At 71.7% G+C, this 55750-nt stretch carries 52 protein-coding genes and 1 tRNA gene (1 of these 53 cut by a window edge); 32 read left to right on the top strand and 21 right to left on the bottom strand.

Translation table 11 applies throughout. From position 1 onward, the window contains the following. Positions 1 to 34: 34 nt before the first annotated feature. From tsaB to ACKUB9_RS09540, 13 genes are all read left to right on the top strand, one after another. Positions 35 to 733 (top strand): tRNA (adenosine(37)-N6)-threonylcarbamoyltransferase complex dimerization subunit type 1 TsaB, encoded by a 699-nt coding sequence (tsaB, locus tag ACKUB9_RS09480; protein WP_407521244.1) that lies wholly within the window; start codon positions 35 to 37, stop codon positions 731 to 733. A gap of 16 nt (positions 734 to 749) precedes the next feature. Beyond that, positions 750 to 1232 (top strand): GNAT family N-acetyltransferase, encoded by a 483-nt coding sequence (locus ACKUB9_RS09485; RefSeq protein ID WP_407521097.1) that lies wholly within the window; start codon positions 750 to 752, stop codon positions 1230 to 1232. Continuing rightward, positions 1229 to 2116 (top strand): lysophospholipid acyltransferase family protein, encoded by an 888-nt coding sequence (locus ACKUB9_RS09490; protein WP_407521099.1) that lies wholly within the window; start codon positions 1229 to 1231, stop codon positions 2114 to 2116. Before ACKUB9_RS09485 ends, ACKUB9_RS09490 begins: the two co-directional genes overlap by 4 nt. 48 nt (positions 2117 to 2164) lie before the next feature. Then, positions 2165 to 3508 (top strand): tRNA (N6-isopentenyl adenosine(37)-C2)-methylthiotransferase MiaB, encoded by a 1344-nt coding sequence (miaB, locus tag ACKUB9_RS09495; protein ID WP_407521101.1) that lies wholly within the window; start codon positions 2165 to 2167, stop codon positions 3506 to 3508. A gap of 1 nt (position 3509) precedes the next feature. After that, positions 3510 to 4628, top strand: coding sequence for a PhoH family protein (locus tag ACKUB9_RS09500; RefSeq protein ID WP_407521103.1), 1119 nt, complete (start codon positions 3510 to 3512; stop codon positions 4626 to 4628). 7 nt (positions 4629 to 4635) lie between these two features. Next, the gene (gene ybeY, locus ACKUB9_RS09505; protein ID WP_407521105.1) at positions 4636 to 5121 is read left to right on the top strand and encodes an rRNA maturation RNase YbeY; all 486 of its coding nucleotides are present in this window, start codon (positions 4636 to 4638) and stop codon (positions 5119 to 5121) included. Between the two features lie 34 nt (positions 5122 to 5155). Beyond that, complete coding sequence (locus tag ACKUB9_RS09510) at positions 5156 to 6277, top strand: hemolysin family protein (RefSeq protein WP_407521107.1); 1122 nt, start codon at positions 5156 to 5158, stop codon at positions 6275 to 6277. Between the two features lie 32 nt (positions 6278 to 6309). Next, positions 6310 to 8019 (top strand): apolipoprotein N-acyltransferase, encoded by a 1710-nt coding sequence (gene lnt / locus ACKUB9_RS09515; RefSeq protein WP_407521246.1) that lies wholly within the window; start codon positions 6310 to 6312, stop codon positions 8017 to 8019. After that, positions 7982 to 8401 carry a helix-turn-helix domain-containing protein gene (locus ACKUB9_RS09520; protein ID WP_407521109.1) on the top strand — a complete coding sequence of 140 codons (420 nt, stop codon included), beginning with the start codon at positions 7982 to 7984 and terminating at the stop codon, positions 8399 to 8401. Before lnt ends, ACKUB9_RS09520 begins: the two co-directional genes overlap by 38 nt. A 114-nt stretch (positions 8402 to 8515) precedes the next feature. Continuing rightward, positions 8516 to 9571, top strand: a complete 1056-nt coding sequence (locus ACKUB9_RS09525) for an extracellular solute-binding protein (RefSeq protein ID WP_407521111.1) — start codon at positions 8516 to 8518, stop codon at positions 9569 to 9571. Between the two features lie 103 nt (positions 9572 to 9674). Continuing rightward, entirely contained in the window at positions 9675 to 9890 is a 216-nt protein-coding gene (locus ACKUB9_RS09530; protein ID WP_407521113.1) for a hypothetical protein, read from the top strand. Positions 9891 to 10131: 241 nt separating this feature from the next. Further along, positions 10132 to 10728: a hypothetical protein gene (locus ACKUB9_RS09535; protein WP_407521115.1), complete on the top strand. Its 597-nt coding sequence runs from the start codon at positions 10132 to 10134 to the stop codon at positions 10726 to 10728. Between the two features lie 240 nt (positions 10729 to 10968). Then, on the top strand, positions 10969 to 11355 hold the full coding sequence (locus ACKUB9_RS09540; RefSeq protein WP_407521117.1) for a response regulator: 387 nt from the start codon (positions 10969 to 10971) through the stop codon (positions 11353 to 11355). 93 nt (positions 11356 to 11448) lie between these two features. Here ACKUB9_RS09540 and ACKUB9_RS09545 read toward each other — a convergent pair whose 3' ends face one another. From ACKUB9_RS09545 to arsH, 3 genes are all read right to left on the bottom strand, one after another. Further along, the gene (locus ACKUB9_RS09545) at positions 11449 to 11724 is read right to left on the bottom strand and encodes a hypothetical protein (protein WP_407521119.1); all 276 of its coding nucleotides are present in this window, start codon (positions 11722 to 11724) and stop codon (positions 11449 to 11451) included. Positions 11725 to 12004: 280 nt separating this feature from the next. Next, positions 12005 to 12081: transfer RNA gene (locus ACKUB9_RS09550), tRNA-His, on the bottom strand. Positions 12082 to 12175: 94 nt separating this feature from the next. Next, entirely contained in the window at positions 12176 to 12922 is a 747-nt protein-coding gene (arsH, locus tag ACKUB9_RS09555; RefSeq protein WP_407521121.1) for an arsenical resistance protein ArsH, read from the bottom strand. 50 nt (positions 12923 to 12972) lie between these two features. Here arsH and ACKUB9_RS09560 point away from each other — a divergent pair, with 50 nt between their 5' ends. Next, a complete protein-coding gene (locus tag ACKUB9_RS09560) occupies positions 12973 to 13362 on the top strand; it encodes an ArsR/SmtB family transcription factor (protein WP_407521123.1) in 390 nt (129 codons plus the stop codon). Further along, positions 13362 to 13787, top strand: coding sequence for an arsenate reductase (glutaredoxin) (gene arsC, locus ACKUB9_RS09565; protein ID WP_407521125.1), 426 nt, complete (start codon positions 13362 to 13364; stop codon positions 13785 to 13787). Before ACKUB9_RS09560 ends, arsC begins: the two co-directional genes overlap by 1 nt. 116 nt (positions 13788 to 13903) lie before the next feature. On the opposite strand, the gene fdhD is transcribed toward arsC, so the two are convergent. From fdhD to ACKUB9_RS09590, 5 genes are all read right to left on the bottom strand, one after another. Continuing rightward, positions 13904 to 14800 carry a formate dehydrogenase accessory sulfurtransferase FdhD gene (gene fdhD / locus ACKUB9_RS09570; RefSeq protein ID WP_407521127.1) on the bottom strand — a complete coding sequence of 299 codons (897 nt, stop codon included), beginning with the start codon at positions 14798 to 14800 and terminating at the stop codon, positions 13904 to 13906. A 547-nt stretch (positions 14801 to 15347) separates the two neighbouring features. Continuing rightward, positions 15348 to 16346, bottom strand: a complete 999-nt coding sequence (locus ACKUB9_RS09575; protein WP_407521129.1) for a lipase family protein — start codon at positions 16344 to 16346, stop codon at positions 15348 to 15350. Positions 16347 to 16380: 34 nt separating this feature from the next. Continuing rightward, positions 16381 to 17184: a glycoside hydrolase family 18 protein gene (locus tag ACKUB9_RS09580; protein WP_407521131.1), complete on the bottom strand. Its 804-nt coding sequence runs from the start codon at positions 17182 to 17184 to the stop codon at positions 16381 to 16383. Between the two features lie 2 nt (positions 17185 to 17186). Next, complete coding sequence (locus tag ACKUB9_RS09585; protein ID WP_407521133.1) at positions 17187 to 17723, bottom strand: hypothetical protein; 537 nt, start codon at positions 17721 to 17723, stop codon at positions 17187 to 17189. A 229-nt stretch (positions 17724 to 17952) separates the two neighbouring features. After that, positions 17953 to 19704: an ATP-binding response regulator gene (locus tag ACKUB9_RS09590; protein ID WP_407521135.1), complete on the bottom strand. Its 1752-nt coding sequence runs from the start codon at positions 19702 to 19704 to the stop codon at positions 17953 to 17955. 285 nt (positions 19705 to 19989) lie between these two features. Here ACKUB9_RS09590 and ACKUB9_RS09595 point away from each other — a divergent pair, with 285 nt between their 5' ends. Next, positions 19990 to 20244, top strand: coding sequence for a hypothetical protein (locus tag ACKUB9_RS09595; protein ID WP_407521137.1), 255 nt, complete (start codon positions 19990 to 19992; stop codon positions 20242 to 20244). 170 nt (positions 20245 to 20414) lie between these two features. Then, entirely contained in the window at positions 20415 to 21143 is a 729-nt protein-coding gene (locus tag ACKUB9_RS09600) for a response regulator (RefSeq protein WP_407521139.1), read from the top strand. A gap of 30 nt (positions 21144 to 21173) precedes the next feature. Here the strand turns inward: ACKUB9_RS09600 and ACKUB9_RS09605 are convergent, their stop codons facing one another. Beyond that, positions 21174 to 22055, bottom strand: coding sequence for a YihY/virulence factor BrkB family protein (locus ACKUB9_RS09605; protein ID WP_407521141.1), 882 nt, complete (start codon positions 22053 to 22055; stop codon positions 21174 to 21176). Positions 22056 to 22196: 141 nt separating this feature from the next. On the opposite strand from ACKUB9_RS09605, the gene ACKUB9_RS09610 reads away from it, so the two are divergent. Both ACKUB9_RS09610 and ACKUB9_RS09615 read left to right on the top strand, forming a co-directional pair. Continuing rightward, positions 22197 to 23087 carry a DMT family transporter gene (locus tag ACKUB9_RS09610; RefSeq protein WP_407521143.1) on the top strand — a complete coding sequence of 297 codons (891 nt, stop codon included), beginning with the start codon at positions 22197 to 22199 and terminating at the stop codon, positions 23085 to 23087. 138 nt (positions 23088 to 23225) lie between these two features. Beyond that, on the top strand, positions 23226 to 24908 hold the full coding sequence (locus ACKUB9_RS09615; RefSeq protein ID WP_407521145.1) for an acyl-CoA dehydrogenase family protein: 1683 nt from the start codon (positions 23226 to 23228) through the stop codon (positions 24906 to 24908). A 55-nt stretch (positions 24909 to 24963) separates the two neighbouring features. Here ACKUB9_RS09615 and ACKUB9_RS09620 read toward each other — a convergent pair whose 3' ends face one another. Next, positions 24964 to 26595: an acyl-CoA synthetase gene (locus ACKUB9_RS09620; RefSeq protein ID WP_407521147.1), complete on the bottom strand. Its 1632-nt coding sequence runs from the start codon at positions 26593 to 26595 to the stop codon at positions 24964 to 24966. A gap of 205 nt (positions 26596 to 26800) precedes the next feature. Here ACKUB9_RS09620 and ACKUB9_RS09625 point away from each other — a divergent pair, with 205 nt between their 5' ends. Both ACKUB9_RS09625 and ACKUB9_RS09630 read left to right on the top strand, forming a co-directional pair. Beyond that, on the top strand, positions 26801 to 28726 hold the full coding sequence (locus ACKUB9_RS09625) for a propionyl-CoA synthetase (RefSeq protein ID WP_407521149.1): 1926 nt from the start codon (positions 26801 to 26803) through the stop codon (positions 28724 to 28726). A 96-nt stretch (positions 28727 to 28822) separates the two neighbouring features. Then, positions 28823 to 29944, top strand: a complete 1122-nt coding sequence (locus ACKUB9_RS09630) for an NADH:flavin oxidoreductase/NADH oxidase (protein WP_407521151.1) — start codon at positions 28823 to 28825, stop codon at positions 29942 to 29944. Positions 29945 to 30040: 96 nt separating this feature from the next. On the opposite strand, the gene gyrA is transcribed toward ACKUB9_RS09630, so the two are convergent. Further along, positions 30041 to 32770: a DNA gyrase subunit A gene (gyrA, locus tag ACKUB9_RS09635; protein WP_407521153.1), complete on the bottom strand. Its 2730-nt coding sequence runs from the start codon at positions 32768 to 32770 to the stop codon at positions 30041 to 30043. Between the two features lie 423 nt (positions 32771 to 33193). Then, positions 33194 to 33652, bottom strand: a complete 459-nt coding sequence (locus ACKUB9_RS09640; RefSeq protein WP_407521155.1) for a cupredoxin domain-containing protein — start codon at positions 33650 to 33652, stop codon at positions 33194 to 33196. A gap of 294 nt (positions 33653 to 33946) precedes the next feature. Between ACKUB9_RS09640 and ACKUB9_RS09645 the strand changes: the two genes are divergently transcribed. Next, entirely contained in the window at positions 33947 to 34957 is a 1011-nt protein-coding gene (locus tag ACKUB9_RS09645; protein ID WP_407521158.1) for a KpsF/GutQ family sugar-phosphate isomerase, read from the top strand. Positions 34958 to 34963: 6 nt separating this feature from the next. On the opposite strand, the gene ACKUB9_RS09650 is transcribed toward ACKUB9_RS09645, so the two are convergent. The 6 genes from ACKUB9_RS09650 to ACKUB9_RS09675 form a co-directional block, all read right to left on the bottom strand. After that, entirely contained in the window at positions 34964 to 35572 is a 609-nt protein-coding gene (locus ACKUB9_RS09650; protein WP_407521160.1) for a PRC-barrel domain-containing protein, read from the bottom strand. A gap of 98 nt (positions 35573 to 35670) precedes the next feature. Next, positions 35671 to 36555 carry a sn-glycerol-3-phosphate ABC transporter permease UgpA gene (ugpA, locus tag ACKUB9_RS09655; protein ID WP_407521162.1) on the bottom strand — a complete coding sequence of 295 codons (885 nt, stop codon included), beginning with the start codon at positions 36553 to 36555 and terminating at the stop codon, positions 35671 to 35673. A 7-nt stretch (positions 36556 to 36562) separates the two neighbouring features. Beyond that, entirely contained in the window at positions 36563 to 37885 is a 1323-nt protein-coding gene (gene ugpB / locus ACKUB9_RS09660; protein ID WP_407521164.1) for a sn-glycerol-3-phosphate ABC transporter substrate-binding protein UgpB, read from the bottom strand. A gap of 174 nt (positions 37886 to 38059) precedes the next feature. Then, positions 38060 to 39739 (bottom strand): thiamine pyrophosphate-binding protein, encoded by a 1680-nt coding sequence (locus ACKUB9_RS09665; protein WP_407521166.1) that lies wholly within the window; start codon positions 39737 to 39739, stop codon positions 38060 to 38062. A 163-nt stretch (positions 39740 to 39902) separates the two neighbouring features. Next, the gene (locus tag ACKUB9_RS09670; RefSeq protein WP_407521168.1) at positions 39903 to 41075 is read right to left on the bottom strand and encodes a CaiB/BaiF CoA transferase family protein; all 1173 of its coding nucleotides are present in this window, start codon (positions 41073 to 41075) and stop codon (positions 39903 to 39905) included. A 33-nt stretch (positions 41076 to 41108) separates the two neighbouring features. Further along, positions 41109 to 41999, bottom strand: coding sequence for a LysR family transcriptional regulator (locus ACKUB9_RS09675; RefSeq protein ID WP_407521170.1), 891 nt, complete (start codon positions 41997 to 41999; stop codon positions 41109 to 41111). 284 nt (positions 42000 to 42283) lie between these two features. On the opposite strand from ACKUB9_RS09675, the gene sdhC reads away from it, so the two are divergent. The 8 genes from sdhC (at position 42284) to ACKUB9_RS09715 (ending at position 48465) form a co-directional block, all read left to right on the top strand. After that, on the top strand, positions 42284 to 42685 hold the full coding sequence (gene sdhC / locus ACKUB9_RS09680; RefSeq protein WP_407521172.1) for a succinate dehydrogenase, cytochrome b556 subunit: 402 nt from the start codon (positions 42284 to 42286) through the stop codon (positions 42683 to 42685). A gap of 12 nt (positions 42686 to 42697) precedes the next feature. Continuing rightward, positions 42698 to 43111 (top strand): succinate dehydrogenase, hydrophobic membrane anchor protein, encoded by a 414-nt coding sequence (sdhD, locus tag ACKUB9_RS09685; RefSeq protein ID WP_407521174.1) that lies wholly within the window; start codon positions 42698 to 42700, stop codon positions 43109 to 43111. Between the two features lie 19 nt (positions 43112 to 43130). Further along, entirely contained in the window at positions 43131 to 44957 is a 1827-nt protein-coding gene (gene sdhA, locus ACKUB9_RS09690) for a succinate dehydrogenase flavoprotein subunit (RefSeq protein WP_407521176.1), read from the top strand. A 145-nt stretch (positions 44958 to 45102) separates the two neighbouring features. Further along, entirely contained in the window at positions 45103 to 45336 is a 234-nt protein-coding gene (locus ACKUB9_RS09695) for a DUF433 domain-containing protein (protein ID WP_407521178.1), read from the top strand. Positions 45337 to 45350: 14 nt separating this feature from the next. Next, on the top strand, positions 45351 to 45707 hold the full coding sequence (locus ACKUB9_RS09700; protein ID WP_407521180.1) for a DUF5615 family PIN-like protein: 357 nt from the start codon (positions 45351 to 45353) through the stop codon (positions 45705 to 45707). Between the two features lie 10 nt (positions 45708 to 45717). Beyond that, on the top strand, positions 45718 to 46500 hold the full coding sequence (locus ACKUB9_RS09705) for a succinate dehydrogenase iron-sulfur subunit (RefSeq protein ID WP_407521182.1): 783 nt from the start codon (positions 45718 to 45720) through the stop codon (positions 46498 to 46500). A gap of 167 nt (positions 46501 to 46667) precedes the next feature. After that, positions 46668 to 47276, top strand: coding sequence for an AprI/Inh family metalloprotease inhibitor (locus ACKUB9_RS09710; RefSeq protein WP_407521184.1), 609 nt, complete (start codon positions 46668 to 46670; stop codon positions 47274 to 47276). A gap of 112 nt (positions 47277 to 47388) precedes the next feature. Continuing rightward, positions 47389 to 48465, top strand: a complete 1077-nt coding sequence (locus ACKUB9_RS09715) for an alanine racemase (protein WP_407521186.1) — start codon at positions 47389 to 47391, stop codon at positions 48463 to 48465. Between the two features lie 4 nt (positions 48466 to 48469). On the opposite strand, the gene ACKUB9_RS09720 is transcribed toward ACKUB9_RS09715, so the two are convergent. The 3 genes from ACKUB9_RS09720 to ACKUB9_RS09730 form a co-directional block, all read right to left on the bottom strand. Next, on the bottom strand, positions 48470 to 50026 hold the full coding sequence (locus tag ACKUB9_RS09720; protein ID WP_407521188.1) for an outer membrane beta-barrel protein: 1557 nt from the start codon (positions 50024 to 50026) through the stop codon (positions 48470 to 48472). A gap of 150 nt (positions 50027 to 50176) precedes the next feature. Next, a complete protein-coding gene (gene mdoH / locus ACKUB9_RS09725; RefSeq protein ID WP_407521190.1) occupies positions 50177 to 52312 on the bottom strand; it encodes a glucans biosynthesis glucosyltransferase MdoH in 2136 nt (711 codons plus the stop codon). Then, a complete protein-coding gene (locus ACKUB9_RS09730) occupies positions 52288 to 53943 on the bottom strand; it encodes an OpgD/OpgG family glucan biosynthesis protein (protein WP_407521192.1) in 1656 nt (551 codons plus the stop codon). The genes mdoH and ACKUB9_RS09730 overlap by 25 nt, the downstream gene beginning before the upstream one ends. Positions 53944 to 54119: 176 nt before the next feature. Between ACKUB9_RS09730 and glmU the strand changes: the two genes are divergently transcribed. Together glmU and glmS are read left to right on the top strand one after the other, a co-directional pair. Next, positions 54120 to 55469 (top strand): bifunctional UDP-N-acetylglucosamine diphosphorylase/glucosamine-1-phosphate N-acetyltransferase GlmU, encoded by a 1350-nt coding sequence (gene glmU, locus ACKUB9_RS09735; RefSeq protein ID WP_407521194.1) that lies wholly within the window; start codon positions 54120 to 54122, stop codon positions 55467 to 55469. Between the two features lie 240 nt (positions 55470 to 55709). Further along, on the top strand, positions 55710 to 55750 hold the beginning of the coding sequence (gene glmS / locus ACKUB9_RS09740) for a glutamine--fructose-6-phosphate transaminase (isomerizing) (RefSeq protein ID WP_407521196.1). The gene runs 1786 nt beyond the window's last position; 41 of the gene's 1827 nt are visible here — the first part of the coding sequence; its start codon is at positions 55710 to 55712; its stop codon lies beyond the right edge, outside the window.

A 55750-nucleotide genomic window follows, 5' to 3' on the forward strand; every position in this document is an offset into this window, starting at 1 on the left:
CCCGCGGCAGTCCCGCGGGCGGAGTCGACGATCCTTGCGTATCCTGGCCATCGACACGGCGCTCGAATCCTGCGCGGCCTGCATCTCCTCCGACGAGGCGGCCGAGCCGCTGGCGCAGGAGAACCTCGCCCTGCAGCGCGGCCACGCGGAGGCGCTGCTGCCCCTGGTGGAGCGGGTCGTGGCCCGGGTAGAGGGCGGCTTCTCCGCCCTCGACCGGGTCGCCGTCACGGTGGGGCCGGGCAGCTACACCGGCCTGCGGGTCGGCCTCGCGGCGGCGCGCGCCATCGGGCTCGCCACCGGCATCCCGGTGGTCGGCGTCACCACGCTCTCGGCGCTGCTCGCCCCGCTCCTCGCCTCCGGGGAGGATTTCCTCGGACAGGGCTACCTCCTCGGCGCGGCGATCGATGCCCGCCACGGCCACGTCTACTTCCAGGCCCTGAGCCCGGACGGCGGCATCGTCGTCCCGCCCGCGCTGATCCCCCTCGCCGAGGCGGTGCAGCATGTCGGCGCGGGTCCGGCGGCGCTCGCCGGCTCCGGGGCGCCCGCGGTCGCCGCGGCCGTGAACGCCGCGGGTGGCCGCGCGGTCGTGCCGGAGGGGCACACCGCGCCGGAGATCGCCTGGGTGGCCTCGCTCGGCCTCGTGGCCGATCCCGAGCACGCCCTGCCGCGCCCCCTGTACCTGCGCGGTCCGGACGCGCAGCCGCAGGACCACGCGCGCCTGCCCCGGCGCTGACCGGCGAGGCGGCCCGATGTGGATGCCCTTCCGCACTGCCCCGGCCCCGCCCCACGTGACGGCCTTGCTCTCGTCCGAGCGCGCCGCCGACCTCGCGGCCCTGCACGCCACCGGCTTCGCGCGCGCCTGGGAGGCGGACGAGTTCGAGCGGATGCTGTGCGAGCGCGGGCACCTCGCCCACGCGCTGATGCGGGGCACGACGCTCGCCGGCTTCGTGCTCTCGCGGCGCGTGCTCGACGAGGCCGAGATCCTGACCGTGGTGCTCGGACCGTCCTGCCGCGGCGCGGGCCTGAGCCGCCAGCTGCTCGCCACCCATCTGCGCGCGCTCGCCGATGCGGGGGTGCGCAGGGTCCACTTGGAGGTCGACGACGCCAACGGCCCGGCGCTCGCCCTCTATCGCCGCCTCGGCTTCGTCGAGACCGGGCGGCGGGCCGGCTACTACGCGCGGCCCGACGGCACCCGCACGGGCGCCCTGACCATGCAGGTCTCTCTCGCGTGATCGCACCCGCCCTGCTCGCGCGTCACGCCAAGACCGGCCTGCGCCTCCTCGTCTACGTCACCGCCCTGGCGCTGCTGATCGGGCCGCACCGCCTGAGCATGGCGCTGGCCGGGGGGCGGTTCGCCGGCGTGGCGCCGATGCTGATGCACCGGCTCTTCCTGCGCCTGTTCCAGGTCCGGGTGCGGGTGACCGGCACGCCGCCCTCGGGCGGCGAGGCGGCCCTGGTGCTGGCCAACCACATCTCCTGGCTCGACATCCCGGTGCTGGGCGCGCTGCGTCCGCTCTCCTTCGTGGCGAAGTCCGAGATCGCCGGCTGGCCGGTGATCGGGGTGATGGCGAAGCTCCAGCGCACCGTGTTCATCGACCGCGCCCGCAAGCGCCACACCGCGGTGGTGAACACCGAACTCAGCCGGCGCCTCTCGGGGGGCGAGGTGGTGGTGCTGTTCGCCGAGGGCACGACCGGGGACGGCAACCGGCTCCTGCCCTTCCGCACCTCGCTCGTCGGGGCCGCCCGGGCGGCGCTGACGGTCGGCGGGCTGGAGCGGGTGCGCCTGCAGCCGCTCTGCATCGCCTATACCGGCCGCCACGGGATGCCGCTCACCCGCAAGGAGCGCCCGGAGATCGCGTGGTACGGCGACATGGAACTCGCCCCCCACCTCGCCCTCTTCCTCGAACGCGGCCCGATCGACGCCGAGATCGTCTGGGGCGAGCCGGTGACCTTCGCGGACGGCATGGACCGCAAGGCCGCCACCGCGCTCGCCGAGGCCGCGGTGCGCCGCAGCCTCCAGGCGGCGGTGACCGGGCGCGCGCCCCTGGCCGACCGGCCGGCCACGCCGGAGCCGGCCGCGGGGCCGCCTATTCTCATTCCCGCCCCGACCGCTTAAATGACGTCAGGGCCGAAGGCCCCTCTCCCCGCGCAGAAGGCCGGTTCGTTGAAGAAAGCGTTCGTCAAATCCTACGGCTGCCAGATGAACGTCTACGACGCGGCCCGGATGGTCGACCTGCTCGGCCGCGAGGGCTTCGCCGAGACCGCCTCCATCGAGGAGGCGGACGTCGTCGTCCTCAACACCTGCCACATCCGCGAGAAGGCCGCCGAGAAGGTCTATTCCGAACTCGGCCGCGTGCGCGACCTCAAGGGGGAACGGGCGCAGGCCGGGCGCGAGACCACGATCGTCGTCGCGGGCTGCGTGGCGCAGGCCGAGGGGCGCGAGATCATCCACCGCGCGCCCGCCGTCGACGTGGTGGTGGGCCCCCAGAGCTATCACCGCCTGCCCGACCTGCTGCGGCAGGCCCGGACCGGCAAGGTCGTCGACACCGAGTTTCCCCTCGACGACAAGTTCGATCACCTGCCGCCGCGCCGGGTCGCGGGCGCCACCGCCTTCCTCACCGTGCAGGAGGGCTGCGACAAATTTTGCGCCTTCTGCGTGGTGCCCTACACCCGCGGGGCCGAGGTCTCGCGGCCGGTGGCCAAGGTGCTGGCCGAGGCCGAGCGGCTGGCGGCCGGCGGGGCGCGCGAACTCACGCTGATCGGCCAGAACGTCAACGCCTATCACGGCGAGGGTCCGGAGGGCGGCACGTGGTCGCTCGGCCGCCTCATGCGCCGGCTCGCCGAGATGCCCGGCGTCGAGCGGCTGCGCTATACCACCAGCCACCCGCGCGACATGGACGACGAGCTGATCGCCGTCCACCGCGACTGCGCCGCCGTGATGCCCTACCTGCACCTGCCGGTGCAGTCTGGCTCCGACCGCATCCTCGCGGCGATGAACCGCCGGCACGACGCGGACACCTACCGGCGCCTGATCGACCGGATCCGGCAGGCCCGTCCCGACATCGCGCTCTCCTCGGACTTCATCGTCGGGTTCCCCGGCGAGACCGATGCCGACCACGCCGCGACGATGCGGCTCGTGGAAGACGTCGGGTTCGCGGGCGCCTTCTCGTTCAAGTACAGCCCGCGCCCCGGCACGCCCGCGGCCGAAAACACGGACGCCGTGCCGGAGTCGGTCAAGCGCGAGCGGCTGGCCGAATTGCAGGTGCTCCTCGACGAGCAGGCGCGCGCCTTCAACCGCGCCACCGTCGGGCGGACGCTCGACGTGCTGATCGAGAAGGCCGGGCGGCATCCGGGCCAGATCGCCGGCAAGTCGCCCTATCTCCAGGCGGTGCAGATCGAGGCGGGGCCCGAACTGATCGGGCGCGTCGTGCCGGTGCGCATCACCCGGCTGGGCACGTACAGCCTGTTCGGCGAGCGGACGGAGGCGGCTTCGGCCGCCGCAGCGTAGGATGGCGGGCTTGCGACCGGGAGATTCATCGGGCGGACGCGGCGGACGGGGGCGGGAGGCCGCGCGTCCCGTGACCGGCCTCAGCGAGACGGCCGAGATCGCCATCACCTTCGACGACAACCGCCTCGCGAGCCTCGTCTTCGGCCAGTACGACCAGAACGTCGCCCATCTGGAGCGGCGGCTCGGCGTGGTCGCCACGGCGCTCGGCAACCACGTGGTGGTGAAGGGCGCGCCCGACGCCACCGAGCGGGCCCGCCTCGTCCTCGAGATGCTCTACGCGCGGGTGCGCGACGGAGGCGGCACGCCGCTCACCGTGGGCGACGTCGACGGCGTCATCCAGGAGGTCTCGCTCCAGGGCAACCTGTTTCCGGCCGCCGAGGCGCCGACGAACGGCGAGCGCGCCCAGTTCGAGCAGATCGCCACCCGGCGGCGCGGGGCCGTGCGCGCCCGCAACGCCGCGCAGGACGCCTACATCAAGGCCCTGCGCGCCAACGAACTCGTCTTCGCGGAGGGACCGGCCGGCACCGGCAAGACCTGGCTCGCCGTCGGCCACGCGGTCTCCCTGCTGGAGCAGGGCCACGCCGAGCGCCTGATCCTGTCGCGCCCCGCCGTCGAGGCCGGCGAGCGCCTAGGCTTCCTGCCCGGCGACATGCGCGAGAAGGTCGACCCCTACCTGCGCCCGATCTACGACGCCCTCTACGACTTCATGGAGGCGCGCCACGTCGACCGGGGCCTGCAGACCGGCATGATCGAGATCGCGCCGCTCGCCTTCATGCGCGGGCGCACGCTCACCAACGCGGTGGTGCTCCTCGACGAGGCGCAAAATACCACCTCCATGCAGATGAAGATGTTCCTCACCCGCCTGGGCGAGAACTCGCGCATGATCGTCACGGGCGACCCGAGCCAGATCGACCTGCTGCCCGGCCAGAAGTCCGGCCTCGTCGAGGCGGTGCGCATCCTCGACGGCGTCGAGGGCATCGGCCGCGTCACCTTCCGGGACGTGGACGTGGTGCGCCACGACCTCGTGCGCCGCATCGTCACGGCCTACGAGACGGATGCGGAAGCGACCCGCGAGGCTCCCGACGCCCGGCCCGCGCCGCGGCGCGGGCCTTTTCCGTGAGGCGCCGATGAGCGCCGAGAACGAGATCGACGTCGTGGTGGAGGACGAGCGCTGGGAAGAGGCCGTGGCGGATCTCGGCGCGGCGGTGCGCCGCGCGGTCGAGGCGGCGCTGGCGCAGCTTCCCCCCGGCGGCCCGGTGGAGGTGAGCGTGGTGCTCACCGACGACGGGGCGGTGCGGGAGCTCAACCACGCGTGGCGGGGCCAGGACAAGCCCACCAACGTGCTGTCCTTCCCGGCCTCCCACCCCCATGGCGGAGACCTGCGCCCGCTCGGCGACGTCGTTCTTGCGTATGACACAATGCTGCGCGAGAGTGCGGAGCAGTCGAAGCCCCTCGGGCATCACCTCGCGCATCTCGTGGTCCATGGTACGCTGCACCTCCTCGGCCAGGATCACGAGACCGGCGACGCCGAGGCCGAGGCGATGGAAGCCCTGGAAGTCGCGGCGCTGCGGCGCCTCGGCGTACCGGACCCCTACGGCGAGGCCGCGGAGTGACCCGCGACCGCCGCAAATCCCAGACTAGAGAGACATGAGCAACGATCGAAGTCGTGGCGCCGCTGCGACCGCCCAGGCCGCCCCGGAGGAAGACAGTCCGGCGCGCGAACCGTGGTATGACCGTCTCCTCACCATCTTCCACCTGAAGCCGCGCGAGGCCCAGCGCGACGACTTGAGCGACGCGATCGCCGAGGCGCAGTCGGGCGACCACGCCTTCTCGCCCGTCGAGCGGGCGATGCTCAAGAACGTGCTCAGCCTGCACCGCGTCCGGGTCGACGACGTGATGGTGCCGCGCGGCGACATCGTCGCGGTCCCGGCCGACATCTCGCTCGGCGAACTGCTCAAGGTCTTCCGCACCGCCGGGCATTCCCGCATCCCGGTCTACGGCGAGACCCTCGACGATCCCCGCGGCATGGTGCACATCCGCGACTTCGTCGATCACCTCGCCGCCCGCGCGGAGGCGGGGTCGGGGCGTCCGCCGAAGACGGCCGCCGAGCCGCCCCCGGTGATCCAGGGCGACGGGCGCGCGCCCCGCCCGGTGCTCGCCCGGGCGCCGAGCCTCGGCGAGGTGGACCTCGACGCGACGCTCGCCTCCACGCGCATCCTGCGCCCGGTCCTGTTCGTGCCGCCCTCCATGCCGGCGCTCGACCTGCTCGTGCGCATGCAGGCGAGCCGCACCCACATGGCGCTGGTCATCGACGAGTACGGCGGCACCGACGGCCTCATCTCGATCGAGGACCTGATCGAGGTCGTGGTCGGCGACATCGAGGACGAGCACGACGTGGCCGAGGGGCACCGGGTGCTGCGGGTCGAGGGCGAGGGGGAGATCTACGTGGCGGATGCCCGCGCGAGCCTCGACGACGTCGCGGAGGCGACGGGCTTCGACATCGCGGGCGCCGTGGGCGAGATGGCCGAGGACATCGACACGATCGGCGGCCTCGTGGTGACGATCTCGGGCCGCGTGCCCTCGCGCGGCGAGGTCATCGCGGTGCCGGGCGACTTCGAGGTCGAGGTGCTCGACGCCGATCCGCGCCGGATCAAGCGGCTGCGCCTCCACCACGGACCGGCCAAGCTCACGGGTCCGGCCGAGCCGCTCGCCCTGCCGCCGCCCCACGCGCTCAACGGCAGCGGCTCGCCCGCCGACGCGGGCGCGTGAACCGCCCCCTGACCGGCCTGCGCGGCGCAGCCTTGTCCGCGGGCGAGGGCGTCCGACCCGTCGGACGATCCTCCGCGCGGCTCGCGGCGCTCGCACACCGCGTGGCCCTGACCTCCGGCTGGCGGCGCCTCGCGCTCGCGTGGCTCGCGGGGGCCGTCGGGGCGCTCGCGATGCCGCCCTTCGGCCTGTTGCCGGCCCTGGTACCCTCCCTCGTCGTCGCGGTCTGGCTCCTCGACGGGGCGGCGAGCGGGACGGGCCGCTGGCGCCGGCACCTCGCCACCGCCTGGACGGCCGGGTTGATCGGCTGGGCCTGGGGCTTCGGGTATTGCGTGGCCGGCCTGTGGTGGCTCGGCGCCGCGTTCCTGGTCGAGGCCGACCGCTTCGCGGTCCTGATGCCCTTCGGGGTGCTCGGCCTGCCGGCTGTGCTCGGCGTGTTCTTCGGCCTCGGCTTCGCGCTCGCCCGGCTGCTGTGGTCGCCCGGCTGGGGGCGGGTCTTCGCCCTGGGCGCGGGGCTCGGCGTCTCGGAATGGCTGCGGGGCCACCTCTTCACCGGTTTCCCCTGGAACACGCTCGGGATGGCGCTCGGCCAGAACCTGTGGCTGATGCAGGCGGCCGCCTGGCTCGGCCTCTACGGGCTGACGCTCGTGGCCGTGATCATGGCCGCCGCCCCCGCGACCCTCGCCACGGGGCGCACGCCGGGGGAGCGGCGGTGGCCCGCGCTCCTCGCGCTCGCCGGTCTTGCGGGCCTCGCGGGCCTCGGCGCGTGGCGCCTTCCGGCGGGGCCGATGCCGGAGGTGCCGGGCGTGCGCCTGCGCCTCGTGCAGCCCAACGTGCCGCAGGACGCCCGCTTCAACCCGCGCAACCGCGACGGCATCCTCCAGCACTATCTCGGCCTGAGCGACAGCGCGACCTCCCCTGAGTCGAACGGCCTCGCCGACGTCACCCACCTGATCTGGCCCGAATCGGCCTTCCCGTTCCTGATCCAGCGCGACCCGAAGGCGCTGGCGCAGATCACCGCGGCGCTCGGGCCCGGCCGCTACCTCGTCACCGGCGCGGCGCGGGCCGACGAGCCGCTGCCGGGCGAGCGGCTGCGCTTCTACAACTCCGTGATGGTGATCGGCCAGGAGGGTACCGCGGGCGCGCCCTACGACAAGCGCCACCTCGTGCCCTTCGGCGAGTACCTGCCGGCCCCGGTCGACCGCATCCTGCGCACCCTCGGCCTCTCGCAGTTCGTGGCCGTGCCCGGGGGGTTCACGGCCGGCGAGGAGGGGCGCCGCCGCCTCGCGGTGCCGGGCCTGCCGCCGGTCGCTCCCTCGATCTGCTACGAGGTCATCTTCCCCGACGAGGTGGTGGGCGAGGGGGAGAGGCCCGGCCTGATCCTGAATCTCACCAACGACGGCTGGTTCGGCGACACGCCCGGCCCGCGCCAGCACTTCGCGCAGGCCCGCCTGCGCGCCGTCGAGGAGGGGCTGCCCCTCGTGCGCTCCGCCAATACGGGTATCTCGGCCGTGGTGGACCCTTACGGCCGCGTCACCGGATCCCTCTCGGTCGGTGCCGAAGCGGTTCTGGACCGGAGACTTCCGCGCTCCCTTGGGGAAGGGACGGTCTACGCAAGATTCGGCGATTTGTTTTTCGTAACTTTGACCTTAGGTTCGATTCTGCTAGCCATGAGTGCGCCGGGGAGCCGGCGACGAGGACGGGCGAGTGGAGCTGAAGTTGAAGAAGGCACCGGATCCGATTGACCGATATGTCGGGCACCGCGTGCGTGTGCGGCGCCTCCTCATCGGCGTGAGCCAGGAGAAGCTGGGAGATGCACTTGGCGTCACGTTCCAGCAGATCCAGAAATACGAGAAGGGAACGAACCGCATCAGCGCCAGCAGGCTGCAGCAGATCGCAGACATGTTGGGTGTCGCGGTCGGCTTCTTCTATGAGGGCGCACCTCGCCAGGAGGTTGCGGTCGAGGAGGAGCGGCCGAGCAGCGTCGTCTCGTCCGATCTGTTCTGGACGAGCCAGGATCTTCAACTGGTCCGTGCGTTCCAGCGCGTGAGCAGCCCGCAGGTCCGGCGGCGGCTGATCGGCCTCGTCGAGAGCCTCGTGGACGCGACCGAGACCGCGGCCGAGTAGCTCCGATGCGCGGCGGCTGCCGCGAATCGGGGGCTGGTCCGCCGCGCGATCTTGAGGGAGAGTGCGACCCCGCGCCGGCCCTCACCCGCGGGGGCCGCCTGTCCTGCGGCTGCGATGCGTCACCGATCCGCGATCCCCGGCCTCGTCCTCGCGCTCGTCCTCGCGCTCCCGGCCGGATGGCTGCCCGCCCCCGCCCTGGCGGGCGACCGGACGCGGCTGACCGTCTACACCGCCCTCGAACCCGAGCAGCACGGACCCGTGAAGGCCGCGATCGAGGCGGCCGTCCCCGAGGTCGAGATCGCCTGGGTCTGGGACCAGACCGGCATCATCACCGACCGCATCCTGGCGGAACGGGCGCAGCCGCGGGCCGACATGGTGCTCGGCCTCGCCGCGACGAGCCTCCAGCTCTTCAAGAAGGCGGATCTCCTCCTGCCCTATCGCCCGGCGGGGGCCGAGGCGCTGCGGCCGGCTTTCCGGGATGTCGGCCCCGCCTATGCCTGGACCGGGATGGACGCGTATCTCGGGGTGGTCTGCTTCAACACGGTGCTGGGCGAGCGCCAGCGGCTGTCGCCGCCGGTCTTCTGGCGCGACCTCCTCAGCCCGGCGCTGAGGGGCCGGATCGCGATGCCGAACCCGGTCTATACCGGCACCGGCTACCTGCTGGTGGCGGGCTGGCTGCAGGCGATGGGGGAGGCGGCGGGCTGGTCCTTCATGGATGCCCTGCACGAGAACGTCGCGGCCTACCTGCCAGTCGCCGCCACGCCCTGCGAGGAGGCCGCGCGCGGCACCGTCGCGGTGGGCCTCACCTACGACATGCGCGCGGCGGAGATCCGGGCGAAGGGTGCCCCCATCCGCATCATCGTCCCGGCCGACGGCGTGGGGTGGGAGCTCGAAGCCGTCGCGATCCTGGCCTCCTCGCCCCATAGTGCGCTGGCCCGGCGGGTGGCGGACTGGGCCGCCTCGCGGGCGGCGAACGACCTCTACGCCCAGACCTTCGCCATGGTGGCTCATCCGGGTGCCGCGCGCCTGCCGGCGAACTACCCGCCCCACGCCGAGGCGCGGATGATCCGCAACGATCTTGCCTGGATGGCCGAGAACCGTCCCCGCATCCTCGCCGAATGGACCCGCCGCTACGACGCCAAGGCCGAGCATCCGCCCGAGCCGCGCTGAGCTGCGGCCGGAGACCGGATCCGGATTGACTCCCGCTCGTCTGGTATACAAAATTCCAGACATCATAGCGCGGCGGGAACGGTCGCGCGGCGGGAGGAGCGTCATGCTCAGCATCACCTCGATCGACGACATGATCCGCTGCATCGAGGATCTGCGCCTCGAGAGCCGCTCGATGATGATGGCGGAACTCGACCGCGCGCTGCACCTCGCCCTGATCGAGGCCCGCTACCAGAAGCGCCAGCGCACCGGCCTCGCCGGCGTGCCGGACGCCTACGCGGAGGCTTCGGGGCCGGCGAACGTCCGGAGGCTCCGGCGCTGAGCGGAGCCGATCTCCTCCGACCGGTCGCCGCGCCGCCGCGGCGCCGAGCATTCGATCGCCATCGCCACGTCGCGGCATCGATCCCAGCCGGGATCCTCTGCACGAGCGGTCTCGACAACCTGAGCTGTTTCGCGGAACAACGATCGTTCTACTCTCGTGCCGTGGCGCACGGACGGCCAACGCTTTCGAAGACACGCTCTCGCCATCCATCACGGACCGACTCGGGCTCCGGGAGGCGGCAATGGCGAAGGCGGTCTCGATTGCCAGCAGCACGATCTGGCGCGTGGTCTTTCCGGCAGGGTTGATCCTGCTCGCGTTCCTGAACTTCGCGTCGGTCAACCAGGCCTTCCGCGACCTGCTGTCCGTGACGGCACGGATCCAGAGCATGAAGACGGTGTGGGGCGAACTGGTCCTGAAGGACCGCGACCGTCTCACGGTCTCGCTCCAGAAGGCGGGTCTCGACCGTCTCCCGCCGCAGGAGCGGCAGGCGATCATCGGCGCGATCGGGCGGCTGACGGGGATGCAGACGCTGCGTCTCTTCACCCTCCCTGATCGCGGCATCCACTGCGTGTACGATCGGCCGTCACCCGATCTGCGGCTCTACGCCGTCACCGACGTCGACCTCGAGCACCACGGACTGGTCTCGTCGTCCCACGACGACGACACGCGGCGGCGCAAGACCGACGAGGAGCGCCAGCCGGATGACGGAAACGGGCTGGTCCAGAGCTGCCACCGGCTCTCGCTCACCGAACGCGGGCTCAACGTGAAGACGGCCCTGCTCGGCATCATCCGGGACGAGTTCGACGGCGGGGTCGCCATCGCGGCGGAAAAACCCTGATCCGAAGGCGCGGCCCGCTTGCGTTAGCGTGGTGAGCTCCATGTCCCGCGCCGCCTCCCGTCCCGCTCCATCGACGGATCGGTCAGACCGGTCGCATCGTGCCCCACCGTCCCGCGCCCTGGATCGCCGGGCAATCTTGATTTCGGTTAATGGCCCCGCTTGAACGGATCGCGCGGCGCGCCGTTGAACTCCTTGTGTCGGTCACGACGGTGACCTTCCACGCACCAGGGGGACCTGCCGATGGGACAAGCGATCGCTCCGCGCATGATCGCGCTCGTGGTCGAGGATGACCGCATGCTGCGCGACCTTGCGGCAGCCGTGCTGGAGGAGACCGACCTGCGGGTCGTCGAGACCGAGAGCGGTGAGGAGGCGCTGGATTACCTGCGCGACCATGCCGAGGATGTCGCCTTCGTGTTCACGGATGTGCGGCTCGCGCGCGTCGTGGACGGCGTCGACCTCGCCCGCATGGTGGCGACGAAGTGGCCCTGGACCCGGATGGTGGTCACCTCGGGCGGGCCCGGCGACCGGATCGACTACCTGCCGCGCTCCGCCACCTACATGCCGAAGCCCTGGCGAGCCCTGGACGTGCTGGTGGCCGCCGAACAGGCCGCCGCCCGCTCGGCCTGACGGGCGCTTCACGCGGCGGCCGCGCGAAAGGCGCGTTCCATCTCCCGGCGCAGTCGGGGCTCCCGTGGCATGCGTCGGGGCCGCGGCCTCGCGCTACCCGGCCTTCCGGTGGGGTGCCCCGAGGTCATCGAGGTCGCGCAGCGCGCCCGTCACGTCCGTGTTGTTGATCAGGTCGAAGGCCGTGTGACGGGCGAGCCGGCGGTTGACGGAGGCATCGAGGATCCGGACGCGGCCCCGGATCGTCCAGCGCAGGCGCATGCTCCCGAGCCGCGCGCCGGCACCGAACACGATCTCGCTGGCGTTCTCGGTGCGCCACTTGCGCCAACCGCGGCCACGCTGAATGGCCCTGCTCAAAAGCGTCGTTCGCATTCTGTTCTCGCCAAGGATCGCGGCGGATTAACTCGGCGAGGACCTGCTGTCGAGAGTATCGCCTGCGGCGAAAACGCTGCCGGGCTTGGCCGTACTTGAGGATCTGCCGTGGACCTTGCACGGACAGGCGGAACGACGGCGCTTGCACGCGAGGGCGACGGGCCAAGCGATCGCAGGGAATCACAGGCGGCAGAGAACTACAGGCGTAAGGGCATTCCTCGCAATCGCCGAACCACTCGCTCTGAGCAGGTCTCAAACCATTGGCGATGCGGGGGTTCGCTGGTACCGCCACCCCGGCTCGAACGGGGGACCTCTAGATCCACAATCTAGCGCTCTAACCAACTGAGCTATGGCGGCGTGCGATGGGCGCTGTGTAATGCGCGCCGGGCCGCGTGACAAGCGGTCGGCGGATCGGAAAGGCGGGAAACCGGCGATGGGCGGATGAGCGCCGTCAGCGCTTGCCGAAACCGATATCGGCGGCCACGGCCTTGAGGCGTTCGGGGGCGCGCTCCTTGCGCTCGCTGTAGCGGTCGACCAGCGTGTCGGCCCGCTCGCGGGTGAGCAGCGTGAACTTCATCAGCTCCTCGCACACGTCGACCACCCGGTCGTAGAGCGGGCCGGGCTTCATCCGGCCGGCCTCGTCGAACTCCCGGTAGGCCATCGGCACGGACGACTGGTTGGGGATGGTGATCATCCGCATCCAGCGGCCGAGCACGCGCAGGCCGTTCACGGCGTTGAAGCTCTGCGAGCCGCCCGAGACCTGCATCACCGCGAGCGTCCGCCCCTGCGTCGGCCGCACCGACCCTTCGCTCAGGGGCAGCCAGTCGATCTGGCTCTTCATCACACCCGTCAGGGTGCCGTGGCGCTCGGGGCTGACCCAGACCTGCCCCTCGGACCAGAGCGAGAGCTGCCGCAGTTCCTGCACCTTCGGGTGGTCGGCGGTCGCGTCGTCGGGCAGCGGCAGGCCGTGCGCGTGGTAGAGGCGCACCTCCCCGCCCATCGCCTCCAGGAGGCGCGCCGCCTCGTAGGCGAGGAAGCGGCTGAACGAGCGTTCCCGGAGCGAGCCGTACAGGATCAGGAAGCGGGGAGCGTGCGCGAAGGGCTCCCGCGGCTCCAGCCGCTCACGCGTCGGCGCCTCGAAATGCGCGGTCGAAAGGTTCGGCATCCCATCGGCGAAGGGCTGGCGGGGCTTGTCCACGACGGAGCTTTCTTCTACGTTTCAACGATCGTCGATATGTAGGCTGCGCGATGGACGAACGGCAAGCCCTCTCGGCCTTCGCGGCCCTCGGCCAGGCACACCGCCTGCGCACGGTGCGCGCCCTCGTGGCCGCCGGCCCGGACGGGCTTTCGGCCGGTGCGCTGGCCGAGACCGTCGGTGTCGCGGGCAACACCCTGTCCTTCCACCTGAAGGAGCTGTCGCATGCCGGGCTGGTCCGGTCGCGGCGCGAGGGCAAGTCCGTGATCTACAGCGCCAGCTTCGCGGGCCTCGCGGATCTGGTCGCCTTCCTGATGCGCGATTGCTGCCAGGGCCGCCCGGAGGTCTGCGCGCCGGCCGTCGCCGCCCTGGCCGCCTGCCCGCCGGAGACCGCGCCCGTGCCCGAGCGCGCCGACACCCTGTGCCGCTCGGAGGTCGCCTGATGGACGTCATCATCTACCACAACCCGGCCTGCGGCACCTCGCGCAACGTGCTGGCGATGATCCGCAACGCCGGCATCGAGCCGCACGTCGTCGAGTACCTGAAGACCCCGCCGACGCGGGCGATGATCCGGACCCTGGCCGCGCGGGCGGGCCTGCCGCTCCGCGATTTCCTGCGCGAGACGGCGACGCCCTACGCCGAACTCGGCCTCGCGGATCCGTCCCTGACCGACGAGCGGCTGCTCGACGCGATCGCGGCGCACCCGGTCCTGCTCAACCGGCCGCTGGTGGTCAGTCCCAAGGGCGTGCGCCTGTGCCGGCCCTCCGAGGCGGTGCTCGACCTCCTGCCGGCGCAGCAGGGCGAGTTCGTGAAGGAGGACGGCGCGCGCGTCGTGGACGAGCACGGCCGCCGCGTCGCCACTGCCTGAGAGTGTTGTCGTGTCGATCGACGAGCGCGACCTGAGCACGATCTCCACTGGGTACGGGCGGGACAAGGATGCGATCCGGTGCGCCATGCGAACGCGCATCGTGGTGGCATCGCCGCTCAGGGGGCGGGGTCCGGCGGGGCGGAGACGAGGCGCTCGGGCGCGGTGAAAACCGTGACGGTGTCGCTGCGGGCGATGGCCGCGAGGGTGAGGCCGTGCAGGCGGGCGCGCTCCACGGCGAGCGAGGTGGGGGCGGAGATCGCCACCAGCACCGCGGCGCCGAAGCTCGCCGCCTTCTCGACCATCTCGAACGAGCAGCGGCTGGTAATGACGAGGAAGCCGGTCTCCGGCCGCGTGCCCGCCCGCAGCAGGGCGCCGATGAGCTTGTCCAGGGCATTGTGGCGCCCGACATCCTCGCGCACGGCGAGCACCTGCCCGTCGCGGTCCGCCCAGGCGGCGGCGTGGACCGCCCGCGTCTCGCGGTTGAGGGTCTGAAGATCGAACAGGGCGGCGAGCGCCCGCTCCACCGCGCCGAGCGTCACCGTGACGCCGGCATCGGGCTTGGTCTCGGCCATCGGGATGTCGGCGAGATCGTCGATGCCGCAGACCCCGCAGCCGGTGCGGCCGCTGATCGCGCGCTTGCGCGCGAGGTGCTCGCGCAGCCGCCCCGGCGCGAGGTCGACGAGGAGGCGCAAGCCCCCTTCGCCCGGCTCCACCGCCGCGTCGCGGATCTCGTCGGCCGCGCGCACGATGCCCTCGGTCAGGCTGAAGCCGTAGGCGAAATCCACGAGGTCGGCGGGCGTCGTCATCATGACCGCGTAGGGCACGCTGCCGTAGATCACGTTCACCGGCATCTCGACCGCGAGCGGCCGGGTGTCCGGGCGCGGCTCGGGATCCGCGTAGGCGATCACCCGGGTGGGCACGCGCACGGCCGTGTCGGCCGCCGCCTCGCCGCCGCTGCGCGGCGGCGCCGTGCTGCTGGGTTGCGAAGCGGGGGAGGGCGATGTCTTCCGCATGGAACCGGGCCTGCCGATCGGATGGCCGGTTGGTACGCCGAACCCGCACCGCCGTCACCTCATCCTGCGGGCGGGTCGTCGTGCGCCCACCGCGATGTCGTCAGGCGCGGGATCTCCTCTCCCCGCGTGCGCAGGCCTGTCCGGGGAAAATCCCTCGACAAGGATGGCGCGGGACCCCCTCTCCCGAGCGGGCTGTCGCATTCACACATCGCCGCGTGAGGCGCGGGATCTCCTCTCCCCGCGGGCGGGGAGAGGGCTGCTTGCACCTTGTCGTGCAAGCAGCGAGCCCGTGTTGGCCCGATAGGGCCAAACGCGACGGTGAGGGGGCAGTGCCGGATGAGGCTCTTCCGGAAGCGCCCCCTCACCTTCGGCTGCCGCCTCGCTTCGGCGACGGCAAGGTCGCCGAAGCCCTCTCCCCGCGTGCGGGGAGAGGAGACCGCGCACGACCCGACGTGTGAATCCGCAAGCCCGCACGTGAGAGGGGATCCCGCGCGGCCCGCGCTCCATGCGGTGGGGGGTGGACCGTGCAGCCCGCCGGGACCCGCCGTCAGCCTGCGGGCGCGTCGAGATTCACCGTGGTGAGCCGCGACGTGGGCGAGGCGGTGGCGGCCGGATGGTCGCGGGGCACCACCGCGCTGCCGAAGATGATCGAGAACGGCAGCGGGGGCGCCCCGAGCAGGGCCAGGTAGGTGTCCGGCATGTGCTGGTGCAGCGTCTCGACCACGTAGGCGACGAGGTCGCAGGGAATGACCGGCGCGCGCAGCACGCCGGGCAGCGCGACGGCCGGACCCACCGGCGCGTAGCCGTAGCCGCCGAGGTCGAGCCGCGCCTCGGTCGCGGCCAGCAGGGCGTCGACCGCGAGTCCGCCCTTCGGGGCGGGGTCGTAAAAGCCGCGGGTGGCCAGCACCCGGTCCCAGCCATACGCCACGGTGTCGAGGGTGTTGAACACCCGGCGCAGGCGTCCCGCCAGCCGGGAGCGCGGCCCGAACAGCGCGGCGAAGGCGTGGTTGCCCGGGGTCATGCCCGCGAAGCTCACAGCGCCGAGACCGCGGCCCGGCTCCGCCTCGGCGAGATGCAGGGCCAGGACCGGCGCGAGGGTGCCCCCGAGGCTGTGCCCGGTGAGGGTGAGGGCCGCCTCGGGCGGCAGCGCCGCCACCGCGTCCGCGAGCGCGACCCCGGCCGCATCGCGCAGGGCCAGGAGGTTGGCCAGCCCCTCCGCCGTCCCGGCCGAGATCCGCGCGCCCGGCGCGCCCGGCCACTCGGCCATCTCGCCGAACGGGCTGTCCTGGGTGCCGTCCTCCCAGTAGGCGGGCGAGAACGGGTTCGGGTAGGTGCCGCGGATCGCCAGCACGCAATCGCCGGTGCGGGTGTCGCGGGCCATGTAGGCGAAGTTGACCGGCGGGTCGGCGGGCACCGCCAGCCATGCGAGGCTCCAGCCGGTGGTGGGCGCGGCCTCGCCGAGGTAGCGCCCGATCGATCCGGGGGCGCCGTAGGCGATGCCCGCGAGGGTCATCAGGACGGCGTCGTCGGGAAGCGGCTCGGACATCGGATCTCTCCTGTGCGGCGGCCGGGGCGCCGGGTCAGGGCAGGGTGTCGTGGATCGTGCGGGTCCAAGTCCCGTCCGGCTCCCCCGTGACGCTCTCGATGTCCTGGCTGAGGTTCCACAGCATCATGCCCCGCTTCGGCCCCCCGGACGGGTTCCAGGCGCTGAGCCTCGCGGTGTCCGCGACGGACGTGCCCTGGGTGATCGGGCCGACCTTGTCGGCTTTCACCCCGATGGCGATCTTGGCCGGCTCGATCACGCTCGCGTATTGCTCGACCAGCGCGGTCATCGCGTCGAAGTCGAGGAAGTAGGCCATCGTGTTGATGCCGGTGAGAACCGGCGCCAGCTGCCGGATGACCGCCTGGTCGCGCGCGAACAGGTAGGTGTCGAGCGTCAGGACGGCGTTCGGCATCGCCTTGCGCATCGCCGTGACGGTGTCGACGAAGGGCTGGCCCGGGTTGCTGTCGAGGTCCTCGTTGTCGATGTCGAACCCGTCGAGACCCCAGCCGTGCGCCAGGTAGGCGCACCAGCCGGCGAACGCGTCCGGATCGGTGATGCCGGTGTTCCAGCCGACGCCGATCGGGTCCGGCGTGCCGATCAGCGACAGCAGGATCTTCAGGTTCGGCGACGAGCGCCGCAGGGCCGCGATGCCCGCCCGGATCGCGTCCTCGCTGTTCGCCTTGAACAGGAAGTTCTGGCAGGTGACGTTGCCGGGAAACAGGTTGGCGAAGGCGAGCGTCACGGTGTCGACGTAGGGCGGCGCCGCACCGAGCAGGGGGCCGGCGCCCGGCCCCGACGGAGCGTAGCCGAGCCAGAAGGCCGTGAAGCTCTGGTCCGCCATCGTCAGACCCGCGCGGCGCCGCTGAAGGTCGGGACCGCGTAGACGACGGCGTCGAGCGCGGTCGCCTTCGTGATGTCGCTGCCGTTGGTGTAGAGCAGCCGGTGCGTCGGCGTCGCGAGCAGCGTGCCGGGCGTCTGGCCGTCGATCGACACGAACCCGCGCCAGCCCGTGCCCCCCTGCGGCAGGGCGGCGTCGGTCGGCAGGCCCGGCAGCACCTGCACGCCGTAGATGACGGTCTGATTGGCAAAAAGGGTCTGATTGAGGAACCCGCGTCCCGTCGAGGCGAAGAATTGCGAGTAGGGTTGGACCTGCCCCTTGGCGTCGATGTACTGCGCCTGCAGGGCTGTCTGTCCCGCGCCCTGCGTGAAGTCGGTCGTCTCCCGGAAGGTGATGTTGAAGTTCGCCTGGCTGGTGCCCGGTGCGACCGACAGCTGCACCCAGTAGCCCTGGATGACGAAAGGGTTGGGCGCCGTCGGCGGCAAGATCCCGCCGGGAACCAGAGTCTCCGCCAGGATCTCGAAGGCTGAGAGGAGGGGCATCTGTTTTCCACCCGTGAGAATATTGCGCCAATTCGGCGGGCCGGGTGGATCAATCACATGACGGCTATCGCAGCGTCAACCGAGAAAGACTTTTCCAAGTGTCAATTTTGTTTGGCATATCTTGAGGCTGCGGCGGCTTCGACGCCGGAAGCGAAGGAGAGGGCGCGCACGCCCTCCCGTGCAGGGTCGTCGCCGCGGAGGAACCGCGCCGACCTGCGCCCGCGCCGCCTCAAGCCAGCTCGACCGCGATGTTCGGCAGGCGGATCGCGAAGGTCGTGCCCGCCTCCGGCGCGTGGCTCTCGGCCGAGGCGCGCCCGCCGTGGAGTTCGGCGATGCGCTTGACGATGGAGAGGCCGAGGCCGGTGGAGCCCTCGCCGCCCGTGGGCTTGGCCGAGAGGCGCTGGAAGCGGCCGAACAGCCGCCCGGTATCCTCGGGCGACAGGCCTGGGCCGAAGTCGCGCACCGCATAGACGGTCTCGTCCCCGGTCCGCTCCACGCTCACCACGATCTCGGCCCCGACCGGGCTGTACTTGATGGCGTTCGAGATCAGGTTGTCCATTGCCTCGCGCAGGCGCTCGCCGTCGCCGCAGATGTAGAGGCTGTCGGGCAGGCGCGAGCGCAGGGTCTGGTTCTTGGTCTCGGCGAGCGGCGCATTGGCCTGCGTCACCTCGCGGGCGAGGCCCGCGAAATCCACCGGCTCGCGGCGCAGCGTGATGTCCAGCGCGTCGTTCATCGCGTCGGCGATCAGGCTCTCGATCATGCCGGTGAGCCGGCGCGCCGAATCGCGGATGTGGCCGACCTGCGCCCGCATCGCCTCGGCGGGCTGGGGCAGGCTGCCGATGAGGTCGCCCAGCATCTCGGCCCGGCCCAGGATCACCGCGAGCGGGTTCTTGAGGTCGTGCGCCACCGTGCCGAGGATCTCGGTCTTGAGCTGGTTGGCGCGGCGCAGGTCCGAGCGCTGCATGGCGAGCCGGCGGTTCGCGCGCATCAGCTCGGCGGTGCGCTCCACCACCCGCTGCTCCAGGCTCACGTTCGCCCGCTGCAATTGCTCGTAGAGGATCACGTTGTCGAAGGCGATCGACAGGCGCGAGGTGAACAGCGCGATCAGCGCCCGGTCGGTCTCGGAGAGCTGGCGGTCCGCCTTGAGCAGGGCGACGATCTCGCTGCCGCTCGCCGTGTGGACGTAGAGCGTCGACCAATGGTCGCCGAAGGTGTGGCGCCGTTCGGCGAAGGCCTGCGTCACGATGGTCTGGACATCGGGATCGAGCGGCGCGGGCACGCCCTCGACGGCGAGGTGGTGGTAGCAGCCCGAGCCGGCCAGCACGCAGAAATCGTCGTCGCGCCCGGCATTCTCGCGCAGCACCAGGATGCCCTCGCAGGCGACGTTGAGGAGCGAGGCCACCTGGGTCAGCACACCCTCGGCGAGGCGCTGCATCGACTTGTAGTCGAGCAGCATCGGCGCCGCGTCGATGATGATCTCCAGGCCCCGGCGGGTCTCCTGCAGGCGCTTGAGCTGCTGGTAGGCGCGCAGGGCCGCCGTGAGGCTGGTGAACAGCTTGTCGGCGGTGAGTTCGGTCTTCGCCTTGTAGTCGTTGATGTCGTAGTCGACGATCACCCGGCGCTCGGGCGCCTGCCCCGGCTGGCCGGTGCGCAGGATGATCCGCACCGCCTCGTCCTTCAGGTCGCGGCGGATGAAGTCCACCAGCCGCAGGCCCGCATCCTCCGTCTCCATCACCACGTCGAGGAGGATCACCGCCACGGTGGGGCCCCGCGCGGCGAGCAGGTCGCGGGCCTCGGCGGCGGAATGTGCCGAAAGAATCTCCAGCCGCGCCCCATCGAGGGCGTAGCCGGAGAGCGCGAAGCGGGTGCCCTCGTGCACGGCCGGATCGTCGTCCACCACGACGACGGGCCATACCGTCGCCGCCTCCTGCGCGGCCTCGCCGTCGTCCGGCAGCAGGAACAAGATATCGTCGTCGGCCATCGACAGTCCGGTTCGGCTCGGTTGCGGTCAGTCCCGCTCATCCTGACCGCACGGCGCGCCCGGAACAAGGTTCAGATGGCCGTTCCCCGGTTCTGAACGGGCAAGATCGGCGCGGGACGCGGAGCAATCCGGGGATACCGCATGATTCTGCATGGCTCGCCGAGGTGTGTGCGCCAGAGCACATCCGGTCGCGGGTGTTCACGACGCAATCCGCACGAAACAGTGTTTGCCTACAACCGCCGCGTCCCTTCGCGACGGGGCAAAGACTTGTCTGGGAGATCGGCCATGCTCTGCACGATCCAATCCGCTCCCGCCGCGCCCCGGCTGGCCGCGCAGGATCCCGCGCCGTGGCGCGACGATCTCGAAGCCCTGCGTGCCCTGCTGCAGGATTCGCGCGATGCCGAGTCGGGCCCGATGCGGGCCGCGGGTCCGACGCGGGCGCAGATCGCCGCGCTGATCGAGGACGAGGCCCCGGGGGCGCTGCCGCGGCGCGCCCGGGAGCGGATCGCCGAGCGCCTCGCCGCGGCGTTGCGCGGCTGAGCCGCACGGAACCGGTGGGTTGCGGGCCTCTTCGGGCGCCGCGACATGGACGGCGTCCCGGTTCGCGGTCATTGTCGGCATCTTCTCTTGTCCCAGTCTGCGTGTCGGCCAGTGCAGGTCCGCGTGTCTCTCCCCAGCCCGAGCGCTCCCGCCCCCCGGAGGGGCACCCGATGACGGCCGCGAGCCAGCGCATCGTCGTGGTGGACGACGAGCCCGACGCCCGCGCGATGGTGGGCGACTACCTGCGCATGCACGGCTTCGAGGTCGATCTTTGCGAGGGCGGCGGCGCCCTGCGCCGGATCCTGGAGCAGGGCCACCCCGACCTGATCGTCCTCGACCTCAACATGCCGGAGGAGGACGGGCTGTCGATCGTGCGCGACCTCAAGGCGCGCACCACCATCCCGATCATCATGCTGACCGCCACCGCGAGCCCGATCGACCGCGTGGTCGGGCTCGAACTCGGGGCGGACGACTACCTGCCCAAGCCCTGCGAGCTGCGCGAACTCGTGGCGCGGGTGCGCTCGGTGCTGCGCCGCGCCGCCCTCGCGCGGCCCGTGCAACCGGAGCCCGCATCCGCGACCGCGCCGGGCGGCGTCCGCTTCGGCCGCATGCTGGTGGACGTCGAGACCCTGCGCCTGCGCGACGAGACCGGGGCCGAGCAGATCCTCACCCGCTCGGAATTCGCCCTGCTCAAGGCCTTCCTCGACAACCCCAAGCGGGTGATGAGCCGCGAGCGGCTCCTCGACCTCGCGGATGCCCGCGACCCGGACGCCTTCGACCGGGCGATCGACGTGCGCATCAACCGCATCCGCAAGAAGGTCGAGCCGGACCCCGCCAACCCGCGCTTCATCAAGACGGTGCGGGGGCTGGGCTACGTCTTCCGGCCGGAAGGCGACTGATCCCGGGCGGACGTGCCGGCGGAGCCGGCGTCACAGCAGCTTGATCGTGTCCTTGCGGCTCTGGGCGCGGGCCTGCAGCCGGCGGCGGCGCGCCGCGATGACGGTGCCGTTGATCTCGCCCCCGAACAGGAACATGGCGGCGAGCCAGTAGAGGAAGATCAGGAAGACCATCGCGGTGGCCAGCCCCCCGTAGGTGGAGACGTAGGCGCCCGAAAAACGGTCGAGGTAGAGGCCGAAGCCGAGGCCCGCCAGCACCCACATGCCGAGCGTGACCGCCACCCCCGGCAGCACCATGTGCCAGGGCCGCCGGCCCGCGGCGATGAACTTGTGGGCGATCACCAGCACCACCGCGACGAGGAGTGCGGTGAGCGCGACCCGCACCACCGCGAAGGTGAGGCCGAGCGGTTCGAGGCCCGGCGCCACCATCACCAGCCCGCGCCACATCAGCGGCCCCAGCACCACCAGGAAGGTGAAGGCCAGCATCGCGAAGGCCGCGCAGATGACGTAGCCGATCGATTCGAGGCGGGTGAGCCACCAGGGCCGCATCTCGCGCAAGCCGTAGGCCCGGTTGAGCCCCACCCGCAGGCTCTCGACCCCGCTCGACGAAAAATAGAGGGCGAGCGCCGCGCCGAGGGTGAGCAGCCCCCCGCGCTGCTCGGTGAGCACCCGGTGCACCTCGGCCGCCACCGGCCCGGCGACCTCGCTGGGCCAGATCTCGAACAGCAGGTTGCCCGCCTCGTCGGCCAGCGACTTGGTGCCGAACACGCTGGCGAGCGCGGTGAGCAGGATCAGGAAGGGAAACAGCGAGGTCAGCAGCGAGAGCGCGATGTGGCTCGCGATGGCCCAGCCGTCATGCGCGACGAAGCGCTGGGCCGCGATGGCGGCGATCTCGAAGGCGGTGCGGACGCGCATGGCGGATCCGGCTTCTACACCGGTCGGTGCCTCGGCGAGAGAGCGTTTCCGCCACGGCGCGGCGTCATGCACGGCGAGCGGGGCGGTGCGCCGTCCGCCCCCTTGCGGCGGAAGCCCGGCCGTGCTGCCTGCGCGCGCAGAATGATCAAGACCACGCCAGATCCCGCCGCGCTCGCCGCGCGCCTCGCTCCGGCCGCGTTCGTGCTGATCTGGTCGACCGGCTTCGTGGTCGCCCGGCTGGTGGCGCCGCATGCCGACCCGCTGACCTTCCTGTGCCTGCGCTACCTCTGCACGGTTCTCGTGCTCACGACGGTGGCGGTGCTGGCGCGGGCGCGCTGGCCCTCCGGCTGGCGTGGCTGGCGCGACGCCCTGGTCTCCGGGATCCTGCTCCAGGGTGTCTATCTCGATGGAGTTTTTTGGGCCGTGAGCCGGGGGCTGCCCGCCGGCATCGCGGCGCTCGTCACCAGCCTGCAGCCGCTGCTCACCGCCCTCGTCGCCGGGCCGGTGCTGGGCGAGCGTGTCTCGGGCCGGCGCTGGCTCGGCATCGGGGTCGGCTTCGTCGGCGCCGGGCTGGTGCTGGCGCCCAAGCTCGGCGCGGCAGCCGACGCGATCCCGCCCGCGGCCCTGGGCGTCTGCTTCTGCGCCACGATCGCGATCACGTTCGGCACCCTGTGGCAGAAGCGCACGGCGGCGGCCGTGGACCTGCGCACCAACGCGGCGGTGCAGTTCCTCGGCGCGGGCCTGATGACGCTGCCGCTCGCGCTCCTGCTGGAGGAGGGGCGGTTCGACGCGTCGCTCCCCGTCTTCGTGGGCCTCGCCTGGTCGGTGCTCGGCCTGTCGGTGGGCGGGATCACCATCCTGCTCTGGCTGATCCGGCGCGGCGCGGTCGCAGGCGTCGCGGCCCTGTTCTATCTCGTGCCGCCGGTCTCGGCCGCGATGGCCTTCGGGCTGTTCGGCGAGACCCTGAGCCTGGTCCAGGTCGTCGGCATGGTGGTGGCGGTGGCGGGCGTGGCGGTCGCCAGCCGGGGCTGAGCCCCCGTCCGGGGCGACCCGCCCCCGTTCGGGGCGGCCCCCCGAAGGTCGGGGCGACGCAAGGGGACGCATCCCTCTACAAGCCGTTGCATTCGCCGCTATCATGCAGCGCACAAGATTGCGCCGGAGAAGAGAGCCATGTCAGCCCAGGCCGCGCCCCTGACCGTCGACGCCGACCTCGTGTCGCTCGCCCGCGAGGCCGCGACCGCCGCCAAGGCGCTGGCCGCCGATGCCAGCCGGCGCGTGCGCGCGAGCGTGGCGACGGCGGAGGGGCGGCTCTCGGCCGAGCGGCTGGAGGCCGAGCAGCACGCCGCGCATGGGCTGGCGTGGCTCGCCACCTACGCGGAGGCGGTCGACCAGCTCGCGGCCTACGCCGAGCGCCTCCGGGAGGCCGGCCGCCTCGGCGAGACCGAGACGCTCCTCGTGCGCATCGGGCTCGGCGAGTACCTCGACCAGATCTTCGGCGGCATCCCGATGAGCCAGGGCGAGATGGTGCGCCCCACCACCTCGCTCGGCCTGACGGCCCAGGAGGTCGCCCGCCACCGCACCGCCGCCGTCGAGACGCTGATCGCGGAGGGCAACACCGCGGCGCACCGCGCCGCCCTGGTCCGGCTGATCCGCGAGGGCCAGGGCTCCGCCACGATCGGCGATGCCGGCCTCGACGAGGACATGGAGGCGATCCGCTCCGAGATGCGCCGCTTCGGCCAGGCCGAGGTCGTGCCGCACGCCCACGAGTGGCACCTGCGGAACGCCTACATCCCCCTGGAGATCATCTCCCAGATGGCGGAACTCGGCGTGTTCGGGCTCACCATCCCGGAAGAATACGGCGGGATGGGCCTGCCGAAGATCTCGATGTGCGTGGTCTCGGAGGAATTGTCGCGCGCCTATATCGGCGTCGGCTCGCTCGGCACCCGCTCGGAGATCGCCGCCGAGCTGATCCTGTGCGGCGGCACCGAGGAGCAGAAGAGCCGCTTCCTGCCCAGGATCGCCTCCGGCGAGATTCTGCCGACCGCCGTCTTCACCGAGCCGAACACCGGCTCGGACCTCGCCAATCTCCGCACCAAGGCGGTGAAGGAGGGCGATGTCTGGAAGATCCACGGCAACAAGACTTGGATCACCCACCCGGTCCGCGCCGACCTGATGACCGTGCTGGTGCGCACCAAGCCCGACGAGCCGGGCCACCGCGGCCTCTCGCTGCTGCTCGGCGAAAAGCCGCGCGGCACGGACGAGGATCCCTTCCCGGTGGAGGGCCTGTCGGGCGGCGAGATCGAGGTGCTCGGCTACCGCGGCATGAAGGAGTACGAACTCGCCTTCGACGGGTTCGCGGTGCCGGCCGCCAACCTGCTCGGCGAGGTCGAGGGCAAGGGCTTCGCCCAGCTGATGCAGACCTTCGAATCCGCCCGGATCCAGACCGCGGCCCGCGCCATCGGGGTGGCGCAGTCGGCCCTCGACATCGGCCTGCGCTACGCCGAGGAGCGGGTGCAGTTCGGCAAGCCGCTGGTCGCCTTCCCGCGGGTGGCCGACAAGCTCGCCATGATGGCGGTGGAGATCAACATCGCCCGCCAGCTCACCTACTTCGCGGCCCGCGAGAAGGACGAGGGCAAGCGCTGCGATCTCGAAGCCGGCATGGCCAAGCTGCTCGGCGCCCGCGTGGCCTGGGCGGCGGCCGACAACGCGCTGCAGATCCACGGCGGCAACGGCTTCGCGCTGGAGTACCAGATCAGCCGCGTGCTCTGCGACGCGCGCATCCTGTCGATCTTCGAGGGCGCCGCCGAGATCCAGGCCCAGGTCATCGCCCGCCGCCTGCTCGAAACCCAGTGAGCCGGGAGGGGCTCCGGCGACGCCTCCGGAGCCCCGCCGACGCCCGCAGGGCGCTTCAGAGGGCCTTGGCCATCTCGCGCAGCACGAATTTCTGGATCTTGCCGGTCGAGGTCTTGGGCAGTTCGGTGAATACGACGTGCTTGGGCACCTTGTAGCCGGCGAGCGACTGGCGGCACCAGCCGATCAGTTCCTCGGCCGAGACCATCTCGGAAGGCTTCAGCTCCACGAAGGCGCAGGGCGTCTCGCCCCACTTCTCGTCGGGCTTGGCCACCACGGCGGCGGCGGCCACCGCCGGGTGCTTGAACAGCGCCTCCTCGACCTCGATCGACGAGATGTTCTCGCCCCCTGAGATGATGATGTCCTTGGAGCGGTCCTTGAGCTGGATGTAGCCGTCCGGGTGCTTCACGCCGAGGTCGCCCGAGTGGAACCAGCCGCCCGCGAAGGCGGCCTGGGTGGCCTTCGGGTTCTTGAGGTAGCCGCGCATCACCACGTTGCCGCGGAACATCACCTCGCCCAGCGTCTCGCCGTCCGCCGGCACCGGCCGCATCGTCTCGGGGTCGAGCACGTCGAGGGCTTCGAGCGGCGGGTAGCGCACGCCCTGCCGGGCCTTGCGGGCGGCCTGTTCGGGCTTGGTCAGCGCGTCCCAGTCGGCGTGCCACTCGTTCACCACCGCCGGGCCATAGGTCTCGGTGAGGCCGTAGAGGTGCGTGACGTCGAACCCCGCCTCCGCCATGCCGGCGAGCACCGCCTCCGGGGGCGGCGCGGCGGCGGTGAAGAACGCGACCCGGTGGGGGAGGGCGCGCCGCTCCGCCTCGGGGGCGTTGATGAGGAGCGACATCACGATCGGCGCCCCGCACAGATGGGTGACGCCGTGATCCGCGATGGCGTCGTACATCGCCTTGGCGCGCACCTGCCGCAGGCAGACATGCGTGCCCGCCACCACCGAGAGCGTCCAGGGGAAGCACCAGCCGTTGCAATGGAACATCGGCAGCGTCCAGAGATAGACCGGATGCTTGCCCAGCGTGCCCGTGACCACGTTGCCGACCGCGAGCAGGGCCGCGCCGCGATGGTGATAGACCACGCCCTTCGGGTCGCCCGTGGTGCCGGAGGTGTAGTTCAGCGAGATCGCGTCCCACTCGTCCCCCGGCATGGCCCACGCGTGGTCGGGATCGCCGGAGGCGAGGAAATCCTCGTACTCGGTCGCACCGAGGCGCTGGCCCTCGCCCGCGTATTCCGGGTCGTCGTAGTCGATCACCAGCGGCTTGACCTTGGCTTGCGCCAGGGCCGGCCCCATCACGCGGGCGAATTCGCGGTCGGTGATCAGCACCTTGGCCTCGCCGTGATCGAGGCAGAAGGCCAGGATCGCCGGATCGAGGCGGGTGTTGAGGGTGTTGAGCACCGCGCCCGTCATCGGCACCCCGTAGTGGCACTCGATCATCGCAGGCGTGTTGGCGAGCATCACCGCCACCGTGTCGCCCCGCCCGATGCCGTGGCGGGCGAGCGCCGAGGCGAGCCGCCGGGTGCGGGCGTAGAGGTCGCGGTAGCTGCGCCGCAGGGAGCCGTGGATGACCGCCACGTGGTCCGGAAACACCGAGGCCGCCCGCTCCAGGAAGCTCAGGGGCGTGAGCGGCTGGAAGTTGGCCGGGTTCCGGTCGAGGCCACGGTCGTAGATGGTCTCGGCGGTCATGACGTCGTCCTCCCGTTCGCGGCGCGCCAGCGCCCGCGCCGGCCCGAGTGTAGCCCGACCGATCGCGCCTGCGCGATGCAAAGGTCGGCGCCGCCCCGACGGCGACGAAAGATCTAAGCGCATCGGCCGATTCAACGCCCGCCTTCCGTGATCTAATCAGGATGTGAGACCGCGGAAGGCGGCCTGTTCTGACGGGGACGAAACCATGATGCCAGCCATGGACGCGGGCACGAGCCGCTACCCGGAGGTCTACGCCGCCTGGCAGGCGGATCCGGCGGCGTTCTGGGCCGAGGCGGCGCGGGCGATCGAATGGGCCAAGCCTGCCGACCGGGTCTTCGATCCGCAGGCCGGGGTCTACGGCCGCTGGTTCATGGAGGCCGAGGTCAATGCCTGCCACAACGCCGTCGACCGGCACGTGGCGGCGGGGCGGGGCGAGCAGGCGGCGATCCTGTACGAGTCCCCCGTCACCGGCACCAAGCGCCGCATCTCCTACGCGGAATTGCAGGACGAGGTGGCGACGCTGGCGGGCGTGCTGCGCGACCTCGGCGTGGAGCGGGGCGACCGCGTGGTGCTCTACATGCCGATGGTGCCCGAGGCCCTGTTCGGCATGCTCGCCTGCGCGCGGCTGGGGGCCGTGCATTCCGTGGTGTTCGGGGGCTTCGCCGCCAAGGAGCTCGCGGCGCGCATCGAGGATGCGGCGCCGAAGGTGGTGCTCGCGGCCTCCTGCGGCATCGAGCCGGGCCGCACCGTCGCCTACAAGCCCTTGCTCGACGAGGCCTGCCGCCTGTCGCAGCACAAGCTGGAGGCCTGCCTGATCCTCCAGCGCCCGCAGGCGCGCGCGGACCTCGTGGAGGGCCGCGACCGCGACTGGGCCGAGGCGGTGGCGGCCGCGCGCGCCGCCGGTCGCCGCGCCGCGTGCGTGCCAGTCGCGGCGACCGATCCGCTCTACGTCCTCTACACGTCGGGCACCACCGGCAAGCCCAAGGGCGTGGTGCGCGACACGGGCGGCTACCTCGTGGCGCTCGCGTGGTCGATGCCGAATCTCTACGGGATCCGGCCGGGCGAGGTGTATTGGTGCGCCTCCGACGTCGGCTGGGTCGTCGGCCATTCCTACATCGTCTACGGGCCGCTCCTGCACGGCTGCACCACCGTGCTCTTCGAGGGCAAGCCGGTCGGCACGCCGGACGCGGGCGCCTTCTGGCGCGTCATCGCCGAGACCGGGGCGGTGGCCCTGTTCACCGCGCCGACCGCCCTGCGCGCGGTCAAGAAGGAGGATCCGGAGGCGGCGCTGATGCGCGGCCACGACCTCTCCCGCTTCCGCACGCTCTTCCTGGCGGGGGAGCGGGCCGACCCCGACACGGTGGCCTGGGCCGAGCGCATCCTGGGCGTGCCGGTCGTCGACCATTGGTGGCAGACCGAGACCGGCTGGCCGATCGCCGCCAACCCGGTCGGGCTCGGGCTCCTGCCGGTCAAGCACGGCAGCCCGACCGTGGCGATGCCGGGCTACGACGTGCAGGTGCTCGACGAGGGCGGCAAGCCCGTGGCCGCCGACACGATGGGCACCATCGCGATCAGGCTGCCCCTGCCGCCCGGCTGCCTGCCGACCCTGTGGCGGCAGGACGAGCGCTTCCGCGAGAGCTACCTCACCACCTATCCGGGCTACTACAACACCTCGGATGCGGGCTTCCTCGACCGGGACGGCTACGTCTACGTCATGGGCCGCACCGACGACATCATCAACGTCGCGGGCCACCGGCTCTCGACGGGAGGCATGGAGGAGGTGCTGGCCTCGCATCCCTCGGTCGCCGAATGCGCGGTGATCGGCGTGCGCGACAGCCTCAAGGGCGAGGCGCCCTGCGGCTTCGTGGTGCTGAAGGCGGGCGTGGCGCGCGCACCCGACGAGATCGAGCGGGAGCTGGTGGCGCTGGTGCGCGAGCGCATCGGCCCGGTCGCCGCCTTCAAGCTCGCCCTCACGGTCGGGCGGCTGCCGAAGACGCGCTCGGGAAAAATCCTGCGCGGCACCATGAAGAAGATCGCCGACGGCGAGGCCTGGACCACGCCGCCGACCATCGACGATCCGCTGATCCTGGACGAAATCGGCGAGGCCCTGCGCGCGCGCGGCCTCGGCTGAATCACCGCTGCCGCATGCCGCCGATGCCGTGGCGGGGCTTCTCCGGGGCGGGATCCCGGGCCAGATAGGGCCCTGGTCCGCCACGGAGTTGTTGGCATGAGCACGCCTCGTCTGTTCCAGCCCCTGCGCCTCGACGCGCTGGAACTGGAGAATCGCATCCTCATCGCGCCGATGTGCCAGTATTCGGCGCGGGACGGCGAGGCGAGCGACTGGCACATGATGCATCTCGGCCAGCTCGCCATGTCGGGCGCCGGGCTTCTCACCATCGAGGCGACCGCGGTCTCGCCCGAGGCGCGCATCACCTACGGCGATCTCGGCCTCTACAACGACGCCTGCGAGCGCGAGCTCGGCCGCGTGCTCGCGGCCGTGCGCGACTACGCGCCGATCCCGCTCTGCATCCAGATCGCCCATGCGGGCCGCAAGGCGTCGAGCGAGGTTCCCTGGCGCGGGGGCGCCCAGGTCGCCGCGGATTCGCCCCAGGGCTGGCACGCCGAAGCGCCCTCCGCGCTGGCGCATGGGGAGGCGGAGCTGGCCCCTCGCGCCCTCGACGCCGCCGACCTGAAGCGGGTGCGCGACGCCTTCGTGGCCACCGCCCGGCGCGCCATGCGGCTCGGCATCGAGGCGGTCGAGATCCACGCGGCCCACGGCTATCTGCTGCACCAGTTCCTCTCGCCGCTCTCCAACCAGCGCAGCGACGCCTATGGCGGCAGCCTGGAGAACCGGATGCGCTTTCCGCTCGAGGTCTTCGACGCGGTGCGCGACGCGGTGCCGGCGGGCAAGCCGGTCTGGGCGCGGGTCTCGGCCACCGACTGGGTGGAGGAGGGATGGGAGGTCGAGCAGACCGTGGCCTTCGCCGAGGCCCTGAAGGCGCGCGGCGCCGCCGCGATCCACGTCTCCACCGGGGGCGTGTCGCCTCGGCAGAAGATCGTGCTGGGTCCGGGCTATCAGGTGCCCTTCGCCGAGCGGGTGCGGGCGGCCACCGACCTCACCACCATCGCGGTCGGTCTCATCACCGAGCCGCGGCAGGCCGAGCAGATCCTGGAGGAGGGGCGGGCCGACGCGATCTCGCTCGCCCGCGCCATGCTCTACGACCCGCGTTGGCCCTGGCACGCGGCGGCCGAACTCGGCGCCCGGGTGCGGGCGCCCAAGCAGTACTGGCGCTCGCAGCCGCGGGAATTCAAGGACCTTTTTCGCGATGCCGCCTTCGGGCAGCGGTGAGGCTAGCCGGCAAATAATTCGAGACCAGGGAGGGCGCGGGAACCCCTCTCCCGCACGGGAGAGGGGAAATCGCGCTCCTCGACGGCCCTCGGGCGCTCACGCCCCCTCGGCGGCCTCTTCCTCGCCCTCGATGTGCTCCACCGAGACGACGCGCTCGTCCTTCGCGGTGTTGAACACGGTCACGCCCTGCGAGGCGCGGCCGACGATGCGGATGTCGTCGACGGGCACGCGGATGAGCTGCCCGCCATTCGTCACCAGCATGATCTGGTCGCTCGGCTCCACCGGGAAGGAGGCGACGAGGTGGCCGTTGCGGGTGTTCACCTCCATCGCCTTGATGCCCTTACCCCCGCGCCCGGAGATCCGGTACTCGAAGGACGAGGTGCGCTTGCCGTAGCCGCGCTCGGAGAGGGTGAGCACGAACTGCTCGGCCGCCCCCATGGCGATGTAGCGGTCCTGATCGAGGTCGATCGAGGCCGCGGTCTCCTCGCCGTCCGCCTCGGGCGCGGCCGGCAGCTCGATCGCCTCGCCGGTGGCGCGCCGGTCGGCGTTGGCCCGCCGGACATAGGCCTGCCGCTCCTCCGGGGTCGCCTCGAAGTGGCGCAGGATCGTCATCGAGATGACGTGGTCGCCCTTGGCGAGGTTGATGCCGCGCACGCCCGTGGAATCGCGTCCCTTGAACACGCGCACGTCCGTGGTCGGGAAACGGATGCACTGGCCCGCCGCCGTGGTCAGCAGCACGTCGTCGGCCTCGGTGCAGATCTCGACGTGGACGATGTGGTCGCCCTCGTCGAGCTTCATGGCGATCTTGCCGTTACGGTTCACCTGCACGAAGTCGGAGAGCTTGTTGCGCCTCACGTTCCCGCTCGCGGTGGCGAACATCACGTCGAGGGTCTCCCAGGAGGCCTCGTCCTCCGGCAGCGGCATGATGGTGGTGATGCGCTCGCCGCCCTGGTCGAGGGGCAGGATGTTGACGAGCGCCTTGCCGCGGGCGTTCGGCGCCGCGAGCGGCAGGCGCCAGACCTTCTCCTTGTAGGCCTGTCCCTGCGAGGAGAAGAACAGCACCGGCGTATGGGTGTTGGCCACGAACAGCCGGGTGACGAAATCCTCGTCGCGGGTCGCCATGCCGGAGCGGCCCTTGCCGCCGCGGCGCTGCGCCCGGTAGGTCGAGAGCGGCACGCGCTTGATGTAGCCGGCGTGGGACACGGTCACCACCATGTCCTCGCGCTGGATCAGGTCCTCGTCCTCGACGTTCGAGTCGTAGTCCTGGATCTCGGTCTTGCGCGGGGTCGCGTACTCGGCCCGCACCTCCGCGAGCTCCGTCTTGACGATGCCGAGGATGCGGGCGCGCGAGCGCAGGATGTCGAGGTAGTCGGCGATCTCGTCGGCGAGCTGCTTCAGCTCGTCCCCGACCTCGTCGCGGCCGAGCGCGGTGAGGCGCTGCAGGCGCAGGTCCAAGATCGCGCGCGCCTGCGCTTCCGAGAGGCGGTAGGTGCCGTCCTCGGCGACGCGGTGGCGGGGATCGTCCACGAGCGCGATCAGCGGTGCGATCTCGGACGCCGGCCAGTCGCGGGCCATCAGCGCCTCGCGGGCGCTGTTGGGGTCCGGCGAGGTGCGGATCAGCCGGATCACCTCGTCGATGTTGGCGACCGCGATGGCCAGACCGCACAGGACGTGGGCGCGCTCGCGCGCCTTGCGCAGCAGGAACTTGGTGCGGCGGGAGACGACCTCCTCGCGGAAGTCGATGAAGGCCTGGATCAGGTCCTTCAGGTTGAGGAGTTCCGGACGCCCGCCGTTCAGCGCCACCATGTTGCAGCCGAACGAGGTCTGCAGCGGCGTATATCGATAGAGCTGGTTGAGCACGACGTCGGCCATCGCGTCGCGCTTGAGCTCCACCACGACGCGCATGCCGTCGCGGTCGGATTCGTCGCGCAGGTCCGAGATGCCCTCGATGCGCTTGTCGCGCACCAGTTCGGCGATTTTCTCGACGAGCGAGGCCTTGTTCACCTGATACGGGATCTCGGTGAAGATCAGCGCCTCGCGCTCCTTGCGCACCTCCTCGGTGTGCGACTTCGCCCGCATGATCACCGAGCCGCGGCCTGTCAGGTAAGCCGAGCGGGTGCCGGCACGGCCGAGGATCAGGCCGCCGGTGGGAAAATCCGGCCCCGGGATGATGTCGTTCAGGGCCTCGATGGTGAGCGCCGGATCGTCGATCAGCGCCACGCAGCCGTCGATCACCTCGCCGAGGTTGTGGGGCGGGATGTTGGTGGCCATGCCCACCGCGATGCCGCCCGCCCCGTTGACGAGGAGGTTGGGGAAGCGCGCGGGCAGGACCGCGGGCTCGTCCTTCGACTCGTCGTAGTTCGGGTTGAAGTCGACGGTGGCCTTGTCGATGTCCTCGAGCAGCGCCATCGCGGGCTTGGCGAGCCGCGATTCCGTGTAGCGCATCGCCGCCGGCGGATCGCCGTCGATCGAGCCGAAGTTGCCCTGGCCGTCCACCAGCATCAGCCGCATGGCGAAGTCCTGGGCCATGCGCACCAGCGCGTCGTAGATCGACTGGTCGCCGTGCGGGTGATACTGGCCCATCACGTCGCCGACGATGCGCGCCGACTTGACGTACTTGCGGTCCGGCAGATAGCCGTTCTCGTACATCGAGTAGAGGATGCGGCGGTGCACGGGCTTCAGCCCGTCGCGCGCGTCCGGCAGCGCCCGGCTCACGATCACGCTCATCGCGTAATCGAGGTAGGAGCGGCGCATCTCGTCGGTGATCGAAACGGGCTTGATGTCGCTGGCGGGCGGTGGCGCGCCGGTCTCGTCTTGCTCTGCCAAGGTCTGTCTCTCGTGGCGGCCGCGGCGGGTCCGCGCGTCCGCATAGCCGATTTGCGCCTCGGCCGCCACGATCGTGTCCGATCGCCGAAAGCGTGAAGCGCATCAGGGTTTTAGATGGTGTGCCAGGGACCGCCCGGCAACCAGCCGGGCGCCCCCGGCGGCCCCATGTCTCACCCCAGTGTCGGCCCGACATGGTTGCCAAATCACCAATGGGCCTCAAGCACGGCCTGATGTCGTTACGCGCGGCACCCGACAGACCCGCGGGATCCCCTCTCCCGAGCGGGAGAGGGGATCCCGCGTCTCATTCGGCGATGTTGCATCTGCAAGCCCGCACGGGAGAGGGGTTCCCCGTGCTGCCCGTGTCCAGCCATGTTCCGCGTCGACGGCGGTCCCATGCTAAGCCGAGATCGGCCCACGCGCGGCTCACTGGTTCGGCGCCACCAGCACCAGCTTGCCGCGGGTCGGCGTGCCCTGGTTGCGCGTCGTGGCGCAGGAGAAATCGTACTCGCCGGCCGCCAGGGTGCGCAGCCTCACCTCGCCGCGCGTGCTCGGGCGGACCGTGAAGCCGGATTCGTTGGCGATGTGGGCGAGGCCGCCGTCGTGGTGCAGGATCTGGCGGTTCTCGAACATCTTCGGCGCCGTCACGGTGGCCGGCAGTTCCGCTTGGTTGACGAGCGTGAGCGTCACGTCGGTCTCGGCCGGCAGGCGCAGTTCCGCGGGCTCGCAGCGGGTGGTGCCGCCGTCCTGGCGGATCGTCACCTCGACCGGAGGCGAGGCGTCGGTGGCCTTGGGCGGTGCCGGCTGCTGGGCCGCGAGCGCGGCGGTGGAGGCCAGCGCGAGGCCGGCGGCGAGGCTGCGGCGCAGGGCCGACGAGACGGTCATGCGGATCTCCCGTGAGGATGGGGCGCCGGATTCCGCCCGGCTGGCGTGCCGACACAATCACCGGGTCCGGGCCGGGTTCCTGCCCGTCGGGCGCGTGCGACGACGGCGCAAGGGGAGGTCCGGACGGCCCGCGTCCCGTGCCGCGGCCGCGCCGGCACCCGTATTCTGGCCGCAAAGGTCGGGGATCTTCGCCGCCTCACGAGCGGCGATCGTCGCCGCCTTGCAAGCGGCGATATTCGCCGCCACACGAGCGGCGGCCGCCGGAGCCGCCGAACAGGTCGATCGAGGGGTGACATGGAGCAGTCGGGGACCGCGCAGGCGTTCGGCGCGGGACAGGTCGTCGAGGCCGCGCATTTCTCCGCCATCCGCAGCGTGCGGACCGAGGCCGAGGCGCTGCTCGCCCTGGCTCGCTCCCTCGACGGGGAGATGAAGGCCGGGTTCGGGGCCGCGGTCGCGGCCATCCACGACATCCAGGGCCGCGTCATCGTCTCGGGCATTGGCAAGAGCGGCCATATCGGCCGCAAGATCGCCGCGACCCTCGCCTCCACGGGCACCCCGGCCTCGTTCATCCACCCGACCGAGGCGAGCCACGGCGACCTCGGGATGATCACCTCCCAGGACATCGTGATCGCCCTGTCGTGGTCGGGGGAGACCACGGAACTCGGGGACATCATCAGCTTCGCCAAGCGCTTCGCGGTGACGCTGATCGCCTTCACGTCGAACCCGACCAGCACGCTCGGCCTCGCGGCCGACATCCTGCTGCCGCTGCCGCTCGTCAAGGAAGCCTGCCCGCACAACCTCGCCCCGACCTCGTCGAGCGTGATGCAGCTCGCGCTCGGCGACGCGCTCGCGGTGGCGCTCTTGGAGCGGCGCGGCTTCTCGGCCAGCGACTTCAAGGTCTTCCATCCGGGCGGCAAGCTCGCGGCCCGACTCAAGACCGTGGGCCAGCTGATGCATGTGGGCGACGAGCTGCCGCTGGTGGCGAGCGGCATCACCATGGCGGAGGCGCTGCCCGCCATGATGGGCAAGCGCTTCGGCTGCACGGGCGTGCTCGACGATCAGGGGCGGCTCGCCGGCATGATCACCGACGGCGACCTGCGCCGGCACATGGATGCCGACCTGCTCAACCGCCGGGTGGACGCCGTGATGACGCCCGGCCCCATCACCACCGCGGCCGGCGTCTTCGCCAGCTCCGCCCTGGAGGTGATGAACCGCGCCCGCATCACGGCGCTGTTCGTGGTCGAGGACGGCCGGCCGGTCGGGATCCTGCACATCCACGACCTGCTGCGGGCCGGCGTCGTCTGAGGCCGGTTACTTCGTCTCCGCCTCGAAGCGGAACGCGGGGGCGGCCTCGAACTCGGCCTTCGTCATCCGCACCTCGGCCTCCTTCGGGCCGCCGCTCGGCCCGACCAGGGGCACGGTGGCGCGGCCGCGCGGCTGCTGCGCCGCGACCGAGCCCGTGGTGTCGCTGACGTCGCCGCTGCGGCGTTCCTCCACGGCGGCCAGCACCTCGTTGCTCGCCTGCGCGCCCGGCATGGTCCCGGGGCCGGCGCTGTCGGCCCGCGCCTCGCTCGGCGTCGACTCGGGCGTGGTGTAGGAGCGCGGCCCCGTCGCCCCATCGCCCGCGTTCCAGGCGAAGCGTTCGAAGGGCACCGCGACCTTCTTCTCGCCGAGGCCGAGGAAGCCGCCGGTCCCGACCACCACCGCGGTGACGCGGCCGTCGGGGCCGAGCAGCAGATCCTCGATGGTCCCGATCCGCACGTGGTCCATGCCGATCACCGGCACGCCCTTGAAGGCCGAGGCGCGCATCGCGCCGGCCGGCGCTTCGCTCAAGACGGGAGGCGGCGCGGCGGCGGTCTGGGCGAGAGCGGGCGCGGCCGCGAGGCAGAGGGCGAAGAGGCTGAGAGGCAGGCGGGGCATGGCGGTCTCCGGATCCCCCGGACAACGGCCCAGCCGTGCCCTGGGTTCACGGGGCCCGGATGCCGGCGCGCCGCACCGTGGAGGAGAGCCACGCGCTCTCAGTACGCGACCCGGCGCTCCACGTAGCGGAACTGGATCGCCGTGAGGCCGATCACGATCGCCATCAGCACCACGGATTGGGCCGCCGAGCCGCCGAGATCGGCGCCGATGCGGCCGTCTTGGTAGACCTTGTAGACGAGGGTCTGGGTCGACCGGCCCGGCCCGCCCGCGGTCAGCACGTCGATGATCCCGAACGTCTCGCAGAAGGCGTAGACCACGTTGACGACGAGCAGGAAGAAGGTGGTGGGGGAGAGAAGCGGGAAGACGATGGTCCAGAACCGCCGTGCCGGTCCCGCCCCGTCGATGGCCGCCGCCTCGATCACGCTGCGCGGAATGGCCTGGAGGCCGGCGAGGAAGAACAGGAAGTTGTAGGAGATCTGCTTCCAGGCGGCGGCGAGCACCACCAGCACCAGGGCGTCGGTCCCGTCGAGGAGCGGGTTCCAGGCGATGCCGAGGTCGCGCAGGAGCTGCGCCACGATGCCGAGCGAGGGCTGGAACAGGAAGCCGAACAGCACGCCCGCCACCGCGGGGGCGACCGCGTAGGGCCAGATCAGCAGGGTGCGGTAGAGGCCGCCCCCGCGGATCTCGCGGTCGGCCATCGCGGCGAGCAGCAGCGCGATGCCGAGCGAGAGGCCCGCCACCGCGGCCGAAAAAACGGCCGTGACGCCGAGCGCGTCGTAATAGGCCGGGTCCGAGAAGAGCGCCCGGTAGTTCTCGAACCAGACGAACTCGGTGGAGAGCCCGAACGCGTCCTGCGCCAGGAAGGACTGGCCCACGGCCTGCACGGCCGGCCAGTAGAAGAACAGGCCGACGACGGCGAGCTGCGGGGTGAGCAGGGCCAGCGGCAGGAGCCAGCCCCGGAAGGTCACGCGTTCGGGTCCCACCATACTCTCAGCGGTTGGCCTGACGCTCGAACTGGCGCAGGATCGTGTTGCCGCGCGTGACCGCCTCGTCGAGCGCCTCCTTGGCGGTCTTCTTGCCCGCGAGCGCCGCCTCGATCTCCTCGGCCCAGACGTCGCGCATCTGCGGCATGTTGCCGAGGCGCAGGCCGCGGGAATTCTCGGTCGGCGGCTTGTTGGTGAGTTCCCGGATCGGCACTTCGAGGGCTGGGTTCTTGTCGTAGTAGCCGTCCGCCTTCGACTTTTCGTAGGCCGCCTTGGTGATCGGCAGGTAGCCGGTGGTCTGGTGCAGCTTGGCCTGCCGGTCGGTGTCCGACAGGAAGCTGAAGAACTTCGCGACGCCCTTGTACTCCTCGGCCGACTTGCCGCCCATCACCCAGAGCGAGGCGCCGCCGATGATGCTGTTCTGGGGCGCGTTCGGCGCGTCCGGATAGTAGGGCATGGGGGCGGCCGCCCAGTCGAACTTGGCGTTGTTGCGCACCTGCCCGTAGGAGCCCGAGGAGCCGAGGAAGAGCGGGCACTCGCCCGAGGTGAAGCGGCCGAAGCCGTTGTCGTAGCGGCCCGAGTAGTCGAACAGTTTCTCTTTCTGCAGGTCCGCCAGGTTGGCGAGGTGCTTGACCTGCAGCGGTCCGTTCAGGGTCAGGCTGGTGTCGAAGCCGTCGAGGCCGTTCGCCTTGGTGGCGAGCGGCACGTCGTGCCACGCCGAGAGCTGCTCCAGGTGCGCCCAGGTCACCCAGGTGTTGGAGAAACCGCAGGTGGTGAAGCCCGCGCCCTTCAGCGCCTTGGCGGCCTCGAACACGGCCGGCCACGTCTTGGGCGGGGCGTTCGGGTCGAGCCCGGCCTTGCGCAGGGCGTCGCGGTTGACCCACATCACCATGGAGGACGAGTTGAAGGGCAGCGACAGCATCTCGCCCTTCGAGGTGGAGTAGTAGCCGGTGATGGCCGGGAGGTAGCGGGCCGGGTCGAACGGCTCGCCCGCGTCCTTCATCAGCTGGTAGACCGGCTTCACCGCGCCCTTGGCGGCCATCATGGTGGCGGTGCCGACCTCGAACACCTGCATGACGTGCGGCGCGGTGCCGGCCCGGAAGGCCGCGATGCCGGCGTTCAGCGTCTCCGGATAGGTGCCCTTGTAGGCCGGGACGATGCGGTACTCGCTCTGCGAGGCGTTGAATTCCTCGGCGAGGCGGTTCACCGCGTCGTTGTTGGCGCCGACCATGGCGTGCCACCATTGCAGCTCGGTGACCGCGAGCGCGGGCGTGGCCGCGGCGAGCCCGATCAGGGCCAGCCCGTTGCGAACGATACCGGTCAGCGCCATGACGCCTCGTCTCCTCCAGTGACGCGGGCCCTGATGGGTCTGTTGTGTTTCAGTCCGATGACGGACCTGAGCCCGCGCGGCTCGCGCCTGCGGGCAAGAGCACGGACGGCTGGTTTGGGCAAGATGGCGCGGGCGAGCGCGCGAGGCAATGACGAGGGCGCGGCGGCCCGGCCCTCAGGCCGGGCGGGCGCGCTCGCGCAGGGCGGTCAGGGTCGTGGTCGGGGTGATCGCCTCGGGGTCGATCGGGCAGTGGAGGATGGCGGGCAGGCCGGAGGCCAGGGCCCGGGCGAGGGCCGCCGGGAATTCCTCATTGCGCGTCACCCGCTCGCCGTAGCCGCCGAAGATGGTGGCGTAGGCGGCGAAGTCCGGGTTGCGCAACGCCGTGCCGAAGACGCGGCCGGGGTACTCGCGCTCCTGGTGCATCCGGATCGTGCCGTACATCCCGTTGTCCACGACGATGACGACGATCGGCAGGTCGTACTGCACGGCCGTGGCGAAATCCTGCCCGCTCATCAGGAAGTCGCCGTCGCCCGCCACCGCCACCACGGTGCGCTCCGGCAGCAGTCGCTTGGCGGCCACCGCGGCGGGCACGCCGTAGCCCATCGAGCCGGAGGTCGGGGCGAGCTGCCCGTCGAAGGCCCGGAAGGGCCAGAACCGGTGCACCCAGGTGGCGAAGTTGCCCGCCCCGTTGCACAGGATCGCGTCCGCCGGCAGCGCCTCGCGCAGGTGGGCCATGACGCCGCTCATCTGAAGCTCGCCCGGCGTGCGGATGCCCGCCGGGTCGCTCCAGGCGAGGTAATCCGCGTGGGCCTCGGCCGTGCCGGCGGCCCAGGGCAGGCGGGCGGGCGGCTGCACGGTCTCGATCGCCGCCGCGAAGGCGGCCGGGCTCGCGTTGATGGCGAGGTGCGGCCGGTAGACCCGGCCGAGTTCCTCCGGGTCCGGGTGGACGTGCACCAGCCGCTGCGCCGGCCCCGGAATGTCGAGGAGCGTGTAGCCCTGAGAGGGGATCTCGGAGAGGCGCCCGCCCACGAGGAGCAGGAGGTCGGCCTCGCGGATGCGCGCGAGGAGCTTCGGGTTCACGCCGAGCCCGAGATCGCCCGCGTAGCAGGAGTGATCGGCCGGGAAGAGGCCCTGGCGGCGGAACGAGCAGGAGACCGGCAGGGACAAAAGGTCGGCGAAGCGTGCGAAGCGCCGCACCGCGCCCGGGCTCCAGCGGCTGCCGCCGAGGATCGCCAGCGGGCGCTCGGCGTCCGCCAGGAGCTTCTGGAGCGCCACCATCTGGTTGAGCGCCGGATGGGTCTCGACCGGCACGCAGGGCTCGGCATCCGGGACGGCGGCCTGCTCGGTGAGCATGTCCTCCGGCAGGGCCACCACCACCGGTCCGGGCCGCCCGGCCGTCGCCACGTGGAAGGCGCGCGAGACGAGTTCGGGCAGCCGGGCCGGGTCGTCGACCTCCGTCACCCACTTCGCCACGGTGCCGAACACAGCCCGGTAGTCGAGTTCCTGGAAGGCCTCGCGCTCGCGCGCGCCGCGCTCGATCTGCCCGACGAACAGGATCAGCGGGGTCGAATCCTGGCGCGCCACGTGGAGGCCGGGCGCCGCGTTCATGGCGCCGGGGCCGCGGGTGACGAAGCAGATGCCGGGCTGGCCGGTGAGCTTGCCGGCGGCCTCCGCCATCATCGCGGCGGCGCCCTCCTGGCGGCAGACCGTCAGCCGGATCGCCGAATCGTGCAGCGCGTCGAGCACCGCGAGGTAGCTCTCGCCCGGCACGCAGAAGATGTCGGTGACGCCGTGCACCGAGAGCTGGTCGACGAGGATCTGGCCGCCGCTGCGGGGGGGCTTGCTCTCGCGCATCGGGTTCTCGTCTCCTCCCTCGATCGATCGTGGATCGGATCGCTCCGATCGCGGCACCCGCCGGGCCTGGATCAGCCTCGGGCGGGCGGCCACCGTACCGGTCGGATCCACGGTCCGAAACCCGCAAGTCCCATCGGCCGGAGGGCGCAGAGCGGATTCGGGCTCATCCGCCCCAGCCGGGATCCGCCAGGACCTCCTCCGTGTGGTCGCCCACCTGCGGCGAGGCGGTGGCGGCCACCATCGGCGCCCCGTCGATGACGATCGGCGAGCGCACGCTCGGCACGTGGCCGCCCACCGCGCGCGGCTCGGGCAGGTCGACCCGCAGCCCGCGATGGAGCACCTGCGGATCGGAAAACACCTCCGCCAGGTCGTTGATCGGTCCCACCGGCACGTTCACGGCGGTGAGCCGCGCCAGCAGGTCGGCCTTCGGGTGGCGGCGCGTCTCGGCTGCGATGAGCGGGATCAGCACCGCCCGGTTCCGCACCCGGCCCGGATTGGTGGCGTAGGCCTCGTCGCGGTGCCACGCGGTGCCGAGCACCCCGCAGAATCGCTCGAACTGCCCGTCGTTGCCGCAGGCCACGATGACGTGCCCGTCCGCGGCCGGAAACACCTGATAGGGCACGATGCTGGTGTGCTCGTTGCCCATGCGCGGCGGCAGCAGGCCCGACACGAGGTAGACCAGCGCCTGGTTGCCGAGCACCGAGACCTGCGTGTCGAGGAGCGCCATGTCGATATGGCAGCCCTCGCCCGTGGCGTGCCGGCCCTGGAGCGCGGCCAGGATCGCCACCGTGCCGTAGACGCCCGTGAACACGTCCGCGAAGGCCACGGCCGTCTTCACCGGCTCGCCCGCCGGCTCGCCGGTGAGCGACATGATCCCGCCGAGGCCCTGGATCATGAAGTCGTAGCCGGGGCGCGGCGCGTAGGGGCCGTCCTGGCCGAAGCCCGTGACCGAGCAGGTGATGAGGCGCGGGTTCAGCGCCCGCAGGCTCTCGTGGTCGAGCCCGTACTTCCGCAGGCCCCCGACCTTGAAGTTCTCGATCACCACGTCCGCGTGCGCGGCGAGGCGCCGGACCACCGCCCGGCCCTCCTCGGTCTCGAAATCGGCCGCGACCGAGCGCTTCCCGCGATTGGCGGAGTGGAAGTAGGAGGCCGAGAGGGTGCCGCCGTCGGCGGCCTCGACGAAGGGCGGTCCCCAGCTGCGCGTGTCGTCGCCGACCACGGGCCGCTCGACCTTGACGACGTCCGCCCCGAGATCGGCGAGCAGCTGGCCGGTCCAGGGCCCGGCGAGGATGCGGGCGAGTTCGAGCACCTTGATGCCTGCGAGCGGCTTCTGCACGGGTTCTCCTGATGTGGGCGGCGGGGCGGGCCGTCAGGCCTCCTGCGCCCGCAGGTGGGTGACGAAATCCTGCGCGAACGGGGGGAGGGCCGCAAGGTCGCGCACGCAGATCGTCAGGTCCCGCAGCGCCCAGGGGTCGTCGAGCGCGACGATGGCGATGCCCATGGTGCGGGCGGCGCGCCGCGCCGTGGTCTCCGGCACGATGCCGACTCCGACCCGGCACTCGACGAGGCGGCAGACCGCGTCGAAGCCGCGCAGCTGCACCCGCAGGCGCAGGGGCTGCCCGATCCGTGCCGCCTTGGTGAGCAGGAAGCGCGTGAGCGCGCTCGCCCGGTCGAGCCCCACCATGTCGTGCCCCAGCACCTCCGCGAAGCTCACCGAGCCGCGCGCGGCCAGCGGATGACCCTGGGCGACCGCGAGCACGAAGCGGTCGCGGCGGAACGGATAGGTCTGGAGCGTCCCCGTCTCGACGGTGGCGGCCACGAGGCCGAGATCGGCCACGCCCTCCGCCACGAGCCCGACGATCTCGTCGGAGAGCCGCTCCTCGATCTCGACGCTGACGCCCGGATGCAGGGTCAGGTAGGCGGAGAGGGCCTCGGGCAGGAACTCGGTCAGCGCGTTGGTGTTCGACAGGACGCGGATCTGCCCGGCGGCGCCGCCCGCGAAGGCCGCGAGGTCGGTCTGCAGGCGCTCGACGCCCGAGAGGATCGCGCGGGCATGCGACAGGAGGGTGCGCCCGGCCGGCGTCGGCGTGACGCCCTGGCGGGCGCGGGTGAGGAGGGCGGCGCCGAGGGACGCCTCCATCGCCCGGATGCGGTGGCTCGCCGCAGCCAGCGCGAGGTTGGCCCGGCCCGCCCCCTGGGTGATCGAGCCGGCCTCGACGACGTGGCGGAAGAGGCTGAGGTCGACGAGGTCGAAATGCATGGCGGGCCGCGATCTCCCGGCTGAGGATCCTGCGCAGGCTACGAAGGTTGATCTCCGTCGCGAGCGGCCGCGAGGGGGATGGCGGGCGTCGATCCTTCGCCGGACGCGAAGCCTGCGTCAACGAGAACCGAATTGCGAACCGGACCATTTCCAAGGAGAGATAGGCTCGATGCCGGGTGCCCGGCTGCCCGCGGGGTGCGCCGCCGCCCCGTGACGGAGCGGCCGAGCGCCTTAGTTTAGAGCCGGACCAGAGTTCAGCAGCCTCGTCCAACAAGGATCGCATCATGGCCGAAATCGTCAGGCCCGCCGTGGCCCGACCGCTCTCGCCGCACCTCCAGATCTACCGCTGGACCTGGACCATGGCGATGTCGGTGGTCCACCGCATCACCGGCGTCGCGCTCTACGGCGGCACGGCGCTCGTGGCGATCTGGCTCGTGGCGCTCGCCTCCGGCAAGGCGGCCTACGATCCGGTGGCGTGGCTCTACGGCTCGATCCTCGGGCGGCTGGTGATCTTCGTCTACACCTGGATCCTGATGCACCACATGCTGGGCGGCATCCGGCATCTCGTCTGGGATTTCGGCCACGGCATGGAGCCCGGCACCCGCATCGCCATGGCGAAGTACACGCTCGTCGGCTCGGCGGTGCTCACCGTCGTGATCTGGGCCGCGGCCCTGCTGGCGCGCTGAGGGGGAACCGTCATGGTCGACAACCGTCCCGAAGCCACCCGCTCCATCCGCACCTCCTACGCCCGCGCCAAGGGCCTGGGGCCGGCCCATCACGGGACGAGCGAGTGGTGGATGCACCGCGTCACCGCGGTCTCGAACGTGCCGCTGATCCTCTCTTTCGTGGTGATCGTCGCGCTCTGCGCCGGCCGCTCCTACGAGGACGCGGTCCGGCTCGTGTCGCATCCGCTCGTCGCGATCCTGCTGATCCTCGGCGTCCTCTCTGTCACCAACCACATGCGGATGGGCCTCCAGATCGTCATCGAGGACTACGTCCACGACAAGGGCCTGAGGATCGCGGCGGTGATCGCCAACACCTTCTACTGCGTCGTCGTGGCGGTCGCCTGCCTCTACGCCATCGTGCGGGTCAGTCTCCGGACCCTCGTCTAGACCTCAGGGAACACGCTCCATGGCCACGAACGGAACCGCGGCGCCGGCCCAGAACGGCAAGGCCTACCCCATCGTCGATCACTCGTTCGACGTCGTCGTCGTCGGCGCGGGCGGCGCGGGCCTGCGCGCCACGGTCGGCTGCTCGCAGGCGGGGCTGCGCACCGCCTGCATCACCAAGGTGTTCCCGACCCGCTCGCACACGGTGGCGGCGCAGGGCGGCATCTCGGCCTCGCTCGGCAACATGGGGCCGGACGATTGGCGCTGGCACATGTACGACACCGTGAAGGGGTCGGACTGGCTCGGCGACCAGGACGCGATCGAGTACCTCGTGCGCAACGCCCCCGCCGCCGTCTACGAGCTGGAGCACTGGGGCGTGCCGTTCTCGCGCACGGCCGAGGGCAAGATCTACCAGCGCCCCTTCGGCGGCATGACCACCGACTACGGCAAGGGCACCGCCCAGCGCACCTGCGCGGCCGCCGACCGCACCGGCCACGCCATGCTGCACACCCTCTACGGGCAGGCGGCCAAGGCCAAGACCAACTTCTTCATCGAGTACTTCGCCCTCGACCTGATCATGGACGAGGACGGGCGCTGCCGCGGCGTGATCGCCCTCGACCAGTCGACCGGCGAGATCCACCGCTTCCGCGCCGCCATGACCATCCTGGCGACGGGCGGCTACGGACGGGCCTATTTCTCGGCGACCTCCGCGCACACCTGCACGGGCGACGGCAACGCGATGGTGCTGCGCGCCGGCCTCGCGCTGGAGGACATGGAGTTCGTGCAGTTCCACCCGACCGGCATCTACGGTGCGGGCTGCCTGATCACGGAGGGCGCGCGCGGCGAGGGCGGCTACCTGACGAACGCCGAGGGCGAGCGCTTCATGGAGCGCTACGCGCCGTCGGCCAAGGACCTCGCCTCGCGCGACGTGGTCTCGCGCTCCATGACCATGGAGATCCGCGCCGGCCGCGGCGTCGGCAAGACCAAGGACCACATCTTCCTGCACCTCGACCACCTCGACCCCAAGATCCTGCACGAGCGCCTGCCCGGCATCTCGGAATCCGCCAAGATCTTCGCGGGCGTCGACGTGACGAAGGAGCCGATCCCGGTCCTGCCCACGGTCCACTACAACATGGGCGGCATCCCGACGAACTATCACGGCGAGGTGCTGACCCTGAAGGACGGCAATCCCGACTACGTGGTGCCGGGCCTGATGGCGATCGGCGAGGCGGCCTGCGTGTCGGTGCACGGCGCCAACCGCCTCGGCTCGAACTCGCTCATCGACCTCGTGGTGTTCGGCCGCGCGGCGGGCCTGCGCTGCGCCGAGATCGTCGAGGCCAACGGCCGCCTGCCCGACCTGCCGAAGGATTCCGCCGACAAGGCCCTCGCCCGCCTCGACCGCTTCCGCTACGCGGATGGCGGTGTGGCCACCGCGGAGCTGCGCCTCGACATGCAGAAGACGATGCAGAACAACTGCGCGGTCTTCCGCACCGGCGAGGTGCTGGAGGAGGGCAAGCACCTCATCCACAAGGTCTGGTCGGGCATCGACGACATCCGGGTCACCGACCGCTCGCTGGTCTGGAACACCGACCTCCTCGAAACGCTGGAGTTCGACAACCTGATCGGCCAGGCGGTCGTGACCATGGAATCGGCGGTCAACCGCACCGAGTCCCGCGGCGCGCATGCCCGCGAGGATTTTCCGGACCGCGACGACAAGGAGTGGATGAAGCACACCCTCGCGTGGCTCGACCCGGAAGGCCGCAAGGTCACGATCGATTACCGGCCGGTGCACACCTACACGATGTCCAACGACATCGCGTACATCGAGCCGAAGGCGCGGGTGTACTGAGCCGCGCGGCGATGCGGGCGGGCACGCTCCGGGCGGTGGCTGCGTCGGTTCCGGCCGTCCCGCTGCCGGCCGGCCGGCAATGCTGATGCGAAGCCCCTTGGTGCCGGCCCTCAGCCGCGCCGTTGCGAGGGCAGGAGAAGGTCCGATGGCCGAGTTCACCCGCATCACCCGCGACCCCGCGATCATGGAGGGGCGCGCCTGCATCCGCGGCATGCGCGTCACGGTGAGCATGGTGCTCGGCAACCTCGGCGCCGGCGTGAGCATCGAGGAGCTTCTGGCCGCCTACCCCTACCTGCAGCGGGAGGATGTGCTGGAGGCCCTGCGCTACGCGGCCTGGATCGCCCAGGAGCGCGAGATGCCGCTCACGCCCGCCGCATGAGGATCGTGGTCGACATGAATCTCTCGCCCGACTGGGTCGGCTGGCTCGATGCACGCGGACACGATGTCGTCCACTGGTCCACCATCGGGCGGGAGGACGCCAGCGACCGCGAGATCCTCGAATGGGCTCGCGTCCACGACCGGGCCGTCCTCACGAGCGATCTCGTTTTCGGAATCATGATGGCGATGTCGGGCAGCAGGAAGCCCAGCATCGTCCAGCTCCGTTCGGGAACAACTCTGCCGTCGCGCGTAGGTCCGCTCGTCGCTCAGGCGATCGAGAGTGCACGGGATGATCTCGCGACCGGATGTCTTCTCACCGTCGAAGCCGGACGTCTTCGGCTTCGGGTACTCGGATTCGATCGACCCCATTAGGTATTGACGGATGGCCCAGTTCACACTCCCCAAGAACTCACAATACACCGAGGGCAAGACCTGGCCGAAGCCGGTCGGGGCCAAGGCCCTGCAGGAGTTCCGGATCTATCGCTGGAACCAGGACGACGGCGCCAATCCGCGGATCGACACCTACTACGTCGACCGCGACGATTGCGGGCCGATGGTCCTCGACGCGCTCTTGTGGATCAAGAACAAGATCGACCCGACCCTGACCTTCCGGCGCTCCTGCCGCGAGGGCATCTGCGGCTCCTGCGCCATGAACATCATGGGGCAGAACACGCTGGCCTGCACGCTCGGGATCGAGGATTGCAAGTCGAACCAGATCAAGATCTATCCGCTGCCGCACATGCCGGTGCTGAAGGATCTGGTGCCGGACCTGTCGAGCTTCTTCGCCCAGCACGCGGCGATCGAGCCCTGGCTGCAGACCGAAACACCTGCCCCCGAGAAGGAGTGGCGCCAGACGCCGGAGGACCGGGCGCGCCTCGACGGCCTCTACGAGTGCATCCTGTGCGCCTGCTGCACCACCTCCTGCCCGAGCTACTGGTGGAACGGCGACCGCTTCCTCGGCCCGGCGGCCTTGCTCCAGGCCTATCGCTGGCTGATCGACTCGCGCGACGAGCACACGGGCGAGCGGCTCGACACGCTGCACGACCCGTTTCGGCTCTACCGCTGCCACACCATCATGAACTGCGCCAACACCTGCCCGAAGGGCCTGAACCCGGCGAAGGCGATCGCCGAGATCAAGAAGATGATGGTGGCCCGCGAGGTCTGAGCCCGCCGCGGGGCTTGCCCCGCCGCGGGCCTGCCCGCCACCTGCGGCCTTCCGGCCACACCGGAGCGAAAAGGCGCCTGCGGGCGCCTTTGTCGTCTCCGGCGGCCCTGCCGCCGCCTTCGCGGGGTCGTATGGCGCTGGGGAAACCAGATGATCGGGACCCCGCGATGCCGCGTTCGTACCTCAGCACCGTTGCCGTCCTGGCGCTCGCCACGGCCTTGAGCGCCTGCGCGTCGTCCCGCTTCGATGCCGGCCCGACCCGCGCCGCCGCCCGCCCCTCTGCCCGCGCGCTACCGCCCGAGGAGCCGATACTCGGCGCGCCGGGCCTCTCGGCCGGCCCGGTGACCTCGGCGCCCCTCGCGCCGCCGCCCGGCGCCAGCGCCTCCCCGGCCGAGGTCGCGGCCAATCCGGGCGGCCCGATCGTCGCCGAACCCGCCGCCCCGCCGGTCCAGCAGCAGGCCGCAATCGCGCCGCCACCGCCGCCGGTGACGAGCGGCGGACGCTCCGGGGTGGTCGGCGGCTGGACCGCCCGGGACGCCACCGGCGCCACCTGTCGGGTGACGCTCTCCAGCACCCCGGCCCTCGACCTCTACAAGGCGACCTCCGCCGGCTGCAGCAACAAGGATCTGGCGAAGGTCTCGGCCTGGGATTATCGCGATGGCGAGGTCTATCTCTACCAGCCGGGCGGCACCGTCGCGGCGCGCCTGCGCCCCGGCGGCGGCGGCCTCGACGGCGCCCTGTCGAAATCCGGCGCCCCGCTCGCGCTCGCCCGCTGAGCCGGCGCGACCCGGCCGCAGCGCCGCCGGGGCTGCCGCGAGGGTGCCCGGTCGGGCATGATCGCCGCCGCCGAACCGGGAACCGTTCGGCGGAGGAGGCTCTGGAGGCCCCATGACCACGCTCGCCGAAGAGGTCGTCCGCACCTTCGGGTCGCCCTCCCTGATGATCGACCTCGACCGGGTCGACCGAAACATCGCCCGGCTCCAGGCCGCCTGCGAGGCGGCGGGCCTCGCCAACCGGCCGCACATCAAGACCCACAAGAGCCCCGACCTCGCGCGGCGTCAGCGCGAGGCAGGCGCGCGCGGCCTCACCTGCCAGACCCTCGGCGAGGCCGAGGTGATGGCGGAGGCCGGCCTCACCGACATCCTGATCAGCTACAACCTGCTGGGCGCGGAGAAACTCGGGCGCCTCACCGGGCTGCTGCGCCGCACGGCGCTCACGGTGAGCGCGGACCATCCCGCCGTGGTCGCGGGGCTCGCCGAGGCGGCGGACGCGGCCGGGCGGGACCTCGACGTGGTGGTGGAGTGCGACACCGGCCGCGGCCGGGCCGGCGTCGCGACGCCCGGCGAGGCGGTGGCGCTGGCGCGCCGGATCGCCGCCGCGCCGTCGCTGCGCTTCGCCGGTCTCCTGCTCTACCCGCCGGACGACGGACCGGCGGAGACCCAGCGCTTCCTCGATGCCGCCCAGGAGGGCCTGCGCGGGGAAGGAATCGCGGCCGGCATCGTCTCGACGGGCGGAACCCCCAACCTGCGCCATCTCGGAGAAATCCAGGGGGCGACGGAGCACCGCTCCGGCACCTCGATCTTCAACGACCGCATGATGATGGCCTGCGGGGCCGCCACCCTGGACGAGTGCGCCCTCGACGTCGTCACGACCGTCGTGAGCCGCGCCACGCCGACCCGCGGCGTGCTCGATGCGGGCTCCAAGACGCTCACGGCCGATCCCGGCGGCGGGCTCGACGGCTACGGGCTGATCCGCGAGTGTCCGCAGGCCCGGATCCACAAGCTTGCCGAGGAGCACGGCTTCCTCGACCTGTCGGGCGCGGCGGCCGGGCTCGAGGTCGGCACGGTGGTGCGCGTGGTGCCCAACCACGTCTGCGTCGTCGTCAACATGGCCGACCGGCTGGTGGCGACGCGGGGCGGGCGGATCGTCGGCGAGATCCCGGTCACGGCCCGCGGGCGGCGCTGATGGATCAGGGATTCACCCGCACGCCGACTAGGAAGGTGTCCGAATCGTAGGAGGAGCGGACGACGTTGCTGCGCAGGTTCTCGTGCGTGTAGCTCGCCCGCACCCCGAGCCAGCGGTTGAGCCGGTAGTCGACCCTGATCCCGGCCGCGTAGCCGTCCTCGTGGATGTTCACGCCCTTGTAGTCGTTGGTGAAGACCGAGCCGAGCAGCGTCAGCCGCAGGTTCCGCCGCAGGTCGTGCGTCACTTCGAGGAGGGCGGTCTGGGTGAGGACGCCGCTCGCGCCCTGGATCACCGTCTCGATCACCCCGGTGCTGGCGCCGACCCGCACCGTGGTGAGCGGGGTCGCCGCCCAGATCAGCGCGCCGTCGAGGACCGGGCCGGTCACGTCCCGCAGCCGCCGGTCCACGTAGGTGCGGCGCAGCCAGCCGCCCGAAACCTCGCCGGTGAGGATCCGGCTCAGCTCGAAGGTGGAGCCCGCCCGCAGCGTCAGCCCGTCCGAATCGCGGCGGTAGCCGCTGAAATCCACCGCGAAGTCGTGGATGCGGGTGTCCACGAGGGCGTCCACGAAGGGCGTGAGGCCGGGCCGGATCTCGTAGCCGGTGCGCAGACGGAGGCCGTAGGTGTTGGCGTTGCGGTCCCCCTGCGGGATCACCGTGCCGTCGCTGCGCACCGCATCGTCGAAGGTCTGCCGGTCGACGAGGCCGCGCAGCGAGACCTGAAGGCGGTTGAAGTCCTGCACCACGCCGACGGTGCCGCCATAGGCGGCCACGATCGGGCGCTCGCGCAACGCCACGGCGTTGAGGTCCGGGCTGCCGACGCGCTGGGTGGTGATGAGGTAGCGCCCCTCGATCTCGATCCGCGTGTCGCGGGCGGCGTCGAGGCGAAGCCGCACGGCGCCGTCGCCGTCCGGCCGGTCGGCGGCGCGGTTCTCCGGATAGGTGTTGTAGGCGCCCCGCAGCTCGCCCGCGAGCGCGTGCACCGACCAGTCGCTCTGGAACCGGACCTCGCCCTCGCTGCGCAGGACCGGCGACGCCTTGGCCACGAAGGCCCGGTCGGGGTTGGTGTCGTAGCCGACGCTCTGCTGGAAGACCGGGAAGACCGTGATGCTGCCGACCTCGACTCCGAGCGGCGCGTAGGGATCGGCCGGATCGATCCGCCGCCGCAGCAGCGGCGCGGCGAGCACCGGATCGGGCACCCCCGTCACCGGCACCTGCACGATCGGGCGCAGCCGCAGATCCTCGGACGGCACCTGGGTCACCGCCCGGACCATCGCCCTGGCGGGCGGGCGCGAGGGCCGCCGGGGCGGCTCGCGGCGGCGCTCGCCCGCGCTTGCCGGCCGCGCCGTGACGGCCGGGTTGGCGGAGCCGCGCAGGCCCATCTCCCCGACGGGATTTGGCGATCCGGCGGCCGGCGAGGGCGTGGCGACGGGGTCGGGGAGGCGGACGCTCTGGGCCAGCGCCGGCTGGCCGACGGCGAGACAGGCGGCGAGCGCGAGGCCGAGGGCAGCCGGGCGCCGGGCCTGCGGTCGGTCCTGCTCCCTGGTCCTCGGCCGCTCGTCCACACGGGCCTCCGCCTGCGCCGGACCTGCCGCGCAGGACACCGGTTCCCCGAGGGCGGGACGCGACCGGCACCGGAGGGCGCCGATCCCGAGACCCGCATGATTGCCTCGGGGTAAAGCGTTAGGGTTAGCGGCGGCTTAACGGGGTGCGCGTCAGGCCCGCAGGCGCGCCGCGCGGTCGACCAGCGCGGCGTCGTGCAGCAGGGCCATGCGCTCCTTGGGGCTGAGCCACGCGGTCGCCTCCGCGGCGGTCTCGGCCTCCGCGAGCTTCGCCTGCGCCAGCACGCGGTCCGGGTCGACGCTGCCGCGCTGGCGCTGGGGGGCGGCGGGCAGCATCGCCACATGCGCGCGCCGCAGGGCGGCATCGGCCTGGATGGCGCCGAGCGCGTCGGCGTCGTCGAAGCCGCGAGTGGCATTTTCCGCCTGGAGGGACGCGGCGCGCAGTGCCACCGCGGGCGGCTCGCGCTCCTCGGGCGTCATCAGGAGGCCGAGGCGCTTGAGGGCCAAGCCGTAGGTGAGTTGCCCGCTCGCCCAGGAGATCGGGATGGCCAGCACCAGGCCCAGGATCGTCGGCGACATCCACAGGAAGAGCGAGGTCGCGATCGCGAAGGCGGCGATGCCGGAGACCAGCCCGAGGATGGTGTGCCAGCGGTGGCGGCGGACGATGTCGCGGAAGGGGATCGAGCCGTCGTCGCGCCGCTGCGGATTCCAGCCGGTGTCGCGCCCGAGCAGGATCTGCACCACCGAGCCCGACTGGATCAGCATGGCGATCGGGGCGATCAGGGCCGACAGCAGGGTCTCGATCAGCGCCGAGAGCACCAGCCGGATCGCGCCGCCGCTCGCCCGGCGCGCCGCGCGGTCGAGGAGCGCCAGCACGAGGCCGAACAGCTTCGGGGCGAGCAGGATGCCCATGGTGATCCCGAACAGCTGGAGCGCGCGCACGGGGTCGAAGCGCGGCCAGACCGGGTAGAGCCGGAACTCGCTCGGGAAGTATTCGGGCCGGATGTAGGCGGTCTGGAGGGCGAGCGCGATGCCGACCACCAGCTGCGCGGCCCAGAGCGGCGAGGCGACGTAGCCGGCGATGCCGGTGGCGAAGTGCTGGCGCGAGGGCAGTTTCAGGCCCGCCGTGCCGATGATGCGGGAATGCTGCAGGTTGCCCTGCGCCCAGCGCCGGTCGCGCACCGCGATGTCGATCAGCGAGGGCGGGCTCTCCTCGTAGGAGCCGGGCAGGTCGGCCAGCATAGTGACGCTCCAGCCCGCCCGCCGGATCAGCGCCGCCTCCACGAAGTCGTGGCTCAGCACGTGGCCGCCGAAGGGTGGTTTTCCGGGCAGGTCCGGCAGCCCGCAATGGGCCGCGAAGGCCCGGGTGCGGATGATCGCGTTGTGCCCCCAGTAATTGCCGTCCCGCCCCGACCACAGCGAGAGGCCGGTGGCGATCACCGGCCCGTAGATGCGCGCGGCGAATTGCTGGACGCGCGCGAACAGCGTGTTGCGGTTGATGATCAGCGGCAGCGACTGGATGATCCCGGCATCCGGATCGGCCTGCATGGCGGCGGCGAGGCGCACCACGCAATCGCCGCTCATCAGGCTGTCGGCGTCGAGCACCAGCATGTGGTCGTAGTGCCCGCCCCAGCGGCTGACGAAGTCGGCGATGTTGCCGGCCTTGCGGTGGTGGTTCTTGGGCCGGTGGCGGTAGTAGAGCCGCGCCCCGTCCCCGAGCTTGCCGCGCAGGGCCAGGAAGGCGCGCTCCTCGGCGATCCAGGCATCGGCCTGGGTGGAATCCGACAGGACCCAGTAGTCGAAGGCCGCGCCCTGGCCGGTCGCCTCGATCGACTCGCGGATCGCCTCCACGGCCGCGAAGGTGCGGGCGGTCGCCTCGTTGTAGACCGGCATCACCACGGCGGTGCGGGTGGTCAGCGGACCCGGGGCAAGATCGCCGCGGCGGCGGCGCAGGAGCGCGGCGAAGCCGAGCAGCGCCGAGGTGAAGGCGAGCGCGATCCACGAAAAATTGAGGGTGAAGAGGAAGAGGAGCAGCCATTGCAGCGCCGTGGTGCTGCCGGCCACCGACACGACCTCGTACATCTGCACGGCGCCGTAGGCGGTGAGCAGCGCCGCGCCGCCGAACACGAACAGCCGCGCCAGCGTCGGCGTCGGGTGGGCCGCTGGCCGGTGGCCGTCCGACTCCGACCAGCGGGAGAGATCCTGCACCGGCATCGCGAGCGGCGCCTCGGGCGGCACCGCCGGCGCGACGGTCGGGGCGGGCGTCACAGGGTCCAACGATAGAGCCATGTCTCACTGACCGGTTGGTCGCCGTTCTTGATGGTCAGGCGCATCTCGCAGGCGGTCTCGCCGCCCGGATCGAGTTCGAAGACGGCCCGCAGCGTCTTGCGCTCCGGGTAGAGGTAGAGGACGGGCTTGACCTGCGGGTCGCGCCGGGGCGGGGGCGCGTCGGGTTTGGCGTCGGGCTTCGGCTTCACGATCGCGCCGGGCGAGGCCGAGACCGAGATCGTGAGGGCCTCGGGCGCGATGCCGGGCTGGAAGGGCGCCTCGCCTGTGAAATCCACGAGGAAGAGCCGCCGCTTGCCCGAACTGCCCTTGCCGATCCGGGTGCCGGTGCAGAGGGCGAGCGGCGGCGCGCCGGGCACGGTCCAGCACCAGAACTGCCGGTAGCTGAAGGCCGTCTCCTGGGTGATCGGCTCCTTCGGGCGCCAGTAGGCCAGGATATTTTCGTTGACCTCCGACTCGCTCGGGATCTCGATGAGCTGCACCGCGCCCGCCCCCCACGGCCGCTGCTCGCGCCCCGGACCCCAGGTGCTGAAGGGCTCGATCCACAGGCTCGGCCGCCGCTCCCAGCGCTGCACGTCGTCCTCGAACCCCGCGTAGTCGCGCTCGCGCTGCACGAGGCCGAAGCCCTTCGGATCCTGGTCGAGGAAGGCGGAGATCTGCAGCGTTTCCGGGTTCTGCACCGGGCGCCAGATCGCCTCGCCCCAGCCGTTGCGGATCTGCAGCCCGTCGATCTCGTGGGCGGCGGCCCGCGCATCGTCGATGGTGCGCCGGTCGGTCGAGCCGAACAGGTAGGCCCCGGTCATGCCGGCGATCCCGACATGCTCCAGGGGCGTGCGCGGGCACAGCGTCGCCTCGATGTCGACCAGCGTGGCGTCGCCGGGGCGCAGCGTCATGTGCAGGGCCGCCGTCGCGGATTCGGAATCGACCAGGGCATGCATCACGATCTGCCCGCTGCCCGGCGCGGGCCGCTCCAGCCAGAAGGCGCGGAAGAGCGGAAATTCCTCGCCCTTGGCCTCGGCCGGGCGCAGGGTCAGCGCCCGCGCGGTGACGCCGTAGCTCTGGCCGGCGGCGAGCGCCCGGAAGAACGAGGCGCCCTGGAAGATCGCGCAATCGGCCGGCGCCCCGCCGCCGAAGCTCGCGTAGAGCCGGAAGCCCGAGAAGCCGAGGTCGCGCCCCTCGTCCGGGGGCGTCGTCTTGCCGAAGGTGAACTGGGCGCGGTCGTAGGCGATGCGGTGCACCACCCCGTCCTCCACCGTGTGGAGCGCCACCGTGTTGCGAAAAAGGAAGCCGCGGTGCAGCGGTTCGACCACGAAGCCCCGGCCCTGGTCGCGCCACACCAGGAGCTCCGGCTTGGGGCGGATCGCGACGTACTGCTCGTAGGTGAGGTTGCCGTAGGGATCCGGGAGGTCGTTGGGTGGGGCCGCGAAGGGCTTGCGGGCGAGCGCCCGGGCGATCTCCACCACCTGAGCCGGATCGAACCGGGCGCCGTCCGCGAGGCTCGGCACGGGCGGGTCCTGCGCACGGGCGCCGCCCGCGACGATGAGGCCCGTGCCGGCGAGCGCCAGCACCGCGCGACGGTCGAACCCGCCTGCGGGGGTGGGCGGCCGGGACGGGGCGGGGCGGCGTCGCGTCATGCGCTCGGGTCTGACTCTCGGATTCACGGGGCTCGCGGGCCGTTTACCACGCCGCGGCCTGAACCGGGGGTTAAGATTCGAGAAGAGCCGGGGGCGTGTCCCTTCCGCCGCGCTTCGCGTTTGCCGCCTCTCCCGATTGGGCTAGACGGGGACCGTGCAGCCCGACGAGGAGCCCGATGCCCCTGACCGCCAAGACCGCCCGCTCGCTCCTCGCCGTCGTGCTCGCGGCCGGCAAGGGCACCCGGATGCGATCTGACCTGCCGAAGGTGCTGCATCCGCTCGCGGGCCGGCCGATGCTCGCCCACGTGCTCGCCAGCGTGCGGGCGGCCGGCGCGACCGACATCGCGGTGGTGGTGGAGCCGGGCCGGGCGGACGTGGCCGGGGCGATCGAGGCCGCGGCGCCGGGCGCGCGCGTCTTCCCGCAGGCCGAGCGGCTGGGCACCGCGCATGCCGTGCTGGCGGCCCGCCCCGCGCTGGAGGCCGGCGCCGACGACGTGGTGATCGCCTTCGGCGACACGCCGCTGATCCGCCCCGAGACCCTGGCGCGCCTGCGCGCGCCGCTGGCGGAGGGGGCGGCGGTGGCGGTGCTGGCCTTCGAGGCCGCGGACCCGACCGGCTACGGCCGGGTGCTCGCCGAGGGCGAGCGCGTGGTGGCGATCCGCGAGGAGAAGGATGCGAGCCCCGACGAGCGCCGCGTGCGCCTGAGCAATGCCGGGCTGATGGCGCTCTCGGGGGCCCTCGCCCTCGACCTCCTGGGGCGGATCGGCAACGACAACGCTGCCGGGGAATACTACCTGCCCGACGCGGTGGCGCTCGCGGTCGCGGACGGGCACCGGGTCGCGGTGGTGCCCGTCGCGGAGGCGGAGGCGCAGGGCGTCAACGACCGGGTGCAGCTCGCCGCCGCCGAAGCGGCGATCCAGGCCCGCCTGCGGCGCGAGGCCATGCTGGCCGGCGCGACCCTGATCGCGCCCGACACCGTCTTCCTCAGCCACGACACGCGGCTCGGCCGCGACGTGGTGGTGGAGCCGCACGTGGTGTTCGGCCCCGGCGTCGTGGTGGGCGATTGCTGCGTCATCCACGCCTTCTCGCATCTGGAAAAGGCCGATCTCGCGCCGGGCGTGCAGGTCGGCCCCTACGCGCGGCTGCGGCCCGGCGCCCGGCTGGCGGAGGGCGCGCGGATCGGCAACTTCGTCGAGGTGAAGAACGCCGCGATCGGGGCGGGCGCCAAGGTCAACCACCTCTCCTACGTGGGCGACGCGGAGGTCGGCGCGCGCGCCAATCTCGGCGCCGGCACCATCACCTGCAACTACGACGGCGTGAACAAGCACCGCACGGTGATCGGGGAGGGGGCCTTCATCGGCTCGAACTCCGCCCTGGTCGCGCCCGTGACGGTGGGGGCGCGCGCCTATGTGGGGTCCGGCTCGGTGATCACCGACGACGTGCCGGCCGACGCGCTGGCCCTCGGCCGGGCTCGGCAGGCGGTGAAGCCCGGCTGGGCGCGCGGCAAGGGCAAAGACAACGGCTGAGCGCCGCCGCGTCCCCGCGTCCGAATCCGTCGTCGCTTGCGCGCGAATGCCGCAGGCCGCCGCCCAGGTGCCGCCCAGGTGCCGCCATGTCGCGAGCGGGCTGGCGGCGCCGGTCCCGGACCGGCTAGTCTGCCGCGCTTGGGAACCAGGTGGCCGGTCCGGAGCTTGCGCCGGCCGGGAATGGGAAGCGGGCGGGCGTGCCGAAGCGGGACGCCGATGTCCAGACGTGGGGCGGTCAGCATGTGCGGCATCGTTGGGATCGTGGGGCGCAACGCCGTAGC

Source organism: Methylobacterium oryzisoli (assembly GCF_046557895.1).
Taxonomy (GTDB): domain Bacteria; phylum Pseudomonadota; class Alphaproteobacteria; order Rhizobiales; family Beijerinckiaceae; genus Methylobacterium; species Methylobacterium oryzisoli.

What these genes read in the sequence shown, in the direction of transcription:
- ACKUB9_RS09485 (WP_407521097.1), top strand. Translation starts at nt 750, where the DNA reads ATGTGGATGCCCTTCCGCACTGCCCCGGCCCCGCCCCACGTGACGGCC.
- ACKUB9_RS09500 (WP_407521103.1), top strand. Translation starts at nt 3,510, where the DNA reads ATGGCGGGCTTGCGACCGGGAGATTCATCGGGCGGACGCGGCGGACGG.
- ybeY (WP_407521105.1), top strand. Translation starts at nt 4,636, where the DNA reads ATGAGCGCCGAGAACGAGATCGACGTCGTGGTGGAGGACGAGCGCTGG.
- ACKUB9_RS09510 (WP_407521107.1), top strand. Translation starts at nt 5,156, where the DNA reads ATGAGCAACGATCGAAGTCGTGGCGCCGCTGCGACCGCCCAGGCCGCC.
- ACKUB9_RS09525 (WP_407521111.1), top strand. Translation starts at nt 8,516, where the DNA reads ATGCGTCACCGATCCGCGATCCCCGGCCTCGTCCTCGCGCTCGTCCTC.
- ACKUB9_RS09530 (WP_407521113.1), top strand. Translation starts at nt 9,675, where the DNA reads ATGCTCAGCATCACCTCGATCGACGACATGATCCGCTGCATCGAGGAT.
- ACKUB9_RS09535 (WP_407521115.1), top strand. Translation starts at nt 10,132, where the DNA reads ATGGCGAAGGCGGTCTCGATTGCCAGCAGCACGATCTGGCGCGTGGTC.
- ACKUB9_RS09540 (WP_407521117.1), top strand. Translation starts at nt 10,969, where the DNA reads ATGGGACAAGCGATCGCTCCGCGCATGATCGCGCTCGTGGTCGAGGAT.
- ACKUB9_RS09545 (WP_407521119.1), bottom strand. Translation starts at nt 11,724, where the DNA reads ATGCGAACGACGCTTTTGAGCAGGGCCATTCAGCGTGGCCGCGGTTGG.
- ACKUB9_RS09560 (WP_407521123.1), top strand. Translation starts at nt 12,973, where the DNA reads ATGGACGAACGGCAAGCCCTCTCGGCCTTCGCGGCCCTCGGCCAGGCA.
- arsC (WP_407521125.1), top strand. Translation starts at nt 13,362, where the DNA reads ATGGACGTCATCATCTACCACAACCCGGCCTGCGGCACCTCGCGCAAC.
- fdhD (WP_407521127.1), bottom strand. Translation starts at nt 14,800, where the DNA reads ATGCGGAAGACATCGCCCTCCCCCGCTTCGCAACCCAGCAGCACGGCG.
- ACKUB9_RS09575 (WP_407521129.1), bottom strand. Translation starts at nt 16,346, where the DNA reads ATGTCCGAGCCGCTTCCCGACGACGCCGTCCTGATGACCCTCGCGGGC.
- ACKUB9_RS09580 (WP_407521131.1), bottom strand. Translation starts at nt 17,184, where the DNA reads ATGGCGGACCAGAGCTTCACGGCCTTCTGGCTCGGCTACGCTCCGTCG.
- ACKUB9_RS09585 (WP_407521133.1), bottom strand. Translation starts at nt 17,723, where the DNA reads ATGCCCCTCCTCTCAGCCTTCGAGATCCTGGCGGAGACTCTGGTTCCC.
- ACKUB9_RS09590 (WP_407521135.1), bottom strand. Translation starts at nt 19,704, where the DNA reads ATGGCCGACGACGATATCTTGTTCCTGCTGCCGGACGACGGCGAGGCC.
- ACKUB9_RS09595 (WP_407521137.1), top strand. Translation starts at nt 19,990, where the DNA reads ATGCTCTGCACGATCCAATCCGCTCCCGCCGCGCCCCGGCTGGCCGCG.
- ACKUB9_RS09600 (WP_407521139.1), top strand. Translation starts at nt 20,415, where the DNA reads ATGACGGCCGCGAGCCAGCGCATCGTCGTGGTGGACGACGAGCCCGAC.
- ACKUB9_RS09605 (WP_407521141.1), bottom strand. Translation starts at nt 22,055, where the DNA reads ATGCGCGTCCGCACCGCCTTCGAGATCGCCGCCATCGCGGCCCAGCGC.
- ACKUB9_RS09610 (WP_407521143.1), top strand. Translation starts at nt 22,197, where the DNA reads ATGATCAAGACCACGCCAGATCCCGCCGCGCTCGCCGCGCGCCTCGCT.
- ACKUB9_RS09615 (WP_407521145.1), top strand. Translation starts at nt 23,226, where the DNA reads ATGTCAGCCCAGGCCGCGCCCCTGACCGTCGACGCCGACCTCGTGTCG.
- ACKUB9_RS09620 (WP_407521147.1), bottom strand. Translation starts at nt 26,595, where the DNA reads ATGACCGCCGAGACCATCTACGACCGTGGCCTCGACCGGAACCCGGCC.
- ACKUB9_RS09625 (WP_407521149.1), top strand. Translation starts at nt 26,801, where the DNA reads ATGATGCCAGCCATGGACGCGGGCACGAGCCGCTACCCGGAGGTCTAC.
- ACKUB9_RS09630 (WP_407521151.1), top strand. Translation starts at nt 28,823, where the DNA reads ATGAGCACGCCTCGTCTGTTCCAGCCCCTGCGCCTCGACGCGCTGGAA.
- ACKUB9_RS09640 (WP_407521155.1), bottom strand. Translation starts at nt 33,652, where the DNA reads ATGACCGTCTCGTCGGCCCTGCGCCGCAGCCTCGCCGCCGGCCTCGCG.
- ACKUB9_RS09645 (WP_407521158.1), top strand. Translation starts at nt 33,947, where the DNA reads ATGGAGCAGTCGGGGACCGCGCAGGCGTTCGGCGCGGGACAGGTCGTC.
- ACKUB9_RS09650 (WP_407521160.1), bottom strand. Translation starts at nt 35,572, where the DNA reads ATGCCCCGCCTGCCTCTCAGCCTCTTCGCCCTCTGCCTCGCGGCCGCG.
- ugpB (WP_407521164.1), bottom strand. Translation starts at nt 37,885, where the DNA reads ATGGCGCTGACCGGTATCGTTCGCAACGGGCTGGCCCTGATCGGGCTC.
- ACKUB9_RS09665 (WP_407521166.1), bottom strand. Translation starts at nt 39,739, where the DNA reads ATGCGCGAGAGCAAGCCCCCCCGCAGCGGCGGCCAGATCCTCGTCGAC.
- ACKUB9_RS09675 (WP_407521170.1), bottom strand. Translation starts at nt 41,999, where the DNA reads ATGCATTTCGACCTCGTCGACCTCAGCCTCTTCCGCCACGTCGTCGAG.
- sdhC (WP_407521172.1), top strand. Translation starts at nt 42,284, where the DNA reads ATGGCCGAAATCGTCAGGCCCGCCGTGGCCCGACCGCTCTCGCCGCAC.
- sdhD (WP_407521174.1), top strand. Translation starts at nt 42,698, where the DNA reads ATGGTCGACAACCGTCCCGAAGCCACCCGCTCCATCCGCACCTCCTAC.
- sdhA (WP_407521176.1), top strand. Translation starts at nt 43,131, where the DNA reads ATGGCCACGAACGGAACCGCGGCGCCGGCCCAGAACGGCAAGGCCTAC.
- ACKUB9_RS09695 (WP_407521178.1), top strand. Translation starts at nt 45,103, where the DNA reads ATGGCCGAGTTCACCCGCATCACCCGCGACCCCGCGATCATGGAGGGG.
- ACKUB9_RS09700 (WP_407521180.1), top strand. Translation starts at nt 45,351, where the DNA reads ATGAATCTCTCGCCCGACTGGGTCGGCTGGCTCGATGCACGCGGACAC.
- ACKUB9_RS09705 (WP_407521182.1), top strand. Translation starts at nt 45,718, where the DNA reads ATGGCCCAGTTCACACTCCCCAAGAACTCACAATACACCGAGGGCAAG.
- ACKUB9_RS09710 (WP_407521184.1), top strand. Translation starts at nt 46,668, where the DNA reads ATGCCGCGTTCGTACCTCAGCACCGTTGCCGTCCTGGCGCTCGCCACG.
- ACKUB9_RS09715 (WP_407521186.1), top strand. Translation starts at nt 47,389, where the DNA reads ATGACCACGCTCGCCGAAGAGGTCGTCCGCACCTTCGGGTCGCCCTCC.
- mdoH (WP_407521190.1), bottom strand. Translation starts at nt 52,312, where the DNA reads ATGGCTCTATCGTTGGACCCTGTGACGCCCGCCCCGACCGTCGCGCCG.
- ACKUB9_RS09730 (WP_407521192.1), bottom strand. Translation starts at nt 53,943, where the DNA reads ATGACGCGACGCCGCCCCGCCCCGTCCCGGCCGCCCACCCCCGCAGGC.
- glmU (WP_407521194.1), top strand. Translation starts at nt 54,120, where the DNA reads ATGCCCCTGACCGCCAAGACCGCCCGCTCGCTCCTCGCCGTCGTGCTC.